The following is a 55,444-nucleotide window of genomic DNA, read 5'->3' as shown; positions in this document are numbered from 1 at the left end:
AGACTGGCTCACCAGCTCGGCGATCTTGTGCCGGGCCTGGGGCCCCTGGATCGCCAGCATGGCCATCTCCGGACGCTCGTGCAGTTGCACCTGGAAATCCCCCAGTTGCGCCTGCATCCAGGCCAGGTCCTGCTCCCGGGTGGCGGCGTTGACCACCAGGCGATAGGCGTCTTCGAGGCGGTAGACCAGCATATCGTCGACGATGCCGCCACGTTCATTGAGCATGGTGCTGTACAGCACCTGACCGGGGCGCTGCAAACGCTCCACATCGTTGGCCAGCAACTGCTGCAGCCAAGCCTTGGCCTGGACGCCGCTGACATCGATCACGGTCATGTGGGATACATCGAACACTCCGCAATCACGTCGCACCTGATGGTGTTCCTCGACCTGCGAACCGTAATGCAAGGGCATGTCCCAACCGCCAAAATCGACCATTTTCGCGCCGAGGGCGAGATGCAGGTCATACAGAGGCGTACGCTGTCCCATGGGTTTCTCCTTCCGGGCGTGGCGAGGGTGCGAACTGGCGCTGCCAGGGTGAAAGCCTTGAAATAGATGGCTTGCAGCCGCTTTCAGCGTCCCGGCCAGAGAACCGGCCGCACCGAATGCCGCGCATTGTAGCTGCAAGGTGGCAGGCTGGCACCTAACCGATTCGTTGCGCCGAACGACGGATCAGGCCGATCACCGGCAGCAGGCCCACCAGCACCAGCGTCAGTGCCGGCAACGAGGCCCGCGCCCACTCCCCTTCGCTGGTCATCTCGAAGATCCGCACCGCCAGCGTGTCCCAGCCGAACGGGCGCATCAGCAGGGTGGCGGGCATTTCCTTGAGCACATCGACAAATACCAGCAGGGCTGCGCTCAGGGTCCCGGGCAGCAACAACGGCAGATACACTTTGAAAAACAGTCGCGGGCCACCCACCCCCAGGCTGCGGGCCGCTTCGGGCAGGGACGGGCGAATCCGCTCCAGGCTGTTTTCCAGAGGCCCGTAGGCCACGGCAATAAAGCGCACCAGGTAGGCCAGCAGCAAGGCCGACAGGCTACCCAGCAACAGCGGCTTGCCGGCCCCGCCCAACCAGCCGGACAACGGGATCACCAGTTCCCGGTCCAGGTAGCTGAACGCCAGCATGATCGACACCGCCAGCACCGAGCCGGGCAAGGCATAGCCCAGGTTGGCCAGGCTGACCCCGGCGCGAATGCCCCGGGTCGGCGCCAGGCGCCGGGCGAACGCCAGCAGCAGGGCCACGCTGACGGTGATCAGCGCCGCCATGCCACCCAGGTACAGGGTATGCAGAATCAGCCCGGCGTAGCGCTCGTCCAGATCCAAACGCCCGCGCTGCCAGAACCAGGCCAGCAGCTGCAGCAGCGGAATCACGAAGGCGCAGGCGAATACCAGCAGGCACCAAGCCGTGGCGGCTGCGGCCTTGATTCCGTGCAGGTGATACAGGGCCTTGCCCCGGGGCCGCTCGTTAGCGCTGCGGCTGGCGCCCCGGGCACGGCGCTCGCCGTACAGCACCAGCATCACCGCCAGCAGCAACAGGCTGGCCAGTTGCGCGGCGCTGGACAGGCTGAAGAAGCCGTACCAGGTCTTGTAGATGGCGGTGGTGAAGGTATCGAAGTTGAACACCGAGACGGCGCCGAAATCCGCCAGGGTTTCCATCAGTGCCAAGGCCACTCCAGCGCCGATGGCGGGCCGCGCCATGGGCAGCGCCACACGCCAGAAAGCCTGCCAGGGCGATTGCCCGAGCACCCGGGCGGCCTCCATCAGGCCCTTGCCCTGGGCCAGGAAGGCGTTGCGCGCCAGCAGGTAGACATAGGGGTAGAACACCAGCACCAGCACCAGGATCACCCCACCAGTGGAGCGCACCCGGGGAAAGCGCAGGCCGGTGCCGAACCACTCCCGCAGCAGGCTCTGTACCGGCCCGGAAAAATCCAGCAGGCCGACAAAGACAAAGGCCAGCACATAGGCCGGGATCGCGAAGGGCAGCATCAGCGCCCAGTCCAGCCAGCGTCGCCCGGGAAACTCGCAGAGGCTGGTGAGCCAGGCCAGGCTGACGCCCAGCAGCGTGACGCCAACGCCGACGCCCAGCACCAGGGTCAGGGTGTTGCTCAACAACCGCGGCATCTGCGTGTCCCACAGGTGGGACCAGATCTGCTGATCGACCACCTGCCAGGACAGCAGCAGCACGCTCAGCGGCAGCAGCACCAGGGCGGCGACGGCGAAGACCAGGGGATACCAGCGGCGTTGGGCAGGATGGGCCACAAAAGACTCTCGGGCAGGTGGAACAGACAAAGGCGCTTGCAGATTGCACGGGTGGCGAGGGAGCTGGCTCCCGCTGGGCAGTGTGGCCGCCCCAACGGCTGCAAGCCCGCTGTGCCGGTTGCATCACGTTTTCAGGGTTTGCCACCGCTGCGCAGTGGAACGGGAGCAAGCTCCCTCGCCACAAAAACCCAGTGGCTAAACAAAACGCCCCGCAGAGGCGGGGCGCAGTATACCGGCGGGCTCAGTTCCAGCCAGCGCGGTCCATCAGGCGAATGGCCTCGGCCTGGCGCTTGCCGGCGATTTCCACCGGCAGGGTGTCGGCGACGAACTTGCCCCAGCTGGCCACTTCAGCAGAAGGCGCCACTGCCGGGTTGGCCGGGAACTCCTGGTTGACGTCGGCGAAGATCTTCTGCGCTTCCGGGGTGGTCATCCATTCCACCAGGGCCTTGGCCGCTTCCGGGTGCGGCGCGTGCTTGGTCAGGCCGATGCCCGACAGGTTGACGTGCACCCCGCGATCCCCCTGGTTAGGCCAGAACAGCTTCACCGCCAGGTTCGGCTTCTGCTTGTGCAGGCGGCCGTAGTAATAGGTGTTGACGATACCCACGTCGCATTGCCCGGCGTTGATTGCATCCAGCACCGCGATGTCATCGGAGAACACATCGGTGGACAGGTTGTTGACCCAGCCCTTGACGATCTCTTCGGTCTTCTCGGCGCCGTGGGTCTCGATCAGGGTGGCGGTCAGCGACTGGTTGTAGACCTTCTTCGCGGTACGCAGGCACAGGCGGCCTTCCCACTGTTTGTCGGCCAGGGCTTCGTAGGTGGTCAGATCGGCTGGCTTGACCCGTTCGGTGGAGTAGGCCAGGGTCCGCGCCCGCAGGCTGAGGCCGGTCCAGGCGTGGCTGGAGGCGCGATATTGCAGGGGGATGTTGCTGTCGATGACCTTGGAGGTGAAGGGCTGCAGGATGCCCATCTGCTCGGCCTGCCAGAGGTTGCCGGCATCCACGGTGAGCAGCAGGTCGGCGGTGGCGTTCTCGCCCTCGGCCTTGATCCGCTGCATCAGCGGCGCTTCCTTGTCGGTGATGAACTTGATCTTCACCCCGGTCTTCTGGGTGTAGGCATCGAATACCGGCTTGATCAGCTCATCGATACGCGAGGAGTAGACCACGACTTCATCGGCGGCGTAGGCGGTGCCGCCGATGAGTGTGAGTGCCAGGGCAGTCAGTAGACGCTTCGGTGCCAACATGGGAGCGGTCTCTCGATTTCAAAGTGAGGCGAAATGATAAGGACTCACATTTACCATCTCAACCGAACCTGGCACTGAGCCGTTACCAGATGTTGCGCCGCTCAAGCTGGCGCCAAGGGCCCGTGGCCGGGCCCGCTCGGAATCAGTATTCGGCCCTGGCCAATTGCGGCAGGTCACCGCTGAGACCCAGGGCCTGGCGCACGAACAGCGCCTTGGCCTCGGGCATCTGGTCGATCACTTTCAGCCCGGTATTACGCAGCCAGCGCAGTGGCAGCGGGTCGGCCTGGAACAGCCGTTCGAAACCTTCCATGGCGCCCATCAGCGCCAGGTTGTGGGGCATGCGCCGGCGTTCGAAGCGGCTCAGCACCTTGACCTCGGCCAGGCGCTCGCCGCGGCTGGCGGCCTGCAGCAGCACTTCGGCCAGCACCGCGGCATCGAGAAAGCCCAGGTTGACCCCCTGCCCCGCCAGCGGGTGAATGGTATGGGCCGCGTCGCCGATCAGCGCCAGGCCTTCGGCCACATAGCGCTTGGCATGACGCTGGCGCAGCGGCACGCAGAGCCGCGGGTCGGCCCCCAGCACGGTGCCCAGGCGGCCTTCGAAGGCGCGCTCCAGTTCGGCGCAGAAACCGCTGTCGTCCAGGGCCATCAGGCGCTCGGCCTCACTCGGTGTGGTGGACCAGACAATCGAGCACCAATCATGCTGCCCGTCACGCACCAGAGGCAGGAAGGCCAGCGGGCCGGTGTCGGTGAAACGCTGCCAGGCGGTCAGTTGATGGGGCTGGCTGGTGCGCACGCTGGTGACAATGGCGTGGTGCAGGTAATCCCATTCGCGGGTGGCGCAACCGGCCAGCCGACGCACCGCCGAGTTGGCGCCATCCGCAGCGACCACCAGCGGCGCCCGCAGGCGACGGCCGTCTGCCAGAGTCAGCAGCCAGTCATCGCCGGAACGGCGCATCTGTTCCAGGCGAGCATTGGCCAAGAGGCCGATATCACAATCGTGCAGGCGCTCCAGCAGGGCATCCTGCACCACTCGGTTCTCGACAATGTGGCCCAGCACCTCGGCATGCACGCTGGCCGCCGAGAAATGGATCTGCCCGGTTCCGCTGCCGTCCCACACCTGCATGTCGCAGTAAGGGCTGCTGCGGCGCCGAGCAATGCCGTCCCAGGCCCCCAGGCGGTCGAGGATCCGTTGGCTGGCGGCCGACAGGGCACTGACCCGGGGCTCGAACGGCGCCTGGGGGTCGAACGGCTTGACGCTCAAGGGGCCGCCATCGAGCAGCAGCACTTCCAGGCCGTTGCCCTGCAACGCCAACGCCAAGGCACTGCCGACCATGCCGGCTCCGACAATCAGCACATCTGCGCGCATTTCCATGCTTTAGGCCTGTCTCGCTTGCGGCTTGAGCCGCACATAAAGGGTTTTATCGACCCGCGCCACCAGGGTGCCGGAGCCGTCGTGAATCTCCACCTGCAACTGCGGCAGGTACTTGTCGCCCTGGGCGGTCTGCCGGCGGATCTCGTCGAGCAAGGCCTGGTCGATGATGAACCTGGCGAACACCGGGCCCTTGCCCGGGGCGATGAAATCGATGGCCGCAGCCTTGTCCCAGACGATGTAGTCGCGCCCCAGGTTTTCCATCAGCAACAGCATGAAAAACGGGTCGACCATCGAATACAGGCTGCCGCCGAACTGGGTCCCGACGTAGTTGCGGTTGTACCAGCCCAGGCCCATGGACACTCGGGCCTCGCGGAAATCTTCGCTGATATGCCGGACCCGTATCCCGGCCCCCAGATAGGGCGGATACAGGCTCAGCATCCAGCGCAATAGACGCGCCTTGCCGACGCGTCGAGTCAACCAGTCACGCATCCGGGCGAGTACCCAGGCCCATGGCCTGGCGCGCGAACCAGCTCTTGGCCGGCGGCAGCAGGTCGAGGCCCAGCAAGCCCAGGTTGCGCCCCACGGACAACAGCGGCAGCTTGCTGCCGAACAGCCGGGTGACCTGGTCGGAGAAGCCAACGGTGAGGTTCTGGTCCTGGCGCTGGCGCTCACGATAGGCCTGCAGCACGGCAAAATTCCCGGGGGTGTCCTCGCTGGCCAGCAAGGCATCCGCCAGGGCCTGGGCATCGCGCAGCGACAGGTTGAAACCCTGCCCGGCAATCGGGTGCAGGCTGTGGGCGGCGTTGCCCAGCACCACCAGGTGCGGACGCACCTGCTCCTCGGCCTCCACCAGGGACAGCGGGTACAGATGCCGCGCGCCCACTTGCTTGAGGGTGCCCAGGCGGTAGCCGAACACACCCTGCAGCTCACTCAGGAAACTGCGCTCGTCCAGCTCGGCCAGACGCTGCGCGTCCATGCCCTGGCGAGTCCAGACCAGCGCGCAGCGACCTTCCGGCAGCGGCAGCAGGGCCATCGGACCGTCATCGGTGAAGCGCTCGAAGGCCATGCCATTGTGGGCTTCGCTGGGGGTGATATTGGCAATCAGCGCGCTCTGGTTATAAGGGCGCTGCTTGACCCCGATGCCCAACTGCTCGCGCAGGCCGGAGCGACCGCCGTCGGCCAATACCGCCAGGTCGCACTCCAGGGTGGTTTCATCATTCAGGGTCAGGCGGTAGCCGCCTTCCAGCGGCTCCAGGCGGGTGACTTCGGCCGGGCAGCGCCAGCTGATCACGTCCCGGTCCAGGCCTTGCCACAGGCACTGGCCGAGCCAGGCGTTCTCCACCACATAACCCAGGGCCGGAACGCCCTCTTCCATGGCCGACAGGCGCGCGGTGGAAAACCGCCCGCGGTCGGACACGTGAATCTGCTTGATGGGCTCGGCACGCCGGGAAATCGCCTGCCACAGGTCCAGGCGCTGGTAGATCTGCCGGGCACCAAAGGACAGCGCCGAAGAACGAGCGTCGTAGCTGGGCTGGAAGCTGTCGCCGGGGGCGAAGGGCTCGATCAGCACGATCTTCCAGCCCCGAGCCTTGGCTCCGGCCTGCAGGGCCAGGGCCAGGCTGGCGCCAACCAGGCCGCCACCGATGATCGCCAGATTGACCCGGCTCATAAGGCCTGGACCCGCGCGGCGGCCATCAGCGCCTCGATCTCGGCGACGCGCTTGGGCACGCCATCCGTCAGAATTTCACAGCCCTGCTTGGTCACTACCACGTCGTCCTCGATGCGCACGCCAATGCCGCGCCACTTCTTCGCTACCTGCTGGTTGTCCGGGGCGATATAGATGCCCGGCTCCACGGTCAGCGCCATGCCGACCTCCAACACCCGCCACTCGCCGCCGACCCGGTATTCGCCGACATCATGTACATCCATGCCCAGCCAGTGCCCGGCACGGTGCATGTAGAACGCCTTGTAGGCCTCGCTGGCGATCAGTTCGTCGACCTCGCCTTGCAGCAGGCCCAACTCCACCAGGCCGGCGGTGATCACCCGGACCGTCGCCTCATGCGCCTGGTTCCAGTGCTTGTTCGGGGCAATCTCGGCAAAGGCGGCTTCCTGGGAAGCCAGCACCAGCTCGTAGATCGCCTTCTGCTCGGGCGAGAAGCGGCCATTGACCGGCCAGGTGCGGGTGATATCGCTGGCATAGCAGTCGATTTCGCAACCAGCGTCGATCAATACCAGATCGCCGTCCTTGAGCAGGGCGTCATTCTGTTGGTAGTGCAGGATGCAGCTGTTGCGCCCCGCCGCGACGATGGAACCGTAGGCCGGCATCTTCGCCCCGCCCTTGCGGAACTCGTAGTCGAGCTCGGCTTCCAGGCTGAACTCGTGCAACCCGGGCCGACTGGCCTGCATTGCACGGATATGGGCCTGGGCGGAAATCCGCGCGGCTTCACGCATCACCTTCACTTCCGCCGCCGATTTATACAGGCGCATGTCGTGCAGCAGATGATCCAGGGCAACGAATTCGTTCGGTGGCTGGGCGCCAAGGTGCGCTTTAGAGCGGATCACGTTGATCCACTCCATCAACCGACGATCGAATTCCGGGTTGCTGCCCATGGCCGAGTAGACCCGGTCACGGCCTTCGATCAACCCCGGCAGAATGTCGTCGATATCGGTGATGGGAAAGGCATCGTCGGCGCCGTACTCGCGAATCGCGCCTTCCTGGCCGGCCCGCAGGCCATCCCAGAGTTCGCGCTCGGCGTTGCGTTCACGGCAGAACAGCACATATTCGCCGTGCTCGCGGCCCGGCATCAGCACCAGCACCGCCTGGGGCTCGGGGAAGCCGCTGAGGTACTGGAAGTCGCTGTCCTGACGGTAGATGTGCTCCACATCGCGATTGCGAATGGTCACGGCGGCCGCCGGCAGGATCGCGATGCTGTTGGGCTCCATCTGCGCCATGAGCGCCTTGCGGCGCCGGCCGTATTCCGCTTTGGGGATATGAATCATGGGCGGATGCAGCTCCCTGTCGATCAGTGCAGAGAAGGCTTGGCAGCCGGCGCGGCGCTCTTGTTGGTCTCGGTGAACAACAGCAACGGCGCGACCCGCAGGTACTCCATGACTTCCATATAGTCGCTTTCGCCGTCGTCGGACTCTTCCAGCGCGTCCTGCACCTGGGCGATGGCGGCAAGGTCCTGCAACACTTCCGTGGCCTCGGCGCTCAGGCTGCTGCTGTCACGGGAGTTGAGGCCGAAACCGCTGAGGAAGCCCTGGCACCACTGGCCCAGGGCCGCAGCGCGCTCGGCCAGCGGCGCATCGTCGCTGGGCAGCAGCAGGACTACGGTCATGTCATCGCTGGTGAGCTCGCCCTTGACCATTTCCTGCAGGCCGATCAGGGCGCTGCGCACGTTGTCCTGGGGCTCGCCTTCGAGCAGCTCGGCGGCGTCCACCAGCCAGCCGTCGACCTCGAAGCCGGCGCCGGCGCAGCTGCGCCCCAGCAACAGGCCGTGCAATTCGGCAGGAGAAACAGGATGACCGCTGCTGCTGAGCAGGGTGGCGAAGGCGTTGTACGGGGAATTCTGAATGGGCATGGGCAGCTAGGCGCCAAGCGGCGCAATGTCTAGAATGAAGGCCTTGTATCGTAGGGCGTGTCATCATTCATTGCCAGCGCCGCGTTGTGCCTTGCGCCCCGTCACAACGCCGCACAGGGCCTTGGGCGACGGACAGATTAACCACCGGACAGCCGCAGATGCGCCGCCACCGTTCAGGCCATCCGGGCATTGCCCAGCCAGTTGCCACTCATCAGACCAAATTCAGTGGGACACAATGGAAGACACCGACCTGCACGCACTGATGGCCAGACTCGAACTGCTGATTAACCGGGTCGAGCAACTAAAAAGTCAAAACGCACTCTTAGTAGCTCAGGAAAAGACCTGGCGCGAGGAACGCGCGCACCTCATTGAAAAAAACGAAATCGCCCGGCGTAAGGTCGAATCGATGATTTCGCGCCTCAAGGCCCTGGAGCAAGACTCATGAGTTCAAGCAATAGCGTTACCGTGCAGATCCTCGACAAAGAATATTCGATCATCTGCCCCCAGGAAGAACGCAGCAATCTGGTGAGCGCCGCCCGCTACCTGGACGGCAAGATGCGCGAGATCCGCAGTAGCGGCAAGGTCATAGGCGCCGACCGCATTGCGGTGATGGCGGCCCTGAACATCACCCACGACCTGCTGCATCGCCAGGAACGCCCAGACGTACAAGCCAGCAGCACCACCCGGGAACAGGTACGGGACCTGCTGGAGCGTGTCGACCTGGTGCTGGCCAGCGATTCGGACACAAGCAAGGCTGATTCCTGACAGAGGTTGCGGTATAATCCCGCCACTCCCTGGGGTGCTTGCCAGTTGACGATGTCCCTGAGCCGATTCGCACTACCCTGGAAGTTGCACGTTGGGCTGGTGTGCATGTCCGCTAGACGGAAAGCCTTAAAGCCTGCTGCATCTTCCGCCTTGAACTTTCGGGTTCAAGGGCCAAGTCGACAGCGGTTCACCTGGGGAGCCTGAATTATTGATCAATGCCAGCTATCCATGCTGGCATTGGTTTTTCCGGGTAGGCTGTTCTGCCATTCCCGACCTTCCAAAGCCTTTTTCATGACCGAACCTGCGCCGCTTTCCCGCCCGCAACTTCGACGCATACTGCGCAAGGCCCGTCGCGCCCTGACGCCGGCCCAGCAGCGCCAGGCAGCCAACGGCCTGTACCGCCAGCTGACGCACAACCCGGTATTCCGCCGAGCCCGGCATCTTTCACTGTATTTGCCCACCGATGGCGAGATCGACCCGTGCCTGCTGCTGCGCGCGGCCCAGCGCCGGGGCAAGGTCACCTACCTGCCCGTGCTCAGCGCCTGGCCACGGACCAAGATGGTGTTCCAGCGCATCCGCCCAGGCGAGAAACTGCGCCCCAACCGCTTTCGCATTCTCGAACCAAGGATCAACCCGGCACGCCAGCGCCAGGTCTGGGCACTGGACCTGGTACTGCTGCCCCTGGTGGGCTTCGATGAGCAAGGCGGGCGCCTGGGAATGGGGGGAGGCTTCTACGACCGCAGCCTGGCGTACCTGGCGCGGCGCAAGAGCTGGCGCAAGCCGAAGCTACTGGGGCTGGCCCATGAATGCCAGAAGGTCGGGAAACTGGATCAGGCCAGCTGGGACGTACCGCTGCACGGCACTGTAACTGACCAGGGCTGGTACTTCGCCCGATAGGCGGCGCAGGCGTTCAACGACGCCAGGGCAGGCTCAACGCTTGAAGGGCTGGGGCTGCTGTTGGGCGATCTCGATCGGGGCATCGCTCTTGCTGGCCCACAAGCTCTGCGCATAACCGGTGGTCACCACGCCCAAACCGAACAAAATAACCAAAATCCATAGCAAATCCGGTTGGCGTTTCATCGATTGCCCCTCCTCGGGCAAGTTATCCACGATGACAGTGACGCGTTCGACAACAGGCAATGCTGCTGCGTCAAGCTTAAAATCCCGGCATTCTGCGATAACGTGAACCGACACGCAAATGCTGGCGTCAACCGACCGTCGGTTTGTCATAAAATTGCCGGACAACCTGCCCAATCACCCTTTGGAGGGTAAGCAAGATGGCCTACTGGCTGATGAAATCCGAGCCGGACGAACTCTCGATCGCGGCTCTGCAACAGCTTGGCCAGGCCCGCTGGGATGGCGTACGCAACTACCAGGCGCGCAACTTCCTGCGGGCCATGGCGGTTGGCGACGAGTTCTTCTTCTACCACTCCAGCTGCCCGGAGCCGGGCATCGCCGGCATCGGCCGGATCATCCAGGCAGCCTACCCCGACCCCAGCGCCCTGGACCCGGAAAGCCCCTACTTCGACCCCAAGTCCAGCGCCGAGAAGAACGCCTGGAGCGCCATCGACGTCGAGCACGTGCAAACCTTCGGCAAAGTCCTGCGCCTGGACTACCTCAAGCAGCAAACCGCCCTCGACGAGATGCCCCTGGTGCACAAAGGCAGCCGCCTGTCGGTGATGCCGGTGACCCCGGAACAGTGGGCAGCGGTACTCGCCTTGCGCTAAGGCAAAGCGCGCCGTGGCCGGCCGACTGCTACGGCGCACACGCGAGCTTTTTGCCCTGCTCCGTATGCAGCCTGCAAACAATAGGTTTAGGCTTGGCCCTTTGCTTTGACGGGTATCAAGTCGACCAACGGCTGGTTCCGTCAGACTAGGACGCTATAGCTGCAGGACGCCGAACACATGTCGACGAACCACCGTTCTTCCCGCCTTTTCGCTGTTTCCCTACTGATTTTGTTGCTCGCCGCCGGTGGCTTCGGTTACTGGAAATCCCTCCAGGACCGCCTGCCCGAAGGCTTGAGTGTGGGTAACGGCCGGCTCGAAGCCACTGAGGTGCAGATCGCCAGCAAGATCCCCGGGCGCCTGGCCGAGGTGCGGGTCAATGAAGGTGACAAGGTACTCCAGGGACAACTGCTGGCACGCATGGACACCCGCACCCTGGAAGCCCAACGCAGCCAGGCCGAGGCCGAGGTGGTGCGGGCCCGGGAGAACCTCTCCGCCGCCGAAGCCAACGTGCAACTGCGCCAGAGCGAGCTGCTGCTGGCCAACCAGGAACTCACGCGCTCCCGGGAGCTGTTCAAGCGCGGCTTCGCCAGCCAGCAGATCATCGACCAGCAGCAGGCCCGCCTGAATACCGGTAACGCTGCGGTACTCGCGGCCCAGGCCCAGGTCGCGGCGGTCAAGGCGGCCATCGGCGCCGCCCAGGCCCAGGTGGCCCAGCTCACCAGTGAAATCGACGACAGCAGCCTGCGCGCCCCCATCGACGGCATCATCCAGCTGCGCCTGGCCGAACCCGGCGAAGTGCTGGGCGCCGGCGGCCGGGTGTTGCTGCTGATCGACCCCAACGACCAGTACATGAACCTCTATCTGCCGGCCTCAGTTACCGGCCGCCTGACCGTGGGCGACGAGTCGCGCATCCTCCTCGATGCCCTGCCCAACCAGCCACTGCCGGCGAAGATCAGCTTTGTCGCGGCCAAGTCCCAGTTCACCCCCAAGGAAGTGGAAACCCGGGACGAGCGCCAGAAGCTGGTGTTCCGGGTCAAGGTGCGCCTGACCCAACCCGCCGCCGTGCCTCAGGCCAAGCCGGGCATGCCCGGTGCCGGTTATGTGCGCACCGCCCCCGTGGACTGGCCGGCTAACCTGCGATGAGCGCCCTGGCGCTGCACGCCACCGGCATCAGCCATGGCTACGGCTCGCAACAGGCCCTGCGCGACATCAGTTTCAGCCTGCCGGCCGGCACCCGCTGCGGCCTGATCGGGCCGGACGGGGCTGGCAAGTCGAGCCTTCTCGGGCTGATCGCCGGGGTCAAGAAACTCCAGCAGGGCGAGCTCGAAGTGCTTGGCGGCGACATCACCCAGAGACGCCACCGCAGCAGCCTCTATCCGCGCATCGCCTTCATGCCCCAGGGCCTGGGGGGCAACCTGTACCCCGAGCTGTCCATCAGCGAGAACATCCGCTTCTTCGCCACCCTGTTCGGCCTGCCCAAAGACGAATGCGAGCAGCGCATGCACAGCCTGCTGCTGGCCACCGATCTGTTGCGCTTTGCCGAGCGCCCGGCAGGCAAGCTTTCCGGCGGGATGAAGCAGAAACTCGGCCTGTGCTGCGCGTTGATCCATGAACCGGACCTACTGATCCTCGACGAACCCACCACCGGGGTCGACCCACTGTCGCGCCGGCGCTTCTGGGAGCTGGTGGACGACGTGCGCCGGCAACGGCCGCAGCTGACTTTGCTGGTGGCCACCGCCTATATGGAAGAGGCCGAGCAGTTCGAACACTGCCTGATGCTCGACCAGGGCCGGTTGATCGCCCAGGGCCTGAGCCGGGAATTGGCCCAGGCGACCCCCAGCGGCAAGCTGGATGAAGCCTTCACCCATTTCCAGGGCGACAGCGGCCACGACAACCAGCCGCTGCTCATCCCGCCTCGCGCCGAAGACAGCCAGGGCATTGCCATCGAGGCTCACGAACTGACCCTGCGTTTCGGCGATTTCACCGCGGTGAACAAGGTCAGCTTCGCCATTGGCCGCGGCGAGATCTTCGGTTTCCTCGGCTCCAACGGTTGCGGCAAGACCACCACCATGAAAGTGCTCACCGGCCTGATGCCCGCCACCGAAGGCAGCGCCAAACTGCTGGGCAACCCGGTGAACGCCAAGGACCTGGCCACCCGCAAGCGGGTCGGTTTCATGTCCCAGAGCTTCTCCCTGTATGGCGAGCTCAGCGTGCGCCAGAACCTGGAGCTGCACGCCCGTTTGTTCGACTTGCCCAAAGCCGAGAGCGGCCCGCGCATCGAGGAGTTGATCCAGCGTTTCGACCTCGGCGCCATTGCCGAACAACAGTCCGGCGCCCTGCCCCTGGGCCTGCGCCAGCGCCTGTCGCTGGCGGTGGCGGTGCTGCACCGCCCGGAAGTGCTGATCCTCGACGAACCCACCTCCGGGGTCGACCCGGCCGCCCGCGACGACTTCTGGCGCCTGCTGATCGAGCTGTCCCGGGAACAGGGCGTGACCATCTTCCTTTCCACCCACTTTATGAACGAGGCCCAGCGCTGCGACCGCATCTCGCTGATGCACGCCGGCCGGGTGCTGGCCTGCGACACTCCGGCGGCGCTGCAACGGCAATTTGCCGGCGACACCCTGGAAGCGGCTTTCGTGCGTTGCCTGGAAGACGCCCAGGGCACCCCGGATACCCCCGCGCCACCGGCACAAGCCACAACACCGGCCAGCCCCGGCAACCTGGCGCCACCGCGCCGAGGCCTGAGCCTGGCCCGGTTGCTGGCGGTGGCCAGCCGCGAAGGCAAGGAGCTGCTGCGGGACAAGGTACGCCTGGGCTTTGCCCTGCTGGGGGCGATTTTCATGATGGTGATCTTTGGCTTCGGCATTTCCCTGGATGTGGAAAAGCTCGCCTTCGCCGTCTACGACCAGGACCAGACGCCACAAAGCCGCGCCTACCTGGAAGCCTTCCGCAGCTCGCGCTACTTCGAAGAGAAACCGACGATCCGCAACGCCGCCGAACTGCATCGGCGCCTGCAACGCTCGGAGATCAAGCTGGCCCTGGAGATCCCCCCGGGCTTCGGGCGCGACCTGTATGCCGGGCGCCAGCCCAGCGTCGCCGCCTGGCTCGACGGCGGCATGCCGTTTCGCGCGGAAACCAGCCGCAACTATGTGGAGGCGGTGCACCAGGCCAACCTCGAACTGCTGGCACAGGGCAGCAGCCTGCCGCGCAGCGCGCAGCCCGCGGCCAAGCTGGAAACCCGCTTTCGCTACAACCAGGACGTGGTCAGCGTCAACGCCATAGGCCCCGGGGTGATGGCCCTGATCCTGGCGTTTATCCCGGCCATGCTCACCGCCCTGGGCATCGTCCGGGAAAAGGAGCTGGGCTCGATCACCAACTTCTACGCCACGCCCCTGACCCGCCTGGAGTTCCTCCTCGGCAAGCAGGCCCCCTACCTCGCAGTCAGCCTGATCAACCTGAGCCTGCTGGTGGCCATGAACCGCTGGCTGTTCGGCGTGCCCTTCAAGGGCAGCGGCCTGACCCTGGCCCTGGGCGGTGTGCTCTACGTGCTCGCCACCACCAGCATGGGGCTGCTGATCTCGGCCTTCACCCGCACCCAGATCGCGGCGATCCTCGGCACCATGATCATCACCAGCCTGCCCACCATCCAGTTCTCCGGGCTGATCGTGCCGCGCTCGTCCCTGGATGGCTCGGCGGCGGTCATGGGGCAGTTGTTTCCCGCCGGGCACTTCCTCGATATCGCCGTCGGCACCTTCACCAAGGCCCTGGACCTGCGCGACCTCTGGCCCCAGTGCCTGGCCCTGATCGGCTTCTTCCTCGGCTTCACCGGGTTGAGCCTGATCATGTTGAAAAAGCAGGAGGCCTGATGAATCGACTTGCCCATATCCTGCGCCTGGGGCTCAAGGAGCTCACCAGCCTGCGCCACGACAGCGTGCTGCTGCTGTTCCTGATGTACGCCTTCACCGTGGCCATCTACCTGCCGGCCGCCGGCTCGGTGATCGGCGTGCACAATGCCAGCGTGGCCCTGGTGGATGAAGACCACAGCGCGCTGTCCCGGCAATTGGCCGAGGCCCTGCAACCGCCGGAGTTCCAACCGCCGGCGGCGCTGCCCTATGACCAACTGGATGCCGCACTGGACAGTGGCCGCTACACCTTCGTGATCAATGTCCCGGCCAATTTCCAGGGCGACTTGCTGGCCGGCCGCCAGCCGGCGCTGCAGGTCAATGTCGATGCCACCGCCATGAGCCAGGCCTTCATGGGGGCCGGCTATATCGGGCGGATCTTCCAGCGTGAATTGCTTGGCTACGCCAATCAGGCGGATGCCGCCAGCAAGGCCCCGGCCCTGCTGACCACCCGCGCGCTGTTCAATACCAACCTGGAAGGCGGCTGGTTCCTGGCGGTGATCCAGATCGTCAACAACATCACCATCCTGGCCATCATCCTCACCGGCACCGCCCTGCTGCGCGAGCGCGAGCACGGCACCCTCGACCACCTGCTGGTGCTGCCGCTGACGGCGCTGGAGATCATGCTGGCCAAGGTCTGGAGCAATATGCTGGTGGTGGTGCTGTGCACCTGGATTTCCCTGGAGGTGATAGTCAAGGGCGCGCTGGGGGTGCCGCTGGCGGGCTCCATGGGGCTGTTCCTGATGGTCACCGCGCTGTATCTGTTCGCCAGTACCGCCCTGGGGATCTTCCTCGCCACCCTGGCCCGCTCGACCCCACAGTTCGGCTTGCTGGCGATCCCGGTGATCATCCCGATGCTATTGCTGTCTGGCGGCAGTACGCCGCTGGACAGCATGCCGCAATGGTTGCAGTGGGTGATGCAGGGCTCGCCCTCGACGCACTTCGTCAGCCTCAGCGCGGCAATCCTGTTCCGCGATGCCGGCATCAATGTGGTGTGGCCCGACCTGCTGGCGCTGGCCGCCATCGGCCTGCTGTTCTTCGCCATCGCCCTGGGGCGCTTTCGCAAGAGCCTGGCCTCATGACCCACATTCCGTAGGAGCCGGCTTGCCGGCGAAGAGGCCCGCAAGCCTTGCACCGTCCTCACGGACGCCTTCGCTGGCAAGCCAGCTTCTACAGTTGCTCGCCATCCCGTAGCGGGGGCAGGCTTACTGGATGATCAGGTTGTTGAACAGCAGGTCTTCCACCACCGGCTTGCCGGTTTCGTCGTTCATCACCTGCTGCACCTGCTTCAGGGCTTCCTGGCGCAGCTTTTCCTTGGCCTCGACGTTGCTCATGGTGTCGGTGGTCTGCTGGGCGAACAGCGCCACCAGCTGGTTGCGGATCAGCGGCTCGTTGGCCTTGACCGCCTGGGCCGAGGCATCGCCGGTTACCCGCAGGGCCACATCGGCCTTGTAGACCTTGAGCTTGGGCCCGCCATCCAGGCCGTAGTTGCCCACAAAGGGTGGGCTCAGGCTGATGTAGCTGACTTTCGGTGCTTCACCTTCTTTGGCTTCTTCGGCCATCGCTGCCACAGGCAGGGACAGGGCCAGCAGCAACATGATCCACGCTTTCACAATTCGCTCCTTAATCCGGTTTGCGGCCTAGCATAAAGGCCCGCCCGCCTGAGCCCAAGCACAAGCTTATGGCTGGACATCAGGACCGGGCATGCTCGTTGACCGCCTGATTCACACTCCTACACTTATCGGCCACCACTCCCAAAGGAATAGCCCTGATGAAAGCCGTGCTGTGCAAAGCCTTCGGCCCCGCCGAAACGCTGGTGCTGGAAGAGGTCGCAAGTCCTGTGCCGAAGAAGAACGAGGTCCTGCTGGAAGTCCATGCCGCCGGGGTCAACTTCCCCGACACCCTGATCATCGAGGGCAAGTACCAGTTCAAGCCGCCATTCCCCTTTTCTCCGGGTGGCGAGGCGGCCGGCGTGGTCCGCGCGGTGGGCGAAAAGGTCAGCCACCTCAAGGTCGGTGACCGGGTCATGGGCCTGACCGGCTGGGGCAGCTTTGCCGAGCAGGTGGCGGTGCCGGGCTACAACGTACTGCCAATTCCCGCGGCCATGGACTTCAACACTGCCGCCGCCTTCAGCATGACCTATGGCACCTCGATGCACGCCCTCAAGCAACGGGGCAACCTGCAACCGGGCGAGACCCTGCTGGTGCTCGGTGCCTCGGGCGGGGTCGGCCTGGCCGCGGTGGAAATCGGCAAGGCCATGGGCGCCCGGGTAATCGCTGCCGCCAGCAGCGCGGAAAAACTCGCCGTGGCCCAGGCCGCCGGTGCCGACGAGTTGATCAACTACAGCCAAAGCAGCCTCAAGGACGAGATCAAGCGCCTGACCGACGGCAATGGCGTGGACGTGATCTACGACCCGGTCGGCGGCGACCTGTTCGACCAGGCCATCCGCGGCATCGCCTGGAACGGCCGCTTGCTGGTGGTCGGCTTCGCCAGCGGGCGCATCCCCGAACTGCCGGTCAACCTGGCGCTGCTCAAGGGCGCGGCGGTGGTGGGGGTGTTCTGGGGTTCCTTCGCCCAGCGCCAGCCCCAGGACAATGCGGCGAACTTCCAGCAACTGTTCGCCTGGTTCGCCGAGGGCAAGCTCAAGCCGCTGGTGTCCCAGGTCTACCCGCTGCACGAGGCGGCCCGGGCCATCGACGAGTTGGGCCAGCGCAAGGCGGTGGGCAAGGTGGTGGTGCAGGTACGCTGAACCTGCAGCGGCCCAGGCCCCCCAGGAAAATGCTGCGGGGGCCTGTTGCCCGGGCCATTTTCGTCTTCACTCATGCACAGGTTCGCCGCGCCCCGGCGGCGCAACCCTGACCCAATCGAGGACGAACCATGAGCACGATGCTACGCACACTGTTACTTGGGCTGCTGGCCCTGCCCGCCCTGATCATCAGCGCCCAGGCACCGGCGCAGGACGATACCAAAGGCCTGCGCAACGCCACGGTACTGATCATCCGCCACGCGGAAAAACCCGCTCAGGGCAGCGGCCTGAGCCCCAGGGGCGAAGAACGCGCCCAGGCCTACGCCAAGTACTTCGACCCCCTGCAGTTGAACGACCAGAGCCTGCTGCCCCAGCGCCTGATCGCCACCAGCGATACCGCGGACAGCGCCCGCCCACGGCTGACCCTGGAACCCCTGGCGCAACGCTTGAAACTCAGCATCGAACAGCCTTATGCCGACAAGCAGGTCGACAAGCTGGTGAAGTCCCTGAGCAAGGACAATCAGGCCCAGGTGCTGCTGATTGCCTGGCACCACGGCAAGATCTTCCAGCTGATCGAGGCCTTTGGCGGCGACGCCCAGGCCCTGATCGGCGCCAAGTCCTGGCCGGAATCGGTGTATGACTGGCTGATCGTGCTGCGCTTCGACGACCAGGGAAAACTGCGCCAGGCCCATAGCCAGAAGATTCAGGAGCACCTGCTACCGGGAGATGGCAGCTGAATCCACTCAGGCCGAGGTCACGACCCCTGAAGACTTGCAGCGCTTAAGCCGCGCTTCCAAGTTGCGGTCCGGCATGGCATGGCTGCGCAGGGCTCGAGCGGTCTGCTCGACGTAGTCGCGGGTGGTGCCATAACGCCCGCAAGCGCTTTCGAACACCTGGCTCAGCACATGATCCGGCAGGTTGCCGGCGTAGCTGGGCAGGTGCCGCTCCAGGACAAAACCCAGGGCCTGGACCTGGCTGCCGTCCTCAAGACGACAATTGAGCCAGTGCGGACGGTAGGAGGGATAAGGCATTTCCCGCTGCCACAGGGCATACAGCGAGGCGTCCAGTTGCTCTTCCGGCAAGCGATAGGCGAACCCGCTGCAGGAGCCACCGCGGTCCAGGCCGAACACCAGCCCCGGCAGCTCAGGTGTACCGCGATGCTCGTGGGACCACAGGTACAGCCCGCGATGATAGCCATGCACCCGCCCGCGCATGCGCTCGACCGCCGTACACTCCGGGCGCCAGATCAGCGAACCATAGGCAAACAGCCAGACCGGGCCACCCCTGTGCCGGGCCATGGTCGACTGCATGGAGCTGCGAAGTTGTTCGTGGGTCAACTCCGGCCCGAGGTCGAGCTGCGGAGGGTAAGCCTGATTCAGATAACTGGATTCAAGGGCTGTCATGGCGAATAGCGTTCGGCTCCCCGCGTAAATGAAGTTACTTAATAGAACGTCAGGAAGTAACCACAAGACACATAAGTTTCAAACAAGTTAAGTGCGGCAAAACAAGCACTCAAGTTGCAGGCTTATATATAACCTACCGGCATTTATTCAACTAACTAAATACCGATGGGCTATATGCGCAGTTATAACGGGGAGCAGCCTGATCGCATCAAGGCCGTGGGGCGTAGGCGAATACGTCGGCGCGCATCTGGTGGGCGTCCATCCCGGCGTTCACCAGGGCATCCAGGGTGGCGTAGATCATCGCCGGCGAGCCGCTGGCGTAGACATGCACCCCCGACAGATCGGCGATGTCCTCGCGCACCGCTTCATGCAGCATGCCGCAGCGCCCTTCCCAGCCGCACAGGTCGCTGACCACCTTGTGCAGGAACAGGTTGGGCAGGTTCTGCCATTGTTCCCAGTGCTCCAGCTGGTAGAAGTCTTCCGGACGCCGCACGCCCCAGTACAGGTGCACCGGGTGTTTGAAGCCCTGGGCCCGGCAATGCTCGATCAGGCTGTGCATCTGCGCCATGCCGGTGCCCGCGGCGATCAGCACCAGCGGCCCATCGGGCAACTCGCAGAGGTGGGTATCGCCAAAAGGCAGTTCAACCCGGGCCATGCGCTGGCGTTGCAGTTGCTCCAGCAGGTTTTGCGCACTGTTCTCGCGCACCAGCACATGCAGCTCCATGTCGCGCCCGCAGTGCGGCGCCGAAGCCAGGGAGAAGGCCGATTTCTCGCCATTCTCCCGCTCCAGCATCAGGTACTGGCCGGCGTGGTAGCGCGGCGGCTTGCCGGCCGGCGCACGCAGCCGCACCCGCCAGACATCGCCGCCGACCTCGACACATTCAACGACCTGACACGACAGGCTGCGCACCGGCAATTCTCCCAGCGCAAGGACGCCATCCCACAACACGATGCAGTCTTCCAGCGGCTCTGCAATGCAAGTGTAGAACTCGCCGTGATCACGCACAGCGCCGGCTTGCTGCACCCGGCCCTCCACCAGCAGGGCCGCACACACATGGCAGTTGCCGTTGCGGCAGCTCTGCGGGCATTCGTAGCCCAGGCGCCGCGCCGCATCGAGTATCCGCTCTCCGGGCAACGTCTCAAGCACTGCTCCGGAGGGCTGCAAGGTTACACGCATCAATCTATTCCTAACTGATTCCAGATGGCATCGATCCGGCGGGTGACCGCCTCATCCTTGACGATGACCCGGCCCCACTCTCGGGTGGTTTCTCCGGGCCACTTGTGGGTGGCATCGAGCCCCATCTTCGAACCCAGGCCGGACACCGGCGAGGCGAAGTCGAGGTAGTCGATCGGGGTGTTGTCGATCATCACCGTGTCGCGCTTGGGGTCCATGCGGGTGGTGATGGCCCAGATCACGTCGTTCCAGTCCCGGGCGTTGATATCGTCGTCGGTGACGATAACGAACTTGGTGTACATGAACTGTCGCAAAAACGACCAGACCCCCAGCATCACGCGCTTGGCGTGGCCCGGGTACTGCTTCTTCATAGTCACCACCGCCATGCGGTAGGAGCAGCCTTCGGGCGGCAGGTAGAAGTCGGTGATCTCCGGGAACTGCTTCTGCAGGATCGGCACGAAGACTTCGTTCAACGCCACGCCGAGGATCGCCGGCTCATCCGGCGGCCGGCCGGTGTAGGTGCTGTGGTAGATCGGCTTGATGCGATGGGTGATGCGTTCCACGGTGAACACCGGGAAGCTGTCGACTTCGTTGTAGTAGCCGGTGTGGTCGCCGTAAGGGCCTTCATCGGCCATTTCGCCGGGATGAATCACCCCTTCGAGAATGATCTCGGCCGTGGCCGGCACCTGCAGGTCGTTGCCGCGGCACTTCACCAGCTCGGTGCGGTTGCCCCGCAAGAGGCCGGCGAAGGCGTATTCGGAAAGGCTGTCGGGCACCGGGGTCACGGCGCCGAGAATGGTCGCAGGGTCTGCGCCCAGGGCCACGGATACCGGGAACGGCTGGCCCGGGTGCTTCTCGCACCACTCGCGGTAATCCAGCGCGCCGCCACGGTGGCTCAGCCAGCGCATGATCACCTTGTTGCGGCCAATCACCTGCTGGCGATAGATGCCCAGGTTTTGCCGGTCCTTGTTCGGTCCCTTGGTCACCGTCAGGCCCCAGGTGATCAGCGGGCCGACGTCGCCCGGCCAGCAGGTCTGCACCGGCAGCATGCCGAGGTCGACGTCGTCGCCTTCGATCACCACTTCCTGGCACACCGCGTCCTTGACCACCTTGGGCGCCATGGAAATGATCTTGCGGAAGATCGGCAGCTTGGACCAGGCGTCCTTCAAGCCCTTGGGCGGCTCCGGCTCCTTGAGGAAGGCCAGCAGCTTGCCGATCTCGCGCAGCTCGCTGACCGCATCGGCGCCCATGCCCAGGGCCACGCGCTCGGGCGTGCCGAACAGGTTGCCGAGCACCGGGATATCGTAGCCGGTGGGGTTTTCAAACAGCAGGGCCGGGCCTTTGGCACGCAAGGTGCGATCGCAGACCTCGGTCATTTCCAGCACAGGGGACACCGGAACCTGGATGCGCTTGAGTTCAGAGCGCTGCTCCAGGCCGCTGATAAAGTCGCGCAAGTCACGATACTGCATGCAAGGGCCTCGTTTTTCGCCGTGGCGTTCGGGGCAGGCAGTTTAGCGCCGAACCCACAGGTGCAGAATAAAGAATGTCAGATAGCAAAAAGCCGGGTTTCCCCGGCTCTTGCTGGCCTGTTCGACTTACTTGCGTTTCATCGACAGGAAGAACTCATCGTTGGTCTTGGTCTGTTTCAGCTTGTCGACCAGGAACTCGATGGCGGCGACTTCATCCATAGGATGCAGCAGCTTGCGCAGGATCCACATGCGCTGCAGCTCGTCGTCGGCGGTCAGCAACTCTTCGCGGCGGGTGCCGGACTTGTTGATGTTGATGGCCGGGAACACACGCTTCTCGGCGATGCGGCGGTCCAGGGGCAGCTCCATGTTGCCGGTACCCTTGAACTCTTCGTAGATCACTTCGTCCATCTTCGAGCCGGTTTCAACCAGCGCGGTGGCGATGATGGTCAGCGAGCCGCCTTCCTCGATGTTGCGCGCGGCGCCGAAGAAACGCTTGGGTTTCTCCAGGGCGTGGGCATCGACACCACCAGTCAGGACCTTGCCGGAGCTCGGGATCACGGTGTTGTAGGCACGGGCCAGGCGGGTGATGGAGTCCAGCAGGATTACCACGTCCTTCTTGTGCTCCACCAGGCGCTTGGCCTTCTCGATCACCATCTCGGCCACTTGCACGTGGCGGGTTGGCGGCTCGTCGAAGGTGGAGGCGACCACTTCGCCGCGCACGGTGCGCTGCATCTCGGTCACTTCTTCCGGACGCTCATCGATCAGCAGCACGATCAGGTGAACTTCCGGGTTGTTGCGGGTGATGTTCGACGCGATGTTCTGCAGCATGATGGTCTTGCCCGCCTTCGGCGGAGCAACGATCAGGCCACGCTGGCCCTTGCCGATTGGCGCACACAGGTCGATCACGCGACCGGTCAGGTCTTCGGTGGAACCGTTGCCGGCTTCCATCTTCATGCGCACGGTAGGGAACAACGGCGTCAGGTTTTCGAACAGGATCTTGTTCTTGGCGTTCTCTGGGCGGTCGTAGTTGATGGTATCGACCTTGAGCAGCGCGAAGTAACGCTCGCCTTCCTTGGGAGGGCGGATCTTGCCAACGATGGTGTCACCGGTGCGCAAGTTGAAGCGGCGGATCTGGCTTGGCGAGACGTAGATATCGTCCGGACCGGCCAGGTAGGAGGCATCGGAGGAGCGAAGGAAGCCGAAGCCGTCCTGGAGGATCTCCAGCACGCCATCACCGGAGATTTCCTCACCGCTTTTCGCGTGCTTTTTCAGCAGGGAGAAAATCACGTCCTGCTTGCGCGAACGGGCCATATTTTCTATGCCCATCTGTTCGGCCAATTCGAGCAGTTCGGTAATCGGCTTTTGCTTGAGTTCAGTCAGATTCATATAGGAATGACGTAATCATTTATAGAGGGGGAAATTAAGCTTTTGGCTTAATGAGGCCGCGCCGCGGAGAAGGCGACAGGATCGCGTACTTATTCGAAAAGGAGAGCGTCGGCGACGGCTTGCAGGGGGCACTGGAGAAACCAGTGCGGGGCCGAATGTAACACCTGAATTTCGGAGCGTCTAGCCCTCTATCACGAAAAAGCCCCGCATTTTGCGGGGCTTTTCCAGGGCGCTAAATCGACACTTAGATGTTGGCGTCGAGGAAGGCAGCCAGCTGCGACTTCGACAGCGCACCTACCTTGGTGGCCTCTACGTTGCCGTTCTTGAACAGCATCAGGGTCGGGATACCACGTACGCCATGCTTGGCCGGGGTTTCCTGGTTTTCGTCGATGTTCAGCTTGGCAACGGTCAGTTTGCCTTTATAGGTTTCAGCAATTTCGTCCAGAACCGGAGCGATCATTTTGCATGGGCCGCACCACTCAGCCCAGTAGTCGACCAGTACAGCGCCTTCGGCTTTGAGTACGTCGGTCTCGAAGCTGGCATCGCTGACGTGTTTGATAAGATCGCTGCTCATGGAATTCTCCAGGTTGTAAGCAAAAAAACGTGGCCCATCATATCTGCCCTTCCCGCGTTCAGGAAGCCGGAGATGATTGACTCTAACTATGGTGCCCCATGGATTTGGGTATAGCTCAAAGCCGCAACAGGCGCGTCTGGCAAAGCCCCCACCAATGCTGCCAGACGTACCCGCACAGGGCTTTCGCCGGTTCACCCAGGGAACATAAACCGCTGGTCGACACGCCCACTCGCCCGCTTTTGCCTGGAAACCCCTCGGGAGATCGATGCCACACCCCTCTGGCGAATGCTTTTATGAGTTGAATCAAGCCTTTGGACACTGTGCGTTGGCGCAGGCCGTTGATCGTGGCAGGATGGCGAGGTTATCGACCGAGACCCCCAACCATGCCCCAATCCCAAGCCAAGAATCTGTCCCTGATCGCCGCGATCGATCTGGGCTCCAACAGCTTTCACATGGTCGTGGCCAAGGCCCGGAACGGTGAAATCCGCATTCTCGAGCGGCTGGGTGAAAAGGTCCAACTGGCCGCCGGTATCAATGAAGAACGCCAGCTCAACGAAGAGTCCATGCAGCGCGGCCTCGACTGCCTCAAGCGCTTCGCCCAACTGATCAACGGCATGCCCCAGGGCACCGTGCGCATCGTCGGCACCAATGCCTTGCGCGAAGCGCGCAACCGCGGCGAGTTCATTCGCCGCGCCGAAGAAATCCTCGGCCATCCGGTGGAAGTCATCTCCGGCCGTGAAGAGGCCCGCCTGATCTACCTTGGCGTCTCCCACACCCTCGCCGACACCCCGGGCAAGCGCCTGGTGGCCGACATCGGCGGCGGCAGTACCGAATTCATCATTGGCCAGCGCTTCGAACCGCTGCTGCGGGAAAGCCTGCAGATGGGCTGCGTCAGCTTCACCCAGCGCTACTTCCGCGACGGCAAGATCACCCCGGCACGCTACGCCCAGGCCTATACCGCCGCGCGCCTGGAAATCATGAGCATCGAGCATGCCCTGCATCGCCTGACCTGGGACGAAGCCATCGGCTCCTCCGGCACCATTCGCGCCATCGGCCTGGCCCTCAAGGCCGGCGGCCAAGGCAGCGGTGAGGTCAACGCCGAAGGCCTGGCCTGGCTCAAGCGCAAGCTGTTCAAGCTCGGCGATGCCGAGAAAATCGATTTCGAAGGCATCAAGCCCGATCGCCGGGCGATCTTCCCCGCCGGCCTGGCGATTCTCGAAGCCATCTTCGACGCCCTGGAACTGCAACGCATGGACCACTGCGAAGGCGCCCTGCGTGAAGGCGTGCTCTACGACCTGCTGGGCCGCCATCACCACGAAGACGTGCGCGAACGCACCCTCGGCTCGCTGATGGAGCGCTATCACGTCGACCTGGAGCAGGCCTCGCGGGTCGAAGGCAAGGCCCTGCGCGCCTTCGACCAGGTGGCCGCCGACTGGGACCTGGAAGACGGCATCTGGCGCGAACTGCTGGGCTGGGCCGCCAAGGTCCACGAAGTGGGGCTCGATATCGCCCACTACCACTACCACAAGCACGGCGCCTACCTGATCGAGCACTCGGACCTGGCCGGTTTCTCCCGGGAAGACCAGCAAATGCTCGCCTTGCTGGTGCGCGGCCATCGCCGCAATATTCCCAAGGAGAAGTTCGCCGAGTTCGGCGACGACGGCATCAAGCTGATCCGCCTCTGCGTGCTGCTGCGCTTCGCCATCCTGTTCCACCATATCCGCGGCACCCAGCAGATGCCCCAGGTGAAACTCAGCGCCGAAGGCGACCAGCTGGACCTGGAATTCCCGGCCAACTGGCTGGATGAAAACCAGCTGACCCAGGCCGACTTCGCCCTGGAAGCGGAATGGCTGACCCGGGTCGGCATCGTGCTCAACGTCAGCTGATCCGGCGCAAACGCTTTTTAGGAGCCGGCTTGCCGGCGAATAGGCCCTCAAGTATTGCAGCGCCCTTGAGGCAGCCTTCGCTGGCAAGCCAGCTCCTACGGGCCAGCGCATAAAAAAGGCCAGCCCGGTGATCGGGCTGGCCTTTTTTGTGGTTGCCCAAAGCGCTTAGCGCACCGGCAATACCGGGCTGCCAAGGCGCTCCAGCAGAGTGGCCTGGGCACTGCGTGGGTTCTGGTTGCCGGTCGGCGTGTTACGGATGTAACGACCGTCGGACTGCAGGCTCCAGCTGTGAGTGTTGTCCGTGAGGTAGCTTTCCAGCTCCTTCTTGACCCGCAGGATCAGCTTCTTACCTTCCACCGGGAAGCAGGTCTCGACCCGCTTGTCGAGGTTGCGCTCCATCCAGTCGGCACTGGAGAGGAACATCTGCTCCTCACCGCCGTTGAGGAAGTAGAACACCCGGGTGTGCTCGAGGAAGCGGCCGATGATCGAGCGCACGTGGATGTTGTGCGAGACCCCGGCAATCCCCGGACGCAGGCAGCACATGCCACGCACCACCAGGTCGATGCGCACCCCGGACTGGCTGGCCTTGTACAGCGCGCGAATGATCTTCGGATCGGTCAGCGAGTTGAACTTGGCGATGATATGCGCCGGCTTGCCGTCCAGGGCGAACTGGGTCTCCCGGGCGATCATGTCGAGCATGCCCTTCTTCAGGGTGAACGGCGCGTGCAGCAGCTTCTTCATGCGCAGGGTCTTGCCCATGCCGATCAGCTGGCTGAACAGCTTGCCGACGTCTTCGCACAAGGCATCGTCGGACGTCAGCAGGCTGTAGTCGGTGTACAGGCGGGCGTTGGCCGCATGGTAGTTGCCGGTGCCCAGGTGCGCGTAACGCACGATCTCGCCGGCTTCGCGACGCAAGATCAGCATCATCTTGGCGTGGGTCTTGAAGCCCACCACGCCGTAGATCACCACCGCGCCGGCTGCTTGCAGGCGGCTGGCCATCTGCAGGTTGGACTCTTCATCGAAGCGCGCGCGCAATTCGATCACCGCGGTGACTTCCTTGCCGTTGCGCGCCGCGTCCACCAGGGCGTCGACGATTTCCGAGTTGGCGCCGGAGCGGTACAGGGTCTGGCGCACCGCCAGTACGTGCGGGTCCTTGGCGGCCTGGCGCAGCAGGTCGACCACCGGAGTGAAGGACTCGAACGGGTGCAGCAGCAGGATGTCCTGCTTGCTGATCACACTGAAAATGTTCTCGCTGTTCTGCAGCAGCTTGGGGATCTGCGGAGTGAACGGCGGGTGCTGCAGCTCCGGATGGCTGTCCAGGCCGGTGATGCTGAACAGCCGGGTCAGGTTCACCGGGCCATTGACCTGATACAGCTCGGTCTCGTGCAGGTTGAACTGCTTGAGCAGGTAGTCCGACAGGTGCTTGGGGCAGGTATCGGCCACTTCCAGGCGCACCGCATCGCCGTAGCGACGGGAGAACAGTTCGCCGCGCAGGGCCCGGGCCAGGTCTTCGACGTCCTCGGTATCCACCGCCAGGTCGGCGTTACGGGTCAGGCGGAACTGGTAGCAGCCCTTCACCTTCATGCCCTGGAACAGGTCATCGGCGTGGGCGTGGATCATCGACGAGAGGAACACATAGTTGTCCCCCGCGCCGCCGACCTCTTCCGGCACCTTGATGATCCGCGGCAACAAGCGCGGCGCCGGGATGATCGCCAGGCCGGAATCGCGACCGAAGGCATCGATACCCTCGAGCTCGACGATGAAGTTCAGGCTCTTGTTCACCAGCAACGGGAAGGGGTGCGTCGGGTCCAGGCCGATGGGGGTGATGATCGGCGCGATCTCGTCGCGGAAGAAGCGCCGCACCCAGGTCTTGAGCTTGGTGGTCCAGTGACGACGACGGATAAAGCGGATCTGGTGCTTCTCCAGCTCCGGCAACAGGATGTCGTTGAGGATCGCGTACTGGCGATCGACATGGCCATGCACCAGGTCGCTGATCCGCGCCAGCGCCTGGTGCGGCTGCAGGCCATCGGCCCCGGCTTGCTCACGGGCGAAGGTGATCTGCTTCTTCAGGCCGGCCACGCGGATCTCGAAGAACTCGTCCAGGTTGCTGGAGAAGATCAGCAGGAACTTCAGGCGCTCCAGCAACGGGTAGGACTCATCCAGTGCCTGTTCCAACACGCGGATATTGAACTGCAGCTGCGACAGCTCGCGGTGGATATACAGGCTGCTGTCGTCCAGGTTGGGGATCACCAGCGCCGGCGTCGGCTGCGCCTCGGCCACCACGGCGGCCGGTGCAGGTTCCAGCTCGGGCGGGGTTTCAACCACCTGCTCGACCACCGGCTGAGCTTCTTTTACGGCAACTTCTGAGAGTCCTTCAGTATTCATCGCGTGTTCCTGGGAGGGCTATTTTTGCTCTCGTAACAATTGAGCAGCACGAACGGCAAAGTAAGTCAGGATGCCATCGGCACCCGCACGTTTGAAAGCGGTCAGGGACTCAAGGATAACCCCTTCGCCCAGCCAGCCATTGTGGATCGCCGCCATGTGCATGGCGTATTCGCCGCTGACCTGATAGACAAAGGTCGGCACCTTGAATTCCTCTTTCACCCGCCAAAGGATGTCCAGGTACGGCATGCCCGGCTTGACCATGACCATATCCGCGCCTTCCGCCAGGTCCGCCGCCACTTCATGCAGGGCTTCGTGACCGTTGGCCGGGTCCATCTGGTACGAGGCCTTGTCGGCCTTGCCCAGGTTCAGCGCCGAGCCCACCGCATCGCGGAACGGGCCGTAGTAGGCGCTGGCGTACTTGGCCGAATAGGCCATGATCCGCACATTGACCTGCCCCGCCAGTTCCAGGGCCTCGCGGATCGCCTGCACCCGTCCATCCATCATGTCCGAAGGCGCCACCACCTGGGCACCGGCTTCGGCATGGGACAGGGCCTGGCGCACCAGGGCATCGACGGTGATGTCGTTCTGCACATAGCCGTGTTCGTCGAGAATGCCGTCCTGGCCATGGGTGGTGAACGGGTCCAGGGCCACGTCGGTGATTACCCCCAGCCCAGGGAAACGTTCGCGCAGGGCACGGGTGGCGCGCTGGGCAATACCCTGCGGGTTCCAGGCTTCGGCTGCATCCAGCGACTTGAGTTCAGCGGGCGTCACCGGAAACAGCGCCAGGGCCGGAATGCCCAACTCGACCCAGTGCGCCGCCTCTTTGAGCAGCAGGTCGATGCTCAGGCGCTCGACGCCGGGCATCGAGGCCACCGCCTCGCGACGGTTCTCACCATCGAGCACGAACACCGGCAGGATCAGGTCATCCACGCTCAACCGATTCTCACGCACCAGGCGGCGGGAAAAATCATCACGGCGATTACGCCGCAGACGAGTGGCAGGAAACAGGCGATTGGCGGGAGTAAAGCTCACGACGGACTCCATGGCCCGCGCTGGCGGGCGAGCGTGACAGTTATAAGCGGGCATTATGACGAACAGATGACAGTTGTGCGCAAGCTGTTGACCGGCAGCAATACTCATTGTTATTGGCCGATTTGTTCACGTCGAGACACATTTCGATACTTTCGCGAACGTCGATGAAGGGGTAGGCTGCGCGTTCATTTCGCCAGCATCCAGACAATGCTCCAACAATTTCTTCAGGATTTCGGCTACTTCGCCCTCTTTCTCGGCACGTTTTTCGAAGGCGAAACCATTCTGGTTCTAGCCGGGTTTCTAGCGTTCCGCGGATACATGGATATCAACCTGGTGATGGTGGTTGCCTTCTTCGGCAGCTATGCCGGTGACCAGCTGTGGTACTTCCTGGGGCGCAAGCATGGCCGCAAGCTGCTGGCGCGCAAGCCGCGCTGGCAAATGATGGGCGACCGGGCGCTGGAGCATATCCGCAAGCACCCGGACATCTGGGTATTGAGCTTCCGTTTCGTCTACGGGCTGCGCACCGTGATGCCGGTGGCCATCGGCCTGTCCGGCTATCCGCCGGGCCGCTACCTGCTGCTCAACGGCATTGGCGCGGCAGTCTGGGCCGTGGCCCTGGCCCAGGCCGCCTACCATTTCGGCGCGATGATGGAAGGCATGCTTGGCAGCATCAAGAAGTACGAACTCTGGGTACTGGGTGCGCTGCTGGTACTGGGCTTCTGCCTGTGGCTGCGGCGGCGGTTCAAGAACGCGCGCCTGGCCAGGCAGATCTACGAGGCGGAACAGACCGCCGGGCAGGCCAAGCCCCCGACCACCCCGGCCGAGTGAGATCCTGGCCGCAGTCATGCGGCCTGCTGCAACTGTGCCACTCTCTGGAACCGCAAGCCTGCAGCTGACCCATGGCCGCTGCCGCCTTGCAGCGTTTCGGCCCAGCATCACCCCACTGCACCGTGACAGCCGCCTTGGCGAGCGGCGACAATCCGCCAGACCTTTAGCGCCATGAATCTGGAGAAAAGCCCTATGAGCAAAAAAGTTGCAGTGATCCTTTCCGGTTGCGGCGTCTTCGACGGTGCCGAGATCCACGAAAGCGTGATCACCCTGCTGCGCCTCGACCAGCGCGGTGCCAAGGTGCAGTGCTTCGCCCCCAACATCCCCCAGATGCATGTGCTCAACCACCTGACCGGCGAAGCCATGGCCGAGAGCCGCAACGTGCTGGTGGAATCGGCGCGCATCGCCCGGGGCGAGGTCAAGGACCTGGCCCAGGCCAATGTCGACGACTTTGACGCGCTGATCGTGCCCGGCGGTTTCGGCGCCGCCAAGAACCTCTCCAGCTTCGCCACCGAGGGCGCCGCCTGCACCGTCCAGGCCGATGTCCTGGCCCTGGCCGAGGCCTTTGCCGAAGCGGGCAAGCCGGTGGGCCTGATGTGCATCGCCCCGGCCCTGGCGGCGAAGATCTATGGCCCCGGCGTAACCTGCACCATCGGCAACGATGCCGACACCGCTGCGGCGCTGGGCAAGATGGGCGCCAGCCACGCCGAGTGCGCAGTGGGCGACATAGTCGAGGACAAGGCACGCAAACTGGTGAGCACCCCGGCCTATATGCTGGCGCAATCCATCAGCGAAGCCGCTTCGGGCATCAACAAGCTGGTGGACCGGGTACTGGAACTGACCCACTAAAACCGGCTGCAACCCCGGCCTGTAGTCTCAGGCCTGGCGTGCCAGGCGGGTGAGGATTCGGTCCAGGGCATTGGCAAACGCCTGTTTCTCCCGGTCGCCATAGGGCGCCTGGCCGCCACTGACCTGCCCCTGCTCGCGCAGGTCGGTGAACAGGTTGCGCACCGCCAGGCGCTCGCCCATGTTCTGCGCATCGAACTCCTTGCCCCGCGGATCGAGGGCCGCCACGCCCTTCTTCACCAGCCGATCGGCCAACGGCACATCGCTGCAGATCACCAGCTCACCGGGCACCGCGTGCTCCACTAAATAGTCATCGGCGGCATCGGGACCACTGGGCACCACGATCAGCCTGACACAGGCAAAGGCCGGCTTGCTCAGGGGCTGCCCGGCCACCAACAGCACGTCGAACTGGCGCTTGAGGGCAAAACGCACCACTTGCTCCTTGGCCGCCTTGGGACAAGCATCGGCATCGATCCACACACGCATTGCAACGCTCCTCACAGAATGCACAACGGGCAAGCCGCCCCCATGGGAACGAACTTGCCCGCGATCAGCCCCGTTGCCGGCTCAGGACGCCCGCACCCGCTGCTTCTCGGCCATGCGGCTGCGGCTGTAGAGCACCACGATCGCCAGGATCGCCAGCGCCTGAGCGCCCAACGAATAGGCGTCGGCGTGAATTCCCAGCCAGTCGAAGTCGAAGAACGGCACAGGCCGGGTACCGAAGATCCCCGCCTCCTGCAACGCCTTGACCCCGTGCCCGGCAAACACCACCGACAAGGCGCAGAGCAGCGCCGCGTTGATGCCGAAGAACAGCGCCAAAGGCAACTTGGCCGAACCCCGCAGAATCACCCATGCCAGGCCCACCAGCAGCACCAGGGCGGTGGCGCCGCCGGCCAGCACGGCGTTGTGCCCGGCGGGACCTGCTTGCAGCCACAGGGTTTCGTAGAACAGGATCACCTCGAACAGCTCGCGATACACCGAGAAGAACGCCAGCACCGCGAAACCGAAGCGCCCGCCGCCGCCCACCAGGCTGCTCTTGATGTAGTCCTGCCAGGCCGCCGCATGCCGACGGTCGTGCATCCACACCCCGAGCCACAGCACCATGACGCTGGCGAACAGCGCGGTGGCGCCTTCCAGCAGTTCGCGCTGGGAACCGCTGACGTCGATCACATAGGCCGCCAGGGCCCAGGTGCCCAGGCCCGCCAGCAGCGCCAGGCCCCAGCCAACGTTGACGCTGCGCACCGCCGATTGCTGGCCGGTGTTACGCAGGAAGGCGAGGATCGCCGCCAGCACCAGAATGGCTTCCAGGCCTTCGCGCAAGAGGATCAGCAAGCCGGAGATAAAACTCAGTGACCAGCTCAGGCTGTCGCCCCCCAGCAGCTCGGCAGAAGCCTTGAGCTTGGCCTTGGCAGCATCCAGGCGCTGCTCCGCCTGGGCCACCGGCAAACCGTCCTGCAGCGACTGACGGTAGGCCATCAGGGCCTTCTCGGTGTCTTTGCGGACCGTGGCATCGACGTTGTCCAGGGAGCTTTCCACCAGCTCGAAGCCTTCCAGGTAGGCCGCTACCGACAGGTCGTAGGCTTGCTCGTGATCGCCATTGCGATAGGCCGCAAGGCTCTTGTCCAGGGTCGAGGCGGTGTAGTCCAGCAACTGCGCCGGGCCACGCTTGACCTGCGGCGGCTGGGCGCGCTGGGCGCGGAAGGTGGCCGCCGCTTCAGGGCCCTGGGCGGCCAGCACCTCGCCAGGGGTCTGCCGGGCCAGGTCGGCCAGGTTGAAACTCTGGGCACCCTTGGCCGTCGCCGGGTCGGCACTGAAACTGGCGATATAGGTGGCCAGGTCCCAACGCTGACGATCGTCCAGCTGGTCGGCGAAGGACGGCATATCGGTGCCCTCCACTCCCAGCCCCAGGGTGTTGTAGATGGCATACAGGCTCAGGCGGTCCAGGCGCGTGGCGTCCCGCAGATTGGCCGGTGGCGGCGTCATGCCGACCCCCGCCGGACCGTCGCCAGCACCCTGTTCGCCATGGCACACCGAGCAATGCTGGGCATACAGCGGCGCGCCGCGACTAGGGTCCGGGGTGATGATCGGCGCCTGGCTGACCTCATAGGCCACTGCCAGGCGAGCACCCGTCTGCCGCGCCAGACGCGCCACCTGACTGCCCTCTGCACGTTCGGCCACCGCCTTGCGCAGGTTGGCGACGCCCTGCTCCAGCTCGGCCTTCTCCGGCTTGGCCGGCAGATCGGCGATCAACCCCTGCAAGACCCCGAGAAACTCCACCTGCTCGCGATACTCGGACTCGTCGATGACCTTGCCCGCCTCCACCGTGGCCGGGTAATCCGCGCCTATGTAATCCAGCAGATGCAAGGCCTTGGGTGCGCCATCGACAGTATCGGCCCGGAGGTTGAAGCTGCAGAGCACCAGTACCGGCAACACCAGCAGCGCCAGTAAACGGGAAGAGGCAGTCATGAACGATTCTCAAAGGGAAATACGAAGTAACATATTGTTCACTCCCAAAGGCTTTCACTCAAGGCTTATCGACCCGCAGAAACATCTTCGAGCGATACCGGCCTGCCCTGCAGCGCTGCTTCAAGCCTGCCTGCAAGGCGCCTGGCAGCGCTTACAGAAGCTTGTGCCGCCCTGTCCGGCACTCAATGAGCAGCGGCTCATATAGTGGCCAGCCTCAATCAAATTGAGGTTAAAAAGCCATTACAGCACCGGAAACCGCGTCTATAATGCCGCGCCCTCTTTATTGCTAGATGGCATTTGAGCTCCTCTGTTTATGAGGAATTGGCAGGGTAGCCATTGTTCCTGTCAGTGGGTCCGTCCAGCCCGACCCGCACGCCAGGCTGTCTCATTCAGGGAAGAAGAAGTACCCATGGCATCCCGCGCCCTCACCACCCTTGCGCTCAGCGCAGTCACCCTGCTTGCCGGCTGCTCGGCCTTTCGCAGCTACGACAACGAGCTTCAGGAAACCAATCAGCAACTGCGCTCCGGCAATGTCGAGGCGGCCCTGACCCTGCTGGAAAAGAACAACAAGGGTGAAGACAAGGACCTGCTCTACTACTTCGAAAAGGGCGAGCTGCTGCGGGCCAAGGGCGATCTCGATGGCAGCCAGGCCGCCTGGGGCCATGCCGATCAGGTGGTAGGCGTGTGGGAAGATTCGGTCAAGCTCGACACTGAAAAGTACCTGGCCCAGTTCGGCAGCTTCCTGGTCAACGACAAGGTCCGCCGCTACGAAGGCTATGACTACGAAAAAGTCATGCTGACTACCCAGATGGCCATGAACCTGCTGGCCAACAACGACTTCGACGGCGCCCGCACCGCGATCAAGAAGACCCACGAGCGCGAAGCGGTGATCGCCGAACTGCGGGACAAGGAATACCTCAAGCGCGAGGACGAGGCCGAGAAGCAAGGGATCAAGACCGAGTACAAGGACCTCCAGGGCTACCCGGTGGCCGCCCTCGACGCCCCGGATGTGGTCGGCCTGAAAAATAGCTACCAGAGCGCCTTCAGCCACTACCTGGCAGGTTTTGTCTACGAAGCCCTGGGCGAGAAGGACCTGGCAGCCCCCGGCTACCGCAAGGCCGCCGAGCTGCGTCCCAACACCCCGCTGCTGGAGCAGGCCCTGCTGAACCTGGATGCCCCCGTGGAACCGGTGAAGGTAGAGGCCGCAACCAAATCCTCGAAGTCCAAGCGCAAGAACGCCACCAAAGCCTCGGCCAAGGAACCGCTCAAGGCACCGGCTGCGCCAGCCCTGGCGGCGGATGAAAGCGACGTGCTGATCGTGGTGCAAAGCGGCCTGGCCCCGGCCCGTGACTCGGTGCGCATTCCCCTGCCGCTGCCGATCAACGGCAATCTGGTGATCACCCCGCTGTCGTTCCCTGTTATCAAGCCCGACACCTCGACCCAGGCCTTCGCGCAGATCGGCGTCGATGGCCAGCAACAGGAACTGACCCTGCTCAACAGCACCACCGCCATGTCCCGCCGCGCCCTGCGTGACGACATGCCGGGGATCATCCTGCGCACCACCGTACGCGCCGTGACCCGTGGCGTGGCGCAAAAGAACCTGAATGAGGTCAACCCGCTGGCCGGCCTGGCCGTGGGCCTGGCGTCGGCCGTTACCGAAGGCGCGGACACCCGCACTTGGCGCACCCTGCCGGACAACACCCAAGTGGTGCGCCTGCGCCTCAAGCAGGGCGAACACAGCCTGAGCCTGCCCAACGCCCTGGGCGGTAGCCAGGTGCAGGTCAAGGTCGAGCGCCGCTACCAGGTGATCGCCCTGCGGGTCATTGGCAACCAGGTATTCAGCAGCGGCCTGGCCGCTCATGTCATCCCGAACAACGCCGGCCAGAACATGGCCAGCAACCAACGCCCCTAAGCGGAGATTTCCATGCGCTTGAAGCTTCTTGCCGTTGCCGCACTGGCCCTTCTGGCCGGCTGTGCCACCCCTCCACCTCCAGCTCCCGGCAGCGCCGCGAGCAAGGTGGTGGTGATGAACAAGTTCAACAACATCGCCATCGGTGCGATGCGGGTAGCCCGTGAAAACGGCTTCCTGACGGTCAAGGTGGCGCTGAACAACACCAGCCACACCAACATGACCATGTACTACCGCTTCGTCTGGCTGGGCGACGACGGCTTCCCGGTCGCCGACGAGGAAAGCTGGAAAGTCTTCAACCTGTACGCGGCCCAGGCCACTTTCCTGCCGGCCATCGCGCCGGTGCCCAAGGCCACCGACTTCCGCCTGGAAGTCAAAACCCAGTAAGCCGTTCCTGAACCCGATCAAGAGAGCACATCCATGTTTGCACGCTTTTCCTTCCTCGCCGTGGTCGCCCTGCTGACCAGCGGCTGCGCCAACAACTCCCCGGTACTGGGTGGCAAGAACATCGGCTACGGCGACAGCAAGGCCGTGGAACTGGTGACCAACGAGTTCGGTTCCACCGACCTGCAGATGATCGCCGAATCCATGACTCGCTCCCTGGCCCAGTCCGGCATCCTCCAGGGTCGCCCGGTGGTGCAGGTCTACGACGTGAAGAACAAGACCAGCGAGTACATCGATACCCGCGAGATCACCACCTCGATCAAGACCCAGCTGATGAAGTCCGGCACCGCCCGCTTCGCCAGCGACAACACCGCCATGCAGAGCCAGGTCGACCAGCTCAAGCTGCAGAACCAGAGCGGCCTGTACAAGAAAGGCACCGTGGCCAAGACCGGCAACATGATCGCCGCCAAATACCGTCTTGAAGGTTCGATCAGCTCGATCGTCAAGCGCAGCAGCGACTACAAGGACGTCTTCTACAAATTCAGCCTGCAACTGATCGACGTCGAGAGCGGTCTGGCCGAATGGATGGACGAGAAAGAGATCCGCAAGACCACGGAGCGCTAAGCAATGCGTGCATGGATTGGCATCCTGGCCCTGGCCTGTGCGTTCGGCGCGCAGGCGGCCCCGAAAGTCGCAGTCATGGACCTGGCCTACCAGGAACGTGTGCAGGAATACATTCACGTGGTCTCGGCCCAGCAGAACTACCGCGAGGGCTACTACAGCTCCAGCGGTTCGGCCAGCTACAACGAACTGGAAGCCAGCACCAGCTACATCGAGGAAGGTGAACTGCGCAAGTTCACCGGCGACATCAAGGGCGGGATTCTCAAGTCCGGGATGTTCCAGCTGGTGCAGGGTTCGCCCCACACCGATGCGTCCAAGGCCAACGTCTATGACGTGATCAAGCGCATCAAGGCCGGTAACTTCAAGGGTGCCGACTATGTGCTGTTCGGCACCGTGTCGGACATCGACTTCACCCAGGACGTCAACGAACTGGCCAACACCGACAGCTACTCGGCGGTGCTGGGCCTGACCCTGGTGGCGGATTTCAGCCTGATCAACACCCGCACCTTCGAGATCACCTCGGCGTTCACCGCCATGGGCGAAGGCCAGGACACCAAGCTGGTGAACAGCCGCGACATTCGCGTCTCGCTGAACCGGCCACGAGTGGTCCGCGAGGTCTCCAAGGCCTTGGGCGAAGACGTTACCCGGCAGATGGCCGAGCAACTGGGTCGCGGCGGCTACGAGTCGCAGGGCCAGGCGCCACAGCACAACAACCTGCCGCGGGATACCGCGCCGGTGATCCTGCGCTGAATGGCTGAGCCATGAAATAGGCGACCCTCGGGTCGCCTTTTTTTGTGCCTGGAAAACCTACACCGCCGCTCGGCGAATGGTTGCCAAGAGGCCCGCCGCGCCGAGGAACAGGCCGGCGAAAGTGCGGTTCATCCGCCGCTGCTGCACCGGGGTCCGCAGCAAGCGCAGGACCTTGGACGCCAGCCCGGTGTAGCCGGCCATGACGATCAGGTCGACCACTATCATGGTGGCGCCGAGGATCAGGTACTGCTGGAGCAGGGGCGCATGGGGGTCGATGAACTGCGGCAGCACCGCGAGCATGAACACCAGGGCCTTGGGGTTGCTGATGTTCACCAGGAAGCCGCGGAACACCAGGGCCAGGGGCTTGCCGATGGGACGGATGGCGGCGTCATCGCTGAGGTCGCTGGGCAGCGCCCGCCATTGCTTGACCGCCAAGTACACCAGGTAGGCCACGCCGAACCACTTGATCGCATAGAAGGCGGTGGACGAAGCCGCAAGAATGGCGCCGACGCCGGCGGCGACAATGGCGATCTGCATGGCCAGGCCCAGTTGCAGGCCCAGGGCGTTCCAGTAGCCGCGCCAGAAACCGTACTGCAGGCCGCAGGACATCGACGCAATGGCGCCGGCGCCCGGGGAAAGACTGATTACCCAACTGGCGGCAAAGAACGCCAGCCATGTTTCAAGCAACATCGCACACCTCGGATCGAATGGGTCTTGACTGCCTAAGCTATTCCTCTGCCCGGCGGCTGACCATATTTTTTTCACGCAAGATGCAAGATCGGCCCGCCATGGCGAGCAGGGGCGCGCAGTGCGCCCGTACAGGAGGGAATATCCGCGGCTACTGGGTGTCGCCGGGCAGTATGTCGCTGCCGCGCCAACGGCGTACCGAGCGCTGGAAGAACAGGCTGTTGGGCACTTGCACCATGGCGCTGCCGGTGCCGGCTTCCTCGGGCTCGATCAGGGTGGTGTAGAGCAGGTTGATCGCCACCACGCGGCCCTTGATCCCGGGCTTGTCCAAGGTGTCCACCAGTTCCACCACATCCCCCAGGCGGAAGGGGCCGACGGTGAAGATCAGAATTGCGCACAACAGGTTGGAGAGCACGCTCCACATGGCGAAGAACGCCACTGCCGCCACCGCGACAAACCCCGACAGTGCGGTCCACAGCACCGTGGCGGAAACCCCCAGGCGCTCCAGCACGAAGATCACCGCGCTGCCCATGATCAGCCAGCGCAGGCCGCCCCGCAGCGGCATCAGCAATTGCGGGGGGAAGGGATAGCGTTGGCCGAGACGGGTCAGGCCGCGAGCGACAAACCGCTGGGCCAGGTAGCCGGCCAGGAGAATCAGCAGAATCTGTAGCGCAAGCCACAAGGGGGCAACCCATTGCGCCGGCAGGGCCTGTTGCAAGGCCTCCATCAGGACAGCGCCTCGAGTTCCGCCTGCATGCTTTCCAGCAATTCCAGGGCTTCCATCCAGGCCTCTTCCAGCTCGGCTTCCCGAGCCTTGAGCTTGGCTTGCTCAGCCAGCAGGTCGCGCAACTCATCCTTGCGCGCAGCTTCGTACAGGCCGCTGTCGCCCAGGCGGGTCTCGATCTGCGCCAGGCGCCCATGGAGCTTGCCCAGCTCGGCTTCCAGCTTGTCGGCCTCGCGCTTGTGCGGTGCCAGCTGCTGGCGCAGGGCCGCGGCGGCCTGGCGCTGGGCCTTCTTGTCGGTCTTGTCCGGGTTGGCCGGGGTGTTGCTGACCGGCGCATTGCGCAGGCGGTAGTCCACCAGCCAGCGGGCGTAGTCGTCCAGGTCGCCGTCGAACTCCTCGACCTTGCCGTCCGCCACCAGGAAGAAATTGTCGGTGGTGCTCTTGAGCAGATGGCGATCGTGGGACACCACCAGTACCGCACCACTGAACTCCTGCAGGGCCATGGTCAGGGCCAGGCGCATCTCCAGATCCAGGTGGTTGGTGGGTTCGTCGAGCAGCAACAGGTTCGGGCGCTCCCAGGCAATCAGCGCCAGGGCCAGGCGGGCCTTTTCACCACCGGAAAAATTCAGCACCGGCTCGTCGATCCGCGCACCACGGAAGTCGAAACCGCCGAGGAAATCGCGCAGGGTCTGCTCACGCTCAGTGGGCGCCAGGCGCTGCAGATGCAGGAGCGGACTGGCCTTGGAGTCCAGGGAGTCGAGCTGGTGCTGGGCGAAGTAGCCCACCACCGTGTTCTCGCCCCGGGTCAGGCGCCCGGCCAGCGGCGACAGCTCGCCGGAGAGGTTCTTGATCAGGGTCGACTTGCCAGCACCGTTGGGGCCCAGCAGGCCGATCCGCGCACCCGGGGTGAGCTGCAGCTTGACCTTCTCCAGGATCGTGCGCTCGCCATACCCCAGGCGGGCATCGGAGAGGTCGATCAGCGGACTGGAAATCTTTGTCGACTCACGGAAGGTGAAGTCGAACGGCGAGTCGACGTGGGCCGCCGACAGCTCTTCCATGCGCTCCAGGGCCTTGATCCGGCTCTGCGCCTGACGGGCCTTGGTGGCCTGGGCCTTGAATCGCGCAATGTACTTTTCCATGTGCGCACGCTGCGCCTGCTGCTTCTCGTAGGCTTGCTGCTGCTGCGCCAGACGCTCGGCACGGGCCCGCTCGAAGGCACTGTAGCCACCGCGATAGAGGGTGATCTTGCGTTGGTCGACGTGGGCCACGTGATCGACCACGGCATCGAGGAAATCACGGTCGTGGGAAATCAACAGCAAGGTGCCCGGGTAGCCCTTGAGCCACTCTTCCAGCCAGAGGATTGCATCCAGATCCAGGTGGTTGGTGGGCTCGTCGAGCAGCAGCAGGTCCGACGGGCACATCAGCGCCTGGGCCAGGTTCAGGCGCATCCGCCAGCCCCCGGAGAAGTCGCCGACCTGGCGGTCCATCTGTTCGTTGCTGAAGCCCAGGCCGGCCAGCAGCTTGCGCGCCCGGGCATCGGCGGTGTAGCCGTCGGCGCTGTCCAACTCGGCATGCAGCCGGGCCTGGGCGGCGCCGTCATGGGCGGCTTCGGCGGCGGCCAGGTCACGCTGCACCTGACGCAGGCGCAGGTCACCGTCGAGCACATAGTCCACGGCCAGGCGCTCGAGGGTATCGACCTCCTGGCGCATATGGGCGATGCGCCAGTCGGCGGGCAAGAAGCAGTCGCCCGAATCCGGGTGCAGCTCCCCGCGCAACAGGGCGAACAGGCTGGATTTTCCGGCGCCGTTGGCACCGATCAGGCCGGCTTTCTGGCCGGCGTGCAGGGTCAGCTCGGCGTCTTCTAGCAGACGTTGCGGGCCGCGCTGTAAAGTCAGGTTCTGAAGTCGAATCATAATGGCGGCGGAGTCTACCAGCTTCGTTCGCAACTGGCGCGAGTAGCGATATGTCCTCTGACCTGTGGAATTTTTCCCTGAACACCTACGCCCTTTCCGGCGTGCAACAGGCCTGCCTGCAACTACAGGATGCCGGGGCCAATGTCTGCCTGCTGCTCTGTGGCGCCTGGCTGGGCCAGCGTGGAGTGACGTGCAATGAACAACGCTTGCAGCAGTTGCAGGAACTGGCCACGCCCTGGCATCGCGAGGTGATCCAACCCCTGCGCGACCTGCGTATCGGCTGGCGCGCGGCAGCCTGTCAGGACAGCGATTTGCATGCCTTGCGCGAACAACTCAAGGGCCTGGAACTGGAGGCGGAACGGCAGTTGCTGTTGCGCTTGCAGGAACGCTCGCGGGAGTGGCCCGACGCTCAAGCAGGGAGCCTGGATGACTGGCTGGAAGGGGTGGCGGCCGAGGCCGCCGAAGGCAACCGCGACGCGCTGCAAGTGCTGCGCGTCGCGGTGAGCAGCACTTAGGAAGCGCTGGAAGGGGTGCTGGCGGCGGCAGCCGGAGCGGCAACAGATGCAGCGGCAGGTGCTGGCGATGCGGCCGGAGCCGGAGCCGCAGGTTTGGCCACAGCGGCTGCAGGTGCAGCGGGTTTGGCAGCAGCGGGTTTCGCCGCAACAGGCTTGGCGGCTGGCTTGGCGGCCGGTTTTTTCGCGGCCGGCTTGGCAGCAGCCGGTTTGGCAGCCGATGTGGCTGGCTTGGCGGCAGCGGGTTTAGCGGCTGGCTTGGTCGCAGGCTTGGCTGCGGCAACCTTGGCGGCTGGCTTGGCAGCTACCGGCTTGGCGGCTGGTTTCGCGGCAGCGGGTTTGGCCGCTGCAGTTTTGGCCGCAGGCTTGGCTGCTGCTTTGGCAGCGGGTTTTGCTGCCGGTTTAGCAGCTGGCTTGGCGGCTACGGGCTTGGCGGCGGGTTTGCTCGCAGGCTTGGCTGCAGCGACTTTTGCGGCAGGCTTGGCAGCAGCAGGTTTAGCTGCGGCGGCCTTGGCCACTGCCGGTTTGGCCGCTGGTTTGGCGGCGCTGGCAGCAGCCGGTTTTTTCGCGGCGGGCTTGGCCGATGCCTTGGCAGCAGGCTTGGCGGCAGGTGCCTTGGTCGCGGCAACTGCAGCTGGTTTGGCATCACGAGTGCTCAATACCTTGGCCACTGCTTCCTTCACACGACCTACGCCCTGGGCCAGTTTCAGGCTTTCCTGGGCATCGCGCTTGAGCTGCAGAATGTAGCTGCGGGTTTGTGCCTGACGCTCTTTGAGTGCGTCCAGCAGGTCTTCGAGTTCCTTCACTGCGTCCTTGGCCTTGGCTTGTGCCTTGGCTTTGCCGGCTGCTGCGGCGTCCTGCAGTTTGGTGCGCGACTTGTGCAATTTTTCCTGGGCTTTGCCGCGTTGTTTTTCCAGCTTGGCGAGCAGTTTTTCAGCATCAGCCAAGGCTTGGGAACAAGCGTTTTCCAAATGTTCGAGCAAGCTGCCCGACAGCTGTTGGAGCAAGTGCAACGGAGTATTTACAGGCTTCTTATTGGCCGACATGGTGTACCTCCTGGCTGACGTGAGTTGCGGCTCATACTAGACCTCTGCTGCTACCGCCGCTAGGGCATGTTGACAGTAAGCAAAGCCCCGCGTTGCAGCCGCTTGAAAATGTTCTTCGTGGTCTTCGAAGTTGCTCACCAACCCATGCTTTGTCGCTGGCATAATCCACCGCTACTCAGGCCGGAGAGTGCCCATGTCGCGTTACCTGTTCTTGTCCTTGAGCCTGTGCCTGCCACTGGCTCAGGCCGCTGCCGAAGCGCCGTCCAACGACGCTCACGACCTTGCCTACAGCCTGGGCGCGAGCCTCGGCGAACGGCTGCGCGACGAGGTTCCCGAGTTGCAGATCCAGGCCCTGGTGGAAGGTTTGAAGGCGGCCTACCAAGGCCAGCCACTGGCGCTCAAGAACGAGCGCATGGAGCAGATTCTTGCCCAGCATGATGCGCAGGTCAGCGAGCTGGCAGCCAAGTCGCAGACCGAAGCGGCGCTGGAAAATGAACGACGTTTTCTCGATGCGGAAAAGGCCAAGCCCGGGGTTCGCCAGTTGGCCGATGGCATCCTGTTGACCGAGCTGGCCCCCGGCAGCGGCAACAAGGCCAGCGCCAATGGTTCGGTGCAGGTGCGCTACACCGGGAGCCTGCCCGACGGCACGGTGTTCGATCAGAATCAGCAGCCACAATGGTTTCGCCTCGACAGCGTGATCACCGGCTGGCGCAGCGCACTGACCCAGATGCCCACAGGTGCCAGATGGCGCTTGGTGATTCCTTCGAACCAGGCCTATGGCACCGAAGGCGCCGGCGACCTGATCGCGCCTTACACCCCGCTGGTGTTCGAGATCGAATTGCTGGGCGTCGCCGGCTAAGTCGCAGAACGCAAAACGGCACGCCTTGGCGTGCCGTTTCCTTGTAACCCGCGAGCCTGCTCAGGCCTGGGCCACCGCCTCCTGCTTATGGGCGTTGTGCAGCACTTCGATCAGGCAGTCCTCCAGCTCGAAGCGCTCGTGTAACAGACCACCCAGCTCCTTGAACTTCTGCGCCACGCACTGCCCTGCATCACACAGGTCGTTGAACGCCAGGAGCTTCTTGGTGATCACGTCGATACGTGGATAGAGGGTGTCGGCCAGCTCGAGCCCGCGCTTGTCGCCAAAGGCCTTGGCTTCGCCGGTGAGCTGTTCGTAGATTTCGAAATGGCCGGCGGAGACGTAGTCCACCAGGATCCCGCAGAACTCCTGCAAGGGCTGCTTGCTCTCGCTCAGGGCTTCGGGCGCAGCGCCCAATGCGTCATAGGCTCGAACCAACTCGTGCCGATCCTGCAACCAGCGATCGATCAGCAGATGCACTCCACCCCAACGTTCCTGAGCATTCTGACAACTTTCGAGCATGGCGATCTCTCTTCCCTTATGGGTCATGCCGCTGCCCGCCGCCCCCCATTTTTTGGAGACTCTGGATGCGGTCGAGCGAACAGCATGGAGCAACAAAATTGCAGTGACAGGTGCGGGCAGATTATGCCCGCTCGACAACAGCATCAAGGTACGCAGGCGATAATGTTCATACAAGCGTTTAATCCGTTGGCCGCCAGCAAACACTGACTCAGGGCAACGCTGCGGCCTGGCGCGCGCCTCGCAACAGGCGCAATAGACGGTATGCGCTGAAGACCAGCATGACCAGGAAAAACAGCAGGCTCCACTCCGGCAGGCTCATGTCCAGCAGGGTCCAGGTGACTTCGGCGCAGTCGGCGGTGCCCATGAAAGTCAGTTGCAGCGCCTGCCACCAGGACAGCTGTCGCAGCATGAACGGCAGGTCTGGCAGGCAGGCCAGGAGCTGTTCGGAAGGGATGTTCTGCAGCAGCACATGCCGCCCGGCAGTGATCACGCCGAGTACGCCCAGCAGCAGGTTCAGGCTCCAGTAGATACCCCGGCCACGACGCCCGGGGCCCTGCACCACTGCCAGCAGATTGACGCCACCGAACAGCAACAGCAGCAAGCGTTGCACACCCCATAACGGACAGGATTCCAGGCTGCCGCCGGATTGCAGGTTGAACGCCGCCCACGAGGCCAGGGCCCCCAACAGGAACACCAGGGAGAACAGCAAGCGGGAGCCGGCCAGCGACATGAGATATCCGTAACGGAAGAAACAGGCAGCCACGGTAGAGAAAGCGCTCGCGGCTTTCAAGAAGCGTCATGCCGCAGCTGATCGATGAAGGAGAACGGACAAACCCGGAACCACGGACAGAAAAAGGCCGGTTGCCCATCGCCAGGCAACCGGCCCCAGGCCGACGTCAGGCCCGCGCCGGAACCGGCAGCGGCGACGCCAGCAGACGCTCGTCGAGCATGCCCAGGCCTTCCTGGAACAGTTGATTGCTGCGCTCGGTATCACCCAACTGTGCCAGTAGCCGAGCCAGTTCCGCACAGGCTTCGGGGTCGCGCTGCAAGCGCAGGCTGCTTTCCAGATAGTCCCGGGCCTTGCCCCACAGACTGTTTTGCAGGCACAGGCGCCCCAGGGTCAGTAGCAAGCTTGGATCGCCGGCGTGCTCTTTCAGCCAGCGCTCGGCGGTCTGCAACTGACGGGACGGATCGCCGCCCCGCACCAGGCCGTACAGCCGTGCCAGATGGCTTTCATACTTACGCTTGAGGGCGGTGCGCAGCGCCTCTTCGGCTTCGGCTCCAGCCCCCAGCTGACGCAGTTGCTCGGCGTAGGCCGCCACCAGTTGTGGCTCCTGGCGCTGCGCTGCGGTCAATTGCTGCCAGGCGCGGTTGAGGGATTGCAGGCCGGTTGCCTGATCCTCTTCGCGGCGGGCGGCCAGGCCCAGGTTCTCGCCCCAGGCCCGGCGCTCCAGTTCCTGCAGCTCGCTGGCCGGCAGCGCCTTGTCCTTGCGCAGCTCCGGCAGCAGGCGAATCAGCGCCGGCCAATCACCGCGCTGCTGGTGCAAGCGCTGCAGCTGACGCAGCACCTGAACGCTATGGGGATGACGTTCGTGCATGGCCTGCAAGGTGCTCAGGGCCCCTTCGGTATCGCCGCGATCGGTCTGCAGCTGGGCGTGACTCAGGGCTACTGCCAGCTCGGCCTGGGGCTGGCGGGTCAGCGCCCGTTCCAGCAGCGCATCGCACTCGTCATAGTGCCCCAGCTCGTTGGCCGCACGAGCAGCGCCGAGGTAGTACAACAGCGGTTGGCGCTCGGCCTCGGCGGCGCGATGCAGATGCTTCTGCGCGCTGGCCCAACGGCCTTCGGCGAGGTCCATCTGGCCCTGCTCGATGGCGATCTGCACCCGTCGGCTGCGATTGCGCCGCGACCAGGGGTTGACCACGCCACCGGAAACCATCACCAGCTCGACCAGTAGCTTGATGCCCCAGATCAGCAACCACACCAGCGCCACCAGGGCCAGGGTGGCCCATAGACTCGATTCATAGCGGAAGTTGCTATAGGCGATCAGCACGTAACCGGGATGCTCGGCAATGGCCAGGCCCAGCAGGCCGATGGCCGCGATGACCAGCAACACAATCACATAGGCGCGCTTCATGGGCTGGTCTCCTGCGCGCCGTTCGCCCCAGGCTTGGCCGATGGTTTGACCGACTCTTCAACGCTCAGGTTGCGCCGCTCCAGGTAGGCCTGGACGGTACTCAGGGTCTTGGCCAGGTCCGGGGTGACCACGGTCACCGGCTGCTTGCTCAGTTCGGACAGGCGCTCGAGCATCAGTTTGCTTTGCGGGTTGTCCTGGTTGAAGTTGCCCAGCAGCACATCGCGGGCTTCATTCAAGGCCTGGGTGTAGACCGCCGCCTGGCCATTCAAGGCCGCCCATTGCGCCTGTTCCAGCGTCAGGCTCAGGGCCAGCCGCACCTGAGTCAGGCCCTGGCCGGCGAGCAATGGCCGGATGTTCTTGTCGGCATTGAAGTCGATGCGGAAATAGCGCGAGATCTGATCCCACCACTGCGCCCAACGGCTGGCGCCATCGCCATCGGCGGTCAGGCCGAGCAAGGTGTCGCCGCGATCCTTGTACTCCGGCGCCACGGCGCTGAGCTGCAGGATCTGCTCACGCAAGGCGCCCAGTTGCAGGAACAGCCCGGTGCGATCCGGCTGCTCGGTGCTGCGCAGGGCTGCCAGGCTCTTGGCCAGTTGCTCGCGGGCGGCGAAGGCACCCGGATCGTTCTGCTCGCGCAGGATATCGTCGGCACCCTGAACCAGGGCCTGGGCGCTGCTGATGTCCTGCAACGCCGACAGCCTCAGGCTGGCCAGGCGCAACAGGTGCTCGGCCTCGGCCAGGCGCCAGTCCTTGCGGCTGGCGCCAAGCACGGTTTCCAGCCGCTGGCTCAGGCGCTGCTGATCACCTTGCAACTGGGCCACCAGGCGCCGCCGATCTTCCAGTTCATCGGCGGCCGGCAATTGTTCCAGGCGCGCAGTCAAGCGTTGCTCACTGAGCTTGAAACTCTGGGTCTGATCGCCCAGAGCCTGCAATTGACTCAGCTGCTGCTGGTGATTGGCTTGCAGGTTGCGCACCTGCCAGACACCCCAACCGCCAACGGCGACACCGGCCGCCCCCAGCAGCAGGGCCAATATCGCCAACCCGCTGCCACGACGCTCGATGGTTGGGGTCGCGGCTTCAGCCGGCGTCTCGGGCACCGGCTGGACTTCATCTTTAGGCAAGGCTGTTTCGCTCACGTATCCATCCTTTGCGTTAGAGAACGGGTCCGGGTGCTTCCCGTAACGCCGCTAGCAAGGCCGCGGCACTGGCGCCACGACAATCCACAACTTTTTCCGCCCCGGCGGCCCGTGCCATGTCGGCGACCCGGGGGCTTGGAACAAACAACGGCATAGCCGCCAACTGCGGCCAGGCTGGACCGGCCAACTGCCGCAGGTGACAAAAACCCTGCCCACTGCTGACCACCAGGCCGTTCAAGCGTTCCCCCTGAATCCGCCTTAGCAGCTCGTCTTCGGCGTGCTGCGGCAGGCAACGGCGGTAGAGTTCCAGATACTCGACACTAGCACCTAGGCCGCGCAAGCGCTCAGAGAGCAGCTCGCGCCCCCCCTCCCCGCGCACGATCAGCACCCGGGGCTCGGGCCGGCGGATAGCCTCGCGCAATTGGGGAAGTTCAAGCAAGGCTTCACTATCATCGCCAGCTGCCGGGTAGAACACCTGCAGGCCGGCCGCGGCAAGGATTTGCCCGGTGCCGGCACCGACGCTGAACCAGCTCTGGGACGGGGGCTGCGGCCAATACTCACGCAGCAGCTTCAAGCCCAGATGCGCCGCCGGCTTGCTGACCACTATCACTGCCGAGTAACAGTCCAGTTTCTGCAGGATGGCCCGCTGCGAATCGCTGACGGGCAGGGCTTGAATCTCCAGCAATGGCAAGCTGCTGCTGAACACCTGAGACTCGGCCAGGGTCGCTGCCAGTGCAGCGCAATCCTCGGCCGGTCGGGTCAGCAGCAGGCGCCAGCCGGTCACTCTTCGCCCGCCTCGCCATAGACCGCGCGCAGGATCTCAGCCGCGCCTTGGGCCAACAGAGCCTCCGCCACTTGCACCCCGAGCTCGCTGGCGGTTGCCCGCGGACCGCGCGCTTCGGCATTGAGCAGCAGGCCGCCACTCGGCTCACCCACCAGGCCACGCAGCCAGATCTGCTCGCCCTCGAGCACCGCATAGCAGGCGATGGGAACCTGGCAACCGCCATTCAGGTGCTTGTTCAGCGCACGTTCGGCGGCCACTCGGCTAGCGGTATCGGCGTGGTGCAGGGGCGCCAGCAGCGCGTGGATTTCTGTGTCGGCACTGCGGCACTCGATGCCCACCGCGCCCTGGCCACCGGCCGGCAGGCTGTCGTCGACACTGATGGAAGAACGGATGCGCGCCTCGAAACCCAGGCGGATCAGGCCAGCGGCGGCGAGGATGATGGCGTCGTATTCACCAGCGTCCAACTTCGCCAGACGGGTATTGACGTTGCCCCGCAGGAAGCGGATCTGCAGGTCGGGACGACGGGCCAGCAACTGCGCCTGGCGTCGCAGGCTGGAGGTGCCCACCACGCTGCCTGCAGGCAACTGATCGAGGCTGGCATAGGTATTGGAGACGAAGGCGTCACGTGGGTCTTCGCGCTCGCAGATGCAGAACAGCCCCAGGCCCTCGGGGAAGTCCATGGGCACGTCCTTCATCGAGTGCACGGCGATGTCGGCCTGGTTTTCCAGCAGCGCGGTTTCCAGTTCCTTGACGAACAGGCCCTTGCCGCCGATTTTCGACAAGGGCGAGTCCAGCAGCTTATCGCCGCGGCTGACCATGGGCACCAGGGTCACGACGAGGCCCGGATGGGCTTCCTGCAGGCGGGCTTTGACGTATTCGGCCTGCCACAGGGCCAGGGCACTTTTGCGGGTGGCGATGCGGATTTCGCGAGAGGACATGGATCAATCCGTACTGAATAGATACGGCAGATAATAACAGCTCAGCCAAAGCAGCTTTGACTTGTGTCAGAAACGCAGCGCCCTCCCGTGGCCAGGTTTCCTTCAGCCCCCTTGCAAATAGCGGCCTAGAGCTGTTGCATCATCTTGCGCACCCCTGCCACATGGCGCCGGCTGACAATCAGCGCATCACCATTGAGGCCCTTGAGGTACAGCTGAAAGTGGCCAAGAGGCGTGCGCTGCAAACGTTCGATACGTTCGCGGGCCACCAAGGCGTTGCGGTGGATGCGTACAAAACGCTCGCCAAACTCGTCTTCCAGGGCTTTCAGGGGTTCGTCCAGCAGCACCTCGCCGCTCTCATGGCGCAAGGTTACGTACTTGTGGTCGGCGATGAAGTACACCACCTGGGCCAGGGGAATCAGCTCGATGCCCTTGCGGGTACGGGCGCTGATATGACTGCGAGGGCCGTTGCCGCTTTCCGCCGCCGGCCGGGTCAGGGCCGCCAACTGGACGCGGTTGGGCTTCTCGGCCTGCTTCAAGGCATCCGGCAGCAACTCGGAACGCACCGGCTTGACCAGGTGACCAACGCCGCTGGCATCGAAGGCTTCAAGGGCGAATTCCTCGGGGGCCGCACAAAACACCAGTGCTGGCGGCGTTTCGCGCTCGCACAGTTTGCCGGCGACCTGCAGGCCGTCCAGGCCTGGCATACGGACATCCAGCAAGACGATATCCGGCTTCAGGCTGTCGATCAGGCTCAATGCCTCTTCGCCATTGGTGGCGCTGGGCTCCAGGACACTGTATCCCTCGAGCTCGCTGACCATCCGGCTCAGGCGCTCGCGGGCTAGGGGTTCGTCATCAACGATCAGGACATTCATATTGCGCTGGATTCCTGCGTGAGTCTCGCACAAGGATAGCGTAGACAGGTGGAGTGACGTCCGTCACGGCGATCCACGCTAAGACTAGTGCGAAGGCCAAAAAGTGCCGCAAGCCGGGCACCAATATTTACCCGTACCTGCCCGATACCGTACAGGGTCGATGGATACGCGACGGCGTCGCAGGGAATGCGGGTACTCAACACAAAGCCCCCCTTGATTGCGGTGGTCGACGATCCACCCCGCCTGCGCCCGCCTCGTGACATGGGAGGGTTGCAGGGACCTGCACGGAGTGAACTCGAGGGTCGGATTCGTTGCGAACACCAGAAGGGGTGCCGCGCAAACTGTCTCGTTCCTATTGTCCAACTGTAGACGGTTGCCAAGACGATATTGCTCAATCGAAAAATATCGTTTGATCGATATCACCTTTCGCACTCAAGGCGTCGCTGCTTTGCCCCACCGGGGACAGGGCTCGCCGCTATCCGTGCCACGAAAAACATCCACAGGCCGGCCACGGCCCGCACCAGGAAAAAAGCTGCCGACCAGCGCCAACGACAGCCCGGGCAACCCTGTTATCATCGGCGCCTGTTTTTCACGTCATCATCCTTCTGCAGATCACGAGCGAATTCATGAGCACTGACAAGACCAATCAGTCCTGGGGCGGCCGCTTCAGTGAACCCGTCGACGCCTTCGTCGCCCGCTTCACCGCCTCTGTCAATTTCGACCAGCGCCTGTATCGCCACGACATCATGGGCTCCATCGCCCACGCCAGCATGCTGGCCAAGGTCGGCGTGCTCACCGACGCCGAGCGCGACAGCATCATCGACGGCCTGAAGACCATCCAGGGCGAGATCGAGGCCGGCAGCTTCGACTGGCGCGTGGACCTGGAAGACGTGCACATGAATATCGAGGCGCGCCTGACCGACCGCATCGGCATCACCGGCAAGAAGCTGCACACCGGCCGCAGCCGCAACGACCAGGTGGCCACCGACATCCGCCTATGGCTGCGGGACGAGATCGACCTGATCCTCGGCGAGATCACCCGCCTGCAAAAAGGCCTGCTGGAGCTGGCCGAGCGTGAAGCCGAGAGCATCATGCCGGGCTTCACCCACCTGCAGACTGCCCAGCCGGTGACCTTCGGCCACCATATGCTGGCCTGGTTCGAAATGCTCAGCCGTGACTACGAGCGCCTGGTGGACTGCCGCAAGCGCACCAACCGCATGCCCCTGGGCAGCGCCGCGCTGGCCGGCACCACTTACCCGATCGACCGTGAACTGACCTGCCAGTTGCTGGGCTTCGAAGCCGTGGGCGGCAACTCCCTGGACAGCGTTTCCGATCGCGATTTCGCCATCGAGTTCTGCGCCGCCGCCAGCGTGGCAATGATGCACCTGTCGCGCTTCTCCGAAGAGCTGGTGTTGTGGACCAGCGCGCAGTTCCAGTTCATCGACCTGCCGGACCGCTTCTGCACCGGCAGCTCGATCATGCCGCAAAAGAAAAACCCCGACGTGCCGGAACTGGTACGAGGCAAGAGCGGCCGGGTATTCGGCGCGCTGATGGGCCTGCTGACCCTGATGAAAGGCCAGCCCCTGGCCTACAACAAGGACAACCAGGAAGACAAGGAACCGCTGTTCGACGCCGCCGACACCCTGCGCGATTCGCTGCGGGCCTTCGCCGACATGATCCCGGCCATCAAGCCCAAGCACGCCATCATGCGTGAAGCGGCCCTGCGCGGTTTCTCCACCGCCACCGACCTGGCGGACTACCTGGTGCGCCGTGGCCTGCCCTTCCGCGATTGCCACGAAATCGTCGGCCATGCCGTGAAGTACGGCGTGGACAGCGGCAAGGACCTGGCGGAAATGAGCCTGGAAGAACTGCGCAAATTCAGCGACCAGATCGAGCAGGACGTCTTCGCCGTGCTGACCCTGGAAGGTTCGGTGAATGCCCGCAACCACATTGGCGGTACCGCTCCAGCCCAGGTGCGGGCCGCCGTGACTCGCGGCCAGGCGTTGCTGGCCAGCCGCTGATACAGAGCCGGCCCGCCGCGGCGGGCCGGCCTAGTATTGCTTGAGTGAAGGCCGTCGGCCTTTACTTCTTGGCCGCAATCATGGCCATGAACTGCGGCATCGCCGCCTCTCTATCCGCCGCCACGCGCTGGGCATTGGGCAACTGCCCGAGACGCTCGAGCAACGCCTGGGCTGCGGGCATGCCGGCCAGAAAGTCCACCCCGAACAGCTTATGGCCGACCGCCTGGGCCAGGCTCACGCTGTAGAGGAAATACAGGTCCGCCACGCTCAGGCTATCGCCTGCCACATAGGGTGAGAAACGCCCGTGTCGCGCCAGCGAGGCAAACCCCAGCAACAGCTCGCCCTTGGCCTTGTCCTTGATCGCCTCGGCCACCGGCATGCCGAAGAACGCCTCGGGGTAGCAGGCCCGCGCCGGCAGTTCGATGTACAGCTCGATTTCCCTGGCCAGCGCCAGCACCTGGGCCCGCGGGAAGGGCTCGCCAGGCAGCAGCGCCAGCCCCGGCTGGGTCTGCTCGAGGTATTCGAGAATCACACTGGTCTCGTTGATGAAGCCTTGTTCGACCTGCAGCACCGGAACCTTGCCACGCGGGCTGATAGCCAGCGCCTCCGGGGTCTGGCCGGCGTAGAACGGCACCTCCTCGAACGCCAGGCCCTTCTCCAGCAGCGCCAGCTTGACCATGTTGTAGTAGTTACTGACAGGGAAACCAAAAAGCTTGAGCATCGCATCGCCTCCAGGCCGTACAGGGGTTGGCTGCCTCTTTTATAGAAGGTCAACGCCAGGCTCGCCAGCAGCATCAGCCCGCTGAATGCGAGTAAACTGGCGTCCTTTTCCTTGAGGAGCCTGCCATGAGCGAGCCAACCGATATCGACGCCGACGAAGAAGAGTTCGCCGAGAACACCCTGATCGAAGCCATCGAGAACCAGATCGAAAGCGGCAACCCGCCGGCCGCCAAGGCCACGTTCAACAAACTGACCCTGGTGGGCTACGAACGTGAGGACATCCTCAACCTGATGGCCCATGTACTGGCGATCGAGATCGACGCAATCCTCGAGGAAGATCGGCCCTTCGACACCCAATGGTACGAAACCGCCCTGCGTGCCCTGCCTGAACTGCCTGCGGAAAAGTCCTGATCCAGGCCTGCCGGGGCGCCGCCTGAAGCAGCGCTCCGCCAATCCCCCCGCGCCTCCCGCCCTGACCTGACTACACTGCATCCACCTGCGGCCATACACCGCTGCCCAACGCGCTAAAAGTCCTCAGCGAACGCTGGACAGGCCGCCCTTCTGCGGTCACCTTAGGAACGCTGACCTCTCATTCCTAGAAAGTCTGGAGTCCTTATGTCGTATACCCCTGAGTTGGTTGCCGAACTGGAAATCCTTGCACTCTTCAACCTGGACAGCTCCCAGGAAGGCCTGAAAATCCATCAGACCGCTGCCCCCTCTGCCATCGCCGCCGCGCAACGCCTGTATGCCAAGGAACTGATCAGCCAACCCGACGGTGGCTACCTCACCAGCCTGGGTCGGGATGCCGCCGAACACGCCCAGGGCCTGCTGACCATCCTCGCCGTCACAGAAACCGCCTGAACTCCATTCCCTGGCCTGCGAGGCTCCGTCCGTCGGATTTCGCAGGCCTCTCTTACGCCAATACGTTAGAAATCTGGCGTCAAAAAATAAAATCCGTTCAAGGCTCAGCATTGTCTGACGTTAAACTGCCTGCCGCCCTGAAAACCGCCCCATTCGAGCTCTGCTTGAAATGCCCCATACCCATGAAATCCGTCCCGATCTGGATGAAGGAATAGATCGCAAGGTCCTGAGCAAGCTGCGCGCGCGTTTTCTGACCCTCAACCAAGGACGCATGACCCGGGCACTGGAAGGCCTGTCGGCACGCCAGCAACTGGTGCTCAACCTGCTGCCACTGTTCTTTCACGTCAATCACCCGCTGCTGCCCGGCTATGTGTCCGGCACCACGCCGGCGGGGCTGTCCAATTACGAGCCCGAGCCACTGGTCCTGGCTGAAGCCCAGCGCCTGACCCGCTCCTTTTCCTACAAGCCCCGCCATGGCAACCCGCCGCGGCCGATTCACGGGCTGTTTCTGATGGGCAGCCTGGGCACCCTGGCCCAGGCCGACCAGAGCGATATGGATGTCTGGGTGTGCCATGCACCGAATCTTGGCGACAGCGAACTGCTGGAGCTGCAGAAGAAATGCCAGCTGCTGGAGGCCTGGGCTGCCAGCCAGGGCGCCGAGGCGCATTTCTTCCTGATCGACCCCAGCCGCTTCGTTCGTGGCCAGCGCGACACCCAGCTGAGCTCGGACGATTGCGGCACCACCCAGCACTATCTGCTGCTCGACGAGTTCTACCGCACTGCCATCTGGCTGGCCGGGCGCACACCCTTGTGGTGGCTGGTGCCGGTGTACGAGGAAAGCCGCTATGGGCAGTACATCCACACCCTGCTGTCCAAGCGTTTCGTGCCGGCCGAGGAAAACCTGGACCTAGGCCACATGGCCCATATTCCGCCTGGCGAGTTTATCGGCGCCGGGCTCTGGCAGCTGTTCAAGGGCATCGAGTCGCCCTACAAGTCGGTGCTCAAGCTGCTGCTGATCGAGGTCTATGCCAGCGAGCACCCCAAGGTCCAGTGCCTGAGCCTGCGCTTCAAGCAGGCGGTGTTCGCCAATCGCCTGGACCTGGACGAGCTGGACCCCTACATAGTGGTTTACCGGCGTATCGAGGAGTACCTCAAGGCCCGCGGCGAGCCCGAGCGCCTGGAGCTGGTGCGCCGCGCCCTGTACCTCAAGGTCAACCGCAAGCTCAGCAACGGCAATGGCGCCCGCAGCCCCAGTTGGCAGCGGGCACTGCTGGAACGCCTGGCCAGTGAATGGGGCTGGGACCAGCGCCAGCTGGCGCTGCTGGACAGTCGCAGCCAATGGAAGGTGCGCCAGGTAAGCAGCGAACGCCGAGCCCTGGTCAACGAGCTCAACTTCAGCTATCGCTTCCTGACCCAGTTCGCCCGCACCGAACAGGCCACCAGCCTGATCAACAAGCGCGACCTGAATGTGCTGGGCCGGCGCCTGTATGCGGCCTTCGAGCGCAAGGCGGGGAAGATCGAGTTCATCAACCCCGGCATCGCCCCGGACCTGGCCGAAGACACCCTGACCCTGGTGCAGTCGCCTAACAAAAGGGAACCCGGACAAAGCCACTGGGGCCTGTACAACGGCAGCCTGACTGCCCAGGAATGGGAGCATTTCGCGCCGATCAAGCGCAGCCGCCACCTCCTGGAGCTGCTGACCTGGTGCCATCGCAATGGCGTGATCGACAGCAGCACGCGGCTGGCGCTGCACCCCGGCAGCAGCGACCTGAGCGAGTTCGAGCTGTTCAACCTGCTGGGTAGCCTGCAACAGAGCGTGGCCCTGCCGCTGCAGAGCGTCGACGAAGAGCAATTGCTGCATGCCAGCGTGCCCAGCGAGGTGCTGATCCTGGTGAATATCGGCGTCGACCCCCTCAAGCATCATCGCGACCTGAACATTCTCATGACCACCGAGCGCACCGACTCCCTGAGCTATGCCGGCGTGCGCGAGAACCTGGTGCTGACCCTGGACCAGGTCACCCTCAACAGTTGGAACGAGGTCATGATCGGGCGCTACGACGCCGAACATGCGCTGCTCGATTGCCTGCGGGACTACTTGAACAACCTGCCCTCGGGCCCACAGCCGCGGTTGCGGGTGCGCTGCTTCTGCCACAACCGCGCGCAGTTCATCGCCCGGCGCGTGGAGGAGTTGTTCGAGACCGCGCAGCACCTGCTGCTCAGCCAGCTCAACTACCGCTACCTGATCCAGGTGCAGCAGCACTACCACGTCCTGGAACTGGTGCCCGGCCAGGTTCGTCACCGGGCCATGGCCACGCCTGCCGCGCTGCTGGAGTACCTGGGCCAGGAGCAGCCCAGCTACAGCCCCCTGCACCTGGACCCGATGGCCCTGGAAGAACATGACCTGGCGCAAATCCTGCCCATGGGCCAGCCGGACTGCATCCAGGTGTTCTACCGGATCGTCGACAGCCACGCCGAGCTCTATGTGCTCGATGAGCACAACGCCCTGTGGCAGCAGACCCTGCCCTATCACGACGAGCACAGCCTGCTGGTACCGCTGCAGCGTTTCCTGCAGTCGATTCTCTACCGTCGAGAAGCGCTACTGCCGATGAGCGACAGCCTGGGAGTGAAACCTTTGGACACACTCTATCTGCAGATCCTGCCCTCGGGCACCGGCCGAGCGCGCCGGGTGGAAGCCCGTCCGGCGCCGCCGACCCCCGTGGACAAGGCCTTTTACGACGTGCAGGCGATCATCGGCAAGGCCGCACCGGGGCAGGTGCAGGTCTCGCTGTATTGCAATCAACGGGAGTTTTCCGATCTGGAATATGGCGACCAGCTGTTCAGCGCCGTGGCCCAGGAAATCGTCGGCCAGCGCCGCGAGCCGGAGCGCTATCGCTGCTACATCACCGACCTGGACCTGTCCGGCCTGTTCGGTGATGTACAAAGCCCGAGCATTGTCTATCTGCGCTACAAGGCCAGCCTGGAGCGCGCACTGAACGACGCGCTCGAACAGG

The 55,444-nt window shown here is 63.9% G+C and carries 53 protein-coding genes, 1 other RNA gene and 1 pseudogene (2 of these 55 cut by a window edge); 23 read left to right on the top strand and 32 right to left on the bottom strand.

Annotation, left to right across the window (positions count from 1 at the left end; all coding sequences use genetic code 11):
- From gcvT to J4P02_RS03975, 8 genes are all read right to left on the bottom strand, one after another.
- Positions 1–486: the beginning of a glycine cleavage system aminomethyltransferase GcvT gene (gene gcvT / locus J4P02_RS04010; RefSeq protein ID WP_426187997.1), read on the bottom strand. It extends 597 nt beyond the left edge of the window; the window shows 486 of its 1,083 coding nt (coding positions 1–486); its start codon is at positions 484–486; the stop codon falls past the left edge of the window.
- Positions 487–640: 154 nt separating this feature from the next.
- A complete protein-coding gene (locus tag J4P02_RS04005; protein WP_426187995.1) occupies positions 641–2,257 on the bottom strand; it encodes an ABC transporter permease in 1,617 nt (538 codons plus the stop codon).
- 241 nt (positions 2,258–2,498) lie between these two features.
- Positions 2,499–3,500, bottom strand: a complete 1,002-nt coding sequence (locus J4P02_RS04000) for an extracellular solute-binding protein (RefSeq protein WP_426187993.1) — start codon at positions 3,498–3,500, stop codon at positions 2,499–2,501.
- A 142-nt stretch (positions 3,501–3,642) separates the two neighbouring features.
- Positions 3,643–4,866 (bottom strand): 2-octaprenyl-3-methyl-6-methoxy-1,4-benzoquinol hydroxylase, encoded by a 1,224-nt coding sequence (locus J4P02_RS03995; protein WP_426188614.1) that lies wholly within the window; start codon positions 4,864–4,866, stop codon positions 3,643–3,645.
- 9 nt (positions 4,867–4,875) lie between these two features.
- On the bottom strand, positions 4,876–5,361 hold the full coding sequence (locus tag J4P02_RS03990; RefSeq protein WP_426187991.1) for a DUF4442 domain-containing protein: 486 nt from the start codon (positions 5,359–5,361) through the stop codon (positions 4,876–4,878).
- The gene (ubiH, locus tag J4P02_RS03985; RefSeq protein WP_426187989.1) at positions 5,354–6,541 is read right to left on the bottom strand and encodes a 2-octaprenyl-6-methoxyphenyl hydroxylase; all 1,188 of its coding nucleotides are present in this window, start codon (positions 6,539–6,541) and stop codon (positions 5,354–5,356) included. The genes J4P02_RS03990 and ubiH overlap by 8 nt, the downstream gene beginning before the upstream one ends.
- On the bottom strand, positions 6,538–7,872 hold the full coding sequence (gene pepP, locus J4P02_RS03980; RefSeq protein ID WP_426187987.1) for a Xaa-Pro aminopeptidase: 1,335 nt from the start codon (positions 7,870–7,872) through the stop codon (positions 6,538–6,540). The genes ubiH and pepP overlap by 4 nt, the downstream gene beginning before the upstream one ends.
- 23 nt (positions 7,873–7,895) lie before the next feature.
- A complete protein-coding gene (locus J4P02_RS03975; RefSeq protein WP_426187985.1) occupies positions 7,896–8,453 on the bottom strand; it encodes a YecA family protein in 558 nt (185 codons plus the stop codon).
- Positions 8,454–8,688: 235 nt separating this feature from the next.
- Here J4P02_RS03975 and J4P02_RS03970 point away from each other — a divergent pair, with 235 nt between their 5' ends.
- From J4P02_RS03970 to J4P02_RS03955, 4 genes are all read left to right on the top strand, one after another.
- Positions 8,689–8,898 carry a TIGR02449 family protein gene (locus J4P02_RS03970; protein ID WP_426187983.1) on the top strand — a complete coding sequence of 70 codons (210 nt, stop codon included), beginning with the start codon at positions 8,689–8,691 and terminating at the stop codon, positions 8,896–8,898.
- Positions 8,895–9,218: a cell division protein ZapA gene (locus J4P02_RS03965; protein WP_426187981.1), complete on the top strand. Its 324-nt coding sequence runs from the start codon at positions 8,895–8,897 to the stop codon at positions 9,216–9,218. Before J4P02_RS03970 ends, J4P02_RS03965 begins: the two co-directional genes overlap by 4 nt.
- A gap of 23 nt (positions 9,219–9,241) precedes the next feature.
- A non-coding RNA gene (gene ssrS / locus J4P02_RS03960) (6S RNA) lies at positions 9,242–9,420 on the top strand.
- Between the two features lie 89 nt (positions 9,421–9,509).
- Complete coding sequence (locus J4P02_RS03955) at positions 9,510–10,115, top strand: 5-formyltetrahydrofolate cyclo-ligase (protein ID WP_426187979.1); 606 nt, start codon at positions 9,510–9,512, stop codon at positions 10,113–10,115.
- Between the two features lie 33 nt (positions 10,116–10,148).
- Here J4P02_RS03955 and J4P02_RS03950 read toward each other — a convergent pair whose 3' ends face one another.
- Positions 10,149–10,298, bottom strand: coding sequence for a hypothetical protein (locus tag J4P02_RS03950; RefSeq protein WP_426187977.1), 150 nt, complete (start codon positions 10,296–10,298; stop codon positions 10,149–10,151).
- A 197-nt stretch (positions 10,299–10,495) separates the two neighbouring features.
- Here J4P02_RS03950 and J4P02_RS03945 point away from each other — a divergent pair, with 197 nt between their 5' ends.
- The 4 genes from J4P02_RS03945 (at position 10,496) to J4P02_RS03930 (ending at position 15,929) form a co-directional block, all read left to right on the top strand.
- The gene (locus tag J4P02_RS03945; RefSeq protein ID WP_426187975.1) at positions 10,496–10,945 is read left to right on the top strand and encodes an EVE domain-containing protein; all 450 of its coding nucleotides are present in this window, start codon (positions 10,496–10,498) and stop codon (positions 10,943–10,945) included.
- Between the two features lie 177 nt (positions 10,946–11,122).
- Positions 11,123–12,088, top strand: coding sequence for an HlyD family secretion protein (locus tag J4P02_RS03940; protein WP_426187973.1), 966 nt, complete (start codon positions 11,123–11,125; stop codon positions 12,086–12,088).
- Positions 12,085–14,811 carry a ribosome-associated ATPase/putative transporter RbbA gene (gene rbbA / locus J4P02_RS03935; protein WP_426187971.1) on the top strand — a complete coding sequence of 909 codons (2,727 nt, stop codon included), beginning with the start codon at positions 12,085–12,087 and terminating at the stop codon, positions 14,809–14,811. The genes J4P02_RS03940 and rbbA overlap by 4 nt, the downstream gene beginning before the upstream one ends.
- On the top strand, positions 14,811–15,929 hold the full coding sequence (locus tag J4P02_RS03930; RefSeq protein WP_426187969.1) for an ABC transporter permease: 1,119 nt from the start codon (positions 14,811–14,813) through the stop codon (positions 15,927–15,929). The genes rbbA and J4P02_RS03930 overlap by 1 nt, the downstream gene beginning before the upstream one ends.
- Before the next feature lie 123 nt (positions 15,930–16,052).
- Here J4P02_RS03930 and J4P02_RS03925 read toward each other — a convergent pair whose 3' ends face one another.
- Positions 16,053–16,460 (bottom strand): flagellar basal body-associated protein FliL, encoded by a 408-nt coding sequence (locus tag J4P02_RS03925; protein ID WP_426187967.1) that lies wholly within the window; start codon positions 16,458–16,460, stop codon positions 16,053–16,055.
- 158 nt (positions 16,461–16,618) lie between these two features.
- Between J4P02_RS03925 and J4P02_RS03920 the strand changes: the two genes are divergently transcribed.
- Positions 16,619–17,596 carry an NADPH:quinone oxidoreductase family protein gene (locus J4P02_RS03920; RefSeq protein WP_426187965.1) on the top strand — a complete coding sequence of 326 codons (978 nt, stop codon included), beginning with the start codon at positions 16,619–16,621 and terminating at the stop codon, positions 17,594–17,596.
- Between the two features lie 128 nt (positions 17,597–17,724).
- The gene (locus tag J4P02_RS03915) at positions 17,725–18,330 is read left to right on the top strand and encodes a flagellar basal body-associated protein FliL (protein ID WP_426187963.1); all 606 of its coding nucleotides are present in this window, start codon (positions 17,725–17,727) and stop codon (positions 18,328–18,330) included.
- A gap of 6 nt (positions 18,331–18,336) precedes the next feature.
- On the opposite strand, the gene J4P02_RS03910 is transcribed toward J4P02_RS03915, so the two are convergent.
- The 5 genes from J4P02_RS03910 to trxA form a co-directional block, all read right to left on the bottom strand.
- Positions 18,337–18,996: a gamma-glutamylcyclotransferase gene (locus tag J4P02_RS03910; protein ID WP_426187961.1), complete on the bottom strand. Its 660-nt coding sequence runs from the start codon at positions 18,994–18,996 to the stop codon at positions 18,337–18,339.
- A 208-nt stretch (positions 18,997–19,204) separates the two neighbouring features.
- Positions 19,205–20,173 (bottom strand): CDP-6-deoxy-delta-3,4-glucoseen reductase, encoded by a 969-nt coding sequence (locus J4P02_RS03905; protein WP_426187959.1) that lies wholly within the window; start codon positions 20,171–20,173, stop codon positions 19,205–19,207.
- Entirely contained in the window at positions 20,173–21,639 is a 1,467-nt protein-coding gene (ubiD, locus tag J4P02_RS03900; protein ID WP_426187957.1) for a 4-hydroxy-3-polyprenylbenzoate decarboxylase, read from the bottom strand. Before ubiD ends, J4P02_RS03905 begins: the two co-directional genes overlap by 1 nt.
- Positions 21,640–21,765: 126 nt before the next feature.
- Entirely contained in the window at positions 21,766–23,025 is a 1,260-nt protein-coding gene (gene rho / locus J4P02_RS03895) for a transcription termination factor Rho (protein ID WP_044465681.1), read from the bottom strand.
- 244 nt (positions 23,026–23,269) lie between these two features.
- Positions 23,270–23,599 carry a thioredoxin TrxA gene (gene trxA, locus J4P02_RS03890; RefSeq protein ID WP_044465682.1) on the bottom strand — a complete coding sequence of 110 codons (330 nt, stop codon included), beginning with the start codon at positions 23,597–23,599 and terminating at the stop codon, positions 23,270–23,272.
- A 383-nt stretch (positions 23,600–23,982) separates the two neighbouring features.
- On the opposite strand from trxA, the gene ppx reads away from it, so the two are divergent.
- Positions 23,983–25,485: an exopolyphosphatase gene (ppx, locus tag J4P02_RS03885; RefSeq protein WP_426187954.1), complete on the top strand. Its 1,503-nt coding sequence runs from the start codon at positions 23,983–23,985 to the stop codon at positions 25,483–25,485.
- 165 nt (positions 25,486–25,650) lie between these two features.
- Here the strand turns inward: ppx and ppk1 are convergent, their stop codons facing one another.
- Together ppk1 and hemB are read right to left on the bottom strand one after the other, a co-directional pair.
- Complete coding sequence (gene ppk1, locus J4P02_RS03880; RefSeq protein ID WP_426187952.1) at positions 25,651–27,870, bottom strand: polyphosphate kinase 1; 2,220 nt, start codon at positions 27,868–27,870, stop codon at positions 25,651–25,653.
- A gap of 18 nt (positions 27,871–27,888) precedes the next feature.
- Positions 27,889–28,902 (bottom strand): porphobilinogen synthase, encoded by a 1,014-nt coding sequence (hemB, locus tag J4P02_RS03875; RefSeq protein WP_426187950.1) that lies wholly within the window; start codon positions 28,900–28,902, stop codon positions 27,889–27,891.
- Positions 28,903–29,109: 207 nt separating this feature from the next.
- Between hemB and J4P02_RS03870 the strand changes: the two genes are divergently transcribed.
- Together J4P02_RS03870 and elbB are read left to right on the top strand one after the other, a co-directional pair.
- Positions 29,110–29,730 (top strand): DedA family protein, encoded by a 621-nt coding sequence (locus J4P02_RS03870; protein WP_426187948.1) that lies wholly within the window; start codon positions 29,110–29,112, stop codon positions 29,728–29,730.
- A gap of 192 nt (positions 29,731–29,922) precedes the next feature.
- A complete protein-coding gene (gene elbB, locus J4P02_RS03865) occupies positions 29,923–30,579 on the top strand; it encodes an isoprenoid biosynthesis glyoxalase ElbB (RefSeq protein WP_426187946.1) in 657 nt (218 codons plus the stop codon).
- A gap of 27 nt (positions 30,580–30,606) precedes the next feature.
- Here the strand turns inward: elbB and J4P02_RS03860 are convergent, their stop codons facing one another.
- Both J4P02_RS03860 and J4P02_RS03855 read right to left on the bottom strand, forming a co-directional pair.
- Positions 30,607–31,062: a YaiI/YqxD family protein gene (locus tag J4P02_RS03860; protein WP_426187944.1), complete on the bottom strand. Its 456-nt coding sequence runs from the start codon at positions 31,060–31,062 to the stop codon at positions 30,607–30,609.
- 81 nt (positions 31,063–31,143) lie between these two features.
- Entirely contained in the window at positions 31,144–33,042 is a 1,899-nt protein-coding gene (locus J4P02_RS03855; protein ID WP_426187942.1) for an FTR1 family protein, read from the bottom strand.
- Positions 33,043–33,451: 409 nt separating this feature from the next.
- Between J4P02_RS03855 and J4P02_RS03850 the strand changes: the two genes are divergently transcribed.
- Genes J4P02_RS03850 through J4P02_RS03835 form a run of 4 tightly spaced genes read left to right on the top strand, consistent with a single transcriptional unit; the run spans position 33,452 to position 36,706 of the window.
- Positions 33,452–34,954: a COG3014 family protein gene (locus J4P02_RS03850; protein WP_426187940.1), complete on the top strand. Its 1,503-nt coding sequence runs from the start codon at positions 33,452–33,454 to the stop codon at positions 34,952–34,954.
- Positions 34,955–34,966: 12 nt separating this feature from the next.
- The gene (locus J4P02_RS03845; protein ID WP_060841665.1) at positions 34,967–35,338 is read left to right on the top strand and encodes a YcfL family protein; all 372 of its coding nucleotides are present in this window, start codon (positions 34,967–34,969) and stop codon (positions 35,336–35,338) included.
- A 33-nt stretch (positions 35,339–35,371) separates the two neighbouring features.
- On the top strand, positions 35,372–35,959 hold the full coding sequence (gene lpoB, locus J4P02_RS03840; RefSeq protein WP_426187938.1) for a penicillin-binding protein activator LpoB: 588 nt from the start codon (positions 35,372–35,374) through the stop codon (positions 35,957–35,959).
- A gap of 3 nt (positions 35,960–35,962) precedes the next feature.
- Positions 35,963–36,706, top strand: coding sequence for a penicillin-binding protein activator LpoB (locus tag J4P02_RS03835; RefSeq protein ID WP_426187936.1), 744 nt, complete (start codon positions 35,963–35,965; stop codon positions 36,704–36,706).
- A gap of 57 nt (positions 36,707–36,763) precedes the next feature.
- Here the strand turns inward: J4P02_RS03835 and J4P02_RS03830 are convergent, their stop codons facing one another.
- The 3 genes from J4P02_RS03830 to J4P02_RS03820 form a co-directional block, all read right to left on the bottom strand.
- Positions 36,764–37,396, bottom strand: coding sequence for a LysE family transporter (locus J4P02_RS03830; protein ID WP_426187934.1), 633 nt, complete (start codon positions 37,394–37,396; stop codon positions 36,764–36,766).
- A 148-nt stretch (positions 37,397–37,544) separates the two neighbouring features.
- Entirely contained in the window at positions 37,545–38,120 is a 576-nt protein-coding gene (locus tag J4P02_RS03825; RefSeq protein WP_426187932.1) for a mechanosensitive ion channel domain-containing protein, read from the bottom strand.
- Positions 38,120–40,030 carry an ATP-binding cassette domain-containing protein gene (locus J4P02_RS03820; protein ID WP_426187930.1) on the bottom strand — a complete coding sequence of 637 codons (1,911 nt, stop codon included), beginning with the start codon at positions 40,028–40,030 and terminating at the stop codon, positions 38,120–38,122. The genes J4P02_RS03825 and J4P02_RS03820 overlap by 1 nt, the downstream gene beginning before the upstream one ends.
- 50 nt (positions 40,031–40,080) lie before the next feature.
- Here J4P02_RS03820 and J4P02_RS03815 point away from each other — a divergent pair, with 50 nt between their 5' ends.
- The gene (locus J4P02_RS03815) at positions 40,081–40,545 is read left to right on the top strand and encodes a TIGR02444 family protein (protein ID WP_426187928.1); all 465 of its coding nucleotides are present in this window, start codon (positions 40,081–40,083) and stop codon (positions 40,543–40,545) included.
- On the opposite strand, the gene J4P02_RS03810 is transcribed toward J4P02_RS03815, so the two are convergent.
- Positions 40,542–41,588: an AlgP family protein gene (locus J4P02_RS03810; RefSeq protein ID WP_426187926.1), complete on the bottom strand. Its 1,047-nt coding sequence runs from the start codon at positions 41,586–41,588 to the stop codon at positions 40,542–40,544. The two genes, J4P02_RS03815 and J4P02_RS03810, sit on opposite strands and share 4 nt — an antisense overlap.
- A 193-nt stretch (positions 41,589–41,781) precedes the next feature.
- Here J4P02_RS03810 and J4P02_RS03805 point away from each other — a divergent pair, with 193 nt between their 5' ends.
- Complete coding sequence (locus J4P02_RS03805) at positions 41,782–42,447, top strand: FKBP-type peptidyl-prolyl cis-trans isomerase (RefSeq protein ID WP_426187924.1); 666 nt, start codon at positions 41,782–41,784, stop codon at positions 42,445–42,447.
- 60 nt (positions 42,448–42,507) lie between these two features.
- Here J4P02_RS03805 and rsd read toward each other — a convergent pair whose 3' ends face one another.
- From rsd to J4P02_RS03765, 8 genes and pseudogenes are all read right to left on the bottom strand, one after another.
- Positions 42,508–42,966 carry a sigma D regulator gene (rsd, locus tag J4P02_RS03800; RefSeq protein ID WP_426187922.1) on the bottom strand — a complete coding sequence of 153 codons (459 nt, stop codon included), beginning with the start codon at positions 42,964–42,966 and terminating at the stop codon, positions 42,508–42,510.
- 208 nt (positions 42,967–43,174) lie between these two features.
- On the bottom strand, positions 43,175–43,696 hold the full coding sequence (locus J4P02_RS03795) for a disulfide bond formation protein B (RefSeq protein WP_426187920.1): 522 nt from the start codon (positions 43,694–43,696) through the stop codon (positions 43,175–43,177).
- A 166-nt stretch (positions 43,697–43,862) separates the two neighbouring features.
- The gene (locus J4P02_RS03790; protein ID WP_426187918.1) at positions 43,863–45,101 is read right to left on the bottom strand and encodes a heme biosynthesis protein HemY; all 1,239 of its coding nucleotides are present in this window, start codon (positions 45,099–45,101) and stop codon (positions 43,863–43,865) included.
- Positions 45,098–46,237: a uroporphyrinogen-III C-methyltransferase gene (locus tag J4P02_RS03785; RefSeq protein ID WP_426187916.1), complete on the bottom strand. Its 1,140-nt coding sequence runs from the start codon at positions 46,235–46,237 to the stop codon at positions 45,098–45,100. The genes J4P02_RS03790 and J4P02_RS03785 overlap by 4 nt, the downstream gene beginning before the upstream one ends.
- A gap of 16 nt (positions 46,238–46,253) precedes the next feature.
- A complete protein-coding gene (locus tag J4P02_RS03780) occupies positions 46,254–47,021 on the bottom strand; it encodes a uroporphyrinogen-III synthase (protein WP_426187914.1) in 768 nt (255 codons plus the stop codon).
- Positions 47,018–47,959 carry a hydroxymethylbilane synthase gene (hemC, locus tag J4P02_RS03775; protein ID WP_426187912.1) on the bottom strand — a complete coding sequence of 314 codons (942 nt, stop codon included), beginning with the start codon at positions 47,957–47,959 and terminating at the stop codon, positions 47,018–47,020. Before hemC ends, J4P02_RS03780 begins: the two co-directional genes overlap by 4 nt.
- A 125-nt stretch (positions 47,960–48,084) precedes the next feature.
- Positions 48,085–48,831, bottom strand: coding sequence for a LytR/AlgR family response regulator transcription factor (locus J4P02_RS03770; protein WP_426187910.1), 747 nt, complete (start codon positions 48,829–48,831; stop codon positions 48,085–48,087).
- A pseudogene (locus J4P02_RS03765) lies at positions 48,828–48,965 on the bottom strand (sensor histidine kinase); the annotation flags it as partial. The gene J4P02_RS03770 and the pseudogene J4P02_RS03765, both read right to left, overlap by 4 nt.
- A gap of 492 nt (positions 48,966–49,457) precedes the next feature.
- Here J4P02_RS03765 and argH point away from each other — a divergent pair.
- Entirely contained in the window at positions 49,458–50,852 is a 1,395-nt protein-coding gene (gene argH / locus J4P02_RS03760; protein WP_426187908.1) for an argininosuccinate lyase, read from the top strand.
- Between the two features lie 61 nt (positions 50,853–50,913).
- Here argH and J4P02_RS03755 read toward each other — a convergent pair whose 3' ends face one another.
- Positions 50,914–51,573, bottom strand: coding sequence for a glutathione S-transferase family protein (locus tag J4P02_RS03755; protein WP_426187906.1), 660 nt, complete (start codon positions 51,571–51,573; stop codon positions 50,914–50,916).
- Positions 51,574–51,698: 125 nt separating this feature from the next.
- Between J4P02_RS03755 and J4P02_RS03750 the strand changes: the two genes are divergently transcribed.
- From J4P02_RS03750 to J4P02_RS03740, 3 genes are all read left to right on the top strand, one after another.
- Entirely contained in the window at positions 51,699–51,983 is a 285-nt protein-coding gene (locus J4P02_RS03750) for a hypothetical protein (RefSeq protein WP_426187904.1), read from the top strand.
- 204 nt (positions 51,984–52,187) lie between these two features.
- Entirely contained in the window at positions 52,188–52,433 is a 246-nt protein-coding gene (locus tag J4P02_RS03745) for a TIGR02647 family protein (protein WP_426187902.1), read from the top strand.
- A 169-nt stretch (positions 52,434–52,602) separates the two neighbouring features.
- Positions 52,603–55,444, top strand: partial view of a class I adenylate cyclase gene (locus J4P02_RS03740; protein ID WP_426187900.1) — the 5' portion only. 5 nt of this gene lie beyond the right edge of the window; the window shows 2,842 of its 2,847 coding nt (coding positions 1–2,842); it begins with the start codon at positions 52,603–52,605; the stop codon falls past the right edge of the window.

The organism is Pseudomonas sp. NFXW11, from assembly GCF_049887815.1.
Lineage (GTDB): Bacteria > Pseudomonadota > Gammaproteobacteria > Pseudomonadales > Pseudomonadaceae > Aquipseudomonas.
This window is presented reverse-complemented; position numbering and strand designations above follow the sequence as displayed.

Excerpts from the sequence above, each read along its gene's own strand:
- J4P02_RS03815 (WP_426187928.1), top strand. The coding sequence starts at position 40,081 with ATGTCCTCTGACCTGTGGAATTTTTCCCTGAACACCTACGCCCTTTCC.
- hemC (WP_426187912.1), bottom strand. The coding sequence starts at position 47,959 with ATGTCCTCTCGCGAAATCCGCATCGCCACCCGCAAAAGTGCCCTGGCC.
- J4P02_RS03855 (WP_426187942.1), bottom strand. The coding sequence starts at position 33,042 with ATGACTGCCTCTTCCCGTTTACTGGCGCTGCTGGTGTTGCCGGTACTG.
- ubiH (WP_426187989.1), bottom strand. The coding sequence starts at position 6,541 with ATGAGCCGGGTCAATCTGGCGATCATCGGTGGCGGCCTGGTTGGCGCC.
- J4P02_RS03940 (WP_426187973.1), top strand. The coding sequence starts at position 11,123 with ATGTCGACGAACCACCGTTCTTCCCGCCTTTTCGCTGTTTCCCTACTG.
- J4P02_RS03830 (WP_426187934.1), bottom strand. The coding sequence starts at position 37,396 with ATGTTGCTTGAAACATGGCTGGCGTTCTTTGCCGCCAGTTGGGTAATC.
- J4P02_RS03820 (WP_426187930.1), bottom strand. The coding sequence starts at position 40,030 with ATGATTCGACTTCAGAACCTGACTTTACAGCGCGGCCCGCAACGTCTG.
- argH (WP_426187908.1), top strand. The coding sequence starts at position 49,458 with ATGAGCACTGACAAGACCAATCAGTCCTGGGGCGGCCGCTTCAGTGAA.
- J4P02_RS03790 (WP_426187918.1), bottom strand. The coding sequence starts at position 45,101 with ATGAAGCGCGCCTATGTGATTGTGTTGCTGGTCATCGCGGCCATCGGC.
- ubiD (WP_426187957.1), bottom strand. The coding sequence starts at position 21,639 with ATGCAGTATCGTGACTTGCGCGACTTTATCAGCGGCCTGGAGCAGCGC.
- J4P02_RS03950 (WP_426187977.1), bottom strand. The coding sequence starts at position 10,298 with ATGAAACGCCAACCGGATTTGCTATGGATTTTGGTTATTTTGTTCGGT.
- elbB (WP_426187946.1), top strand. The coding sequence starts at position 29,923 with ATGAGCAAAAAAGTTGCAGTGATCCTTTCCGGTTGCGGCGTCTTCGAC.
- J4P02_RS03810 (WP_426187926.1), bottom strand. The coding sequence starts at position 41,588 with ATGTCGGCCAATAAGAAGCCTGTAAATACTCCGTTGCACTTGCTCCAA.
- J4P02_RS03770 (WP_426187910.1), bottom strand. The coding sequence starts at position 48,831 with ATGAATGTCCTGATCGTTGATGACGAACCCCTAGCCCGCGAGCGCCTG.
- J4P02_RS03975 (WP_426187985.1), bottom strand. The coding sequence starts at position 8,453 with ATGCCCATTCAGAATTCCCCGTACAACGCCTTCGCCACCCTGCTCAGC.
- rho (WP_044465681.1), bottom strand. The coding sequence starts at position 23,025 with ATGAATCTGACTGAACTCAAGCAAAAGCCGATTACCGAACTGCTCGAA.
- J4P02_RS03970 (WP_426187983.1), top strand. The coding sequence starts at position 8,689 with ATGGAAGACACCGACCTGCACGCACTGATGGCCAGACTCGAACTGCTG.
- J4P02_RS03825 (WP_426187932.1), bottom strand. The coding sequence starts at position 38,120 with ATGGAGGCCTTGCAACAGGCCCTGCCGGCGCAATGGGTTGCCCCCTTG.
- J4P02_RS03745 (WP_426187902.1), top strand. The coding sequence starts at position 52,188 with ATGTCGTATACCCCTGAGTTGGTTGCCGAACTGGAAATCCTTGCACTC.
- J4P02_RS03945 (WP_426187975.1), top strand. The coding sequence starts at position 10,496 with ATGGCCTACTGGCTGATGAAATCCGAGCCGGACGAACTCTCGATCGCG.
- J4P02_RS03955 (WP_426187979.1), top strand. The coding sequence starts at position 9,510 with ATGACCGAACCTGCGCCGCTTTCCCGCCCGCAACTTCGACGCATACTG.
- J4P02_RS03915 (WP_426187963.1), top strand. The coding sequence starts at position 17,725 with ATGAGCACGATGCTACGCACACTGTTACTTGGGCTGCTGGCCCTGCCC.
- J4P02_RS03835 (WP_426187936.1), top strand. The coding sequence starts at position 35,963 with ATGCGTGCATGGATTGGCATCCTGGCCCTGGCCTGTGCGTTCGGCGCG.
- J4P02_RS04000 (WP_426187993.1), bottom strand. The coding sequence starts at position 3,500 with ATGTTGGCACCGAAGCGTCTACTGACTGCCCTGGCACTCACACTCATC.
- J4P02_RS03990 (WP_426187991.1), bottom strand. The coding sequence starts at position 5,361 with ATGCGTGACTGGTTGACTCGACGCGTCGGCAAGGCGCGTCTATTGCGC.
- ppk1 (WP_426187952.1), bottom strand. The coding sequence starts at position 27,870 with ATGAATACTGAAGGACTCTCAGAAGTTGCCGTAAAAGAAGCTCAGCCG.
- J4P02_RS03905 (WP_426187959.1), bottom strand. The coding sequence starts at position 20,173 with ATGCGTGTAACCTTGCAGCCCTCCGGAGCAGTGCTTGAGACGTTGCCC.
- J4P02_RS03795 (WP_426187920.1), bottom strand. The coding sequence starts at position 43,696 with ATGTCGCTGGCCGGCTCCCGCTTGCTGTTCTCCCTGGTGTTCCTGTTG.
- J4P02_RS03870 (WP_426187948.1), top strand. The coding sequence starts at position 29,110 with ATGCTCCAACAATTTCTTCAGGATTTCGGCTACTTCGCCCTCTTTCTC.
- trxA (WP_044465682.1), bottom strand. The coding sequence starts at position 23,599 with ATGAGCAGCGATCTTATCAAACACGTCAGCGATGCCAGCTTCGAGACC.
- J4P02_RS03920 (WP_426187965.1), top strand. The coding sequence starts at position 16,619 with ATGAAAGCCGTGCTGTGCAAAGCCTTCGGCCCCGCCGAAACGCTGGTG.
- lpoB (WP_426187938.1), top strand. The coding sequence starts at position 35,372 with ATGTTTGCACGCTTTTCCTTCCTCGCCGTGGTCGCCCTGCTGACCAGC.
- J4P02_RS03910 (WP_426187961.1), bottom strand. The coding sequence starts at position 18,996 with ATGACAGCCCTTGAATCCAGTTATCTGAATCAGGCTTACCCTCCGCAG.
- J4P02_RS03845 (WP_060841665.1), top strand. The coding sequence starts at position 34,967 with ATGCGCTTGAAGCTTCTTGCCGTTGCCGCACTGGCCCTTCTGGCCGGC.
- J4P02_RS03805 (WP_426187924.1), top strand. The coding sequence starts at position 41,782 with ATGTCGCGTTACCTGTTCTTGTCCTTGAGCCTGTGCCTGCCACTGGCT.
- pepP (WP_426187987.1), bottom strand. The coding sequence starts at position 7,872 with ATGATTCATATCCCCAAAGCGGAATACGGCCGGCGCCGCAAGGCGCTC.
- J4P02_RS03755 (WP_426187906.1), bottom strand. The coding sequence starts at position 51,573 with ATGCTCAAGCTTTTTGGTTTCCCTGTCAGTAACTACTACAACATGGTC.
- J4P02_RS03930 (WP_426187969.1), top strand. The coding sequence starts at position 14,811 with ATGAATCGACTTGCCCATATCCTGCGCCTGGGGCTCAAGGAGCTCACC.
- J4P02_RS03965 (WP_426187981.1), top strand. The coding sequence starts at position 8,895 with ATGAGTTCAAGCAATAGCGTTACCGTGCAGATCCTCGACAAAGAATAT.
- rbbA (WP_426187971.1), top strand. The coding sequence starts at position 12,085 with ATGAGCGCCCTGGCGCTGCACGCCACCGGCATCAGCCATGGCTACGGC.
- rsd (WP_426187922.1), bottom strand. The coding sequence starts at position 42,966 with ATGCTCGAAAGTTGTCAGAATGCTCAGGAACGTTGGGGTGGAGTGCAT.
- J4P02_RS03850 (WP_426187940.1), top strand. The coding sequence starts at position 33,452 with ATGGCATCCCGCGCCCTCACCACCCTTGCGCTCAGCGCAGTCACCCTG.
- J4P02_RS03995 (WP_426188614.1), bottom strand. The coding sequence starts at position 4,866 with ATGCGCGCAGATGTGCTGATTGTCGGAGCCGGCATGGTCGGCAGTGCC.
- ppx (WP_426187954.1), top strand. The coding sequence starts at position 23,983 with ATGCCCCAATCCCAAGCCAAGAATCTGTCCCTGATCGCCGCGATCGAT.
- J4P02_RS03860 (WP_426187944.1), bottom strand. The coding sequence starts at position 31,062 with ATGCGTGTGTGGATCGATGCCGATGCTTGTCCCAAGGCGGCCAAGGAG.
- J4P02_RS03750 (WP_426187904.1), top strand. The coding sequence starts at position 51,699 with ATGAGCGAGCCAACCGATATCGACGCCGACGAAGAAGAGTTCGCCGAG.